Source organism: Bdellovibrio sp. KM01 (assembly GCF_013752535.1).
In the GTDB taxonomy this organism is placed as follows: domain Bacteria; phylum Bdellovibrionota; class Bdellovibrionia; order Bdellovibrionales; family Bdellovibrionaceae; genus Bdellovibrio.
On the sequence record NZ_CP058348.1, the window covers coordinates 1,778,341 to 1,835,852 of the forward strand.

The window sequence follows — 57,512 nt, forward strand, 5'->3', positions numbered from 1 at the left end:
CTTGTCTGAGTGTCTGTTTAAGTAAAACGGCGCCGCCACCTGAACTAATATTTTGGGCGACGATAACTATATTTTCTTGTGGCAATTCTTCTAACATAGCGTAATCTTGGCGATCGGCAGAGTATTGGTCAATTATATATATTAAGTGGCCAACGGAGGCATTTTTGAGAGTTGCAATTCATTCCTATGTTTACTATCCAGAATCATTTTTAGTGAATGAGCTAGCTGCAGAGTTAGTTGCAAGGGGTTATATCGTTCAGGCTTACACGGGCTTACCCAATTATCCAAAAGGTGAGTTCTTTGCGCCATATTCTTTGTTGTCCGGACCGTACACTGAGGAACACGAAGGTGTTGAAATTATTCGCTACCCAATCGTTCCGCGAAAAAAAGGTTTTTTTTGGCTTGCACTTAACTATTTGTCCCATCTCGTGAGTGGATTGTTATGCAGTTTTCGCTTAGAAAAAGTAGATGCTCACATTGTGTTTGCAACGTCGCCCATTATCACTGCAATCCCCGCTATTATAAAAGCGCGTTTTACAGGAGCAAAGGTGATTATTTGGTTGCAGGATTTGTGGCCGGAAAGTGTTTCTGCGGTCGGTGCTCTCGGCAAGAAATCAATACCATATAAAATTATCGGTAGTATGGTTCGATGGATTTACAAAAATACTGACGTTATGTTGATTCAATCTCCCGCTTTTAGGTCGAATTTGAATGAATTTGGCTTCAAAGGTCAGATAGTCGATGTGCCGAATTGGGCTCCTTCAGAAATTGAGCAGACGCAAAAAGAAGAACCTTCCTGGCTTAAAGAATTTCCTCAAAATGAATTAACTATTACTTTTGCTGGTAATATTGGAAAGGCGCAAGCTGTTTCGACGGTCCTGAGTGCAGCCAACTCCTTGAAGCATCATCAGGAAATTAAATTTGTTTTTGTTGGTGACGGAAGTCAGAAAGAATGGGCAGAGAAGTATGTTCGTGATCGCGAGCTACCAAATGTAATCTTTTTTGGAAGAAGGGCGGTAGCGGACATGCCAGCATTGTTTCGTAGATCCAGTGCTTTATTGGTGAGTCTTTCCGATGAACCCATTTTTTCTATGACAATTCCGTCTAAAATTCAGGCCTATATGGCCGCGGGACGTCCCATCGTTGGCTGTTTAAATGGGGCTGGTGCCGACGTTATCAGACAGTCTGGTTGCGGCCTCGTCGCATCAGCAATGAATAGCGAGGAATTGAGTCAGGTAATTTTAAATTTCAAGAATTCGTCGAAAGATCAGGTTAGCGAGTTTGCTGCAAATGCTAAAAGTTACTATCAAAAACATTTTGCCAAGGAAGTTGCTATTAATGCGATTGAAGGTGTTTTGAAATTAGGGAGTTCTTAAAAATTTGCGCATTTTAAATTGAATTCTATCAGCAAAATGTAAAATTGGCCCCCGAGGTGCGCAGTCTTCGATAGTTTTAATGTTTAATAAATTCAGTACTGTATCACGTTTCAAAAAATCTTTTAATGAAGTGATTTCTCCCGCGGCAGACGAACGTATTAGGTAAGGGGAGAAGTTTTCAACGTTAATGATTTTGAATTCATTTTTCATTATTTCAAATGCTCGTGTTTCCGGGCAATTCAAAAGTAAATCAAGTTCGTAGTTAGAATTCAGAAGGTATAGAAGTCTAATTTTTGCCTCAGCTTGTGTTCTGTCTGTCTAGATTGGGTACGGTACTTTAGACGTATCCTCGAGTACCTCGCGGAGTCGCTGAAACGTCTGAGTTAGCTTTACGGTTGTTCCGCCAAATAGATGGTCCGAAATATGATATCGTTTGTAGCTAACATCACGGACAAAAATATTGCTATATGCAAGTTTTGATGGATCAAGTTCTTCAATGAACTTATTTAAATTCGAGTAAAATTCATCCGTTCGTGTTTTTACAACTAACGGCGTGGTAACAAATTCAAGACCCAGCAGCGTGCTTCGTGTTTGATAGTGAATATTTTGGGCATTGTGAATTTGGATAATTTTCGGATGTTCTTGATGAACTATCTGCACGTTGGGAAGATTTGCCGATGGCACTGCGTTAGACCAAGCTGAAACTATAATGTGCTTAAAATGATCGGCGTTTTTCTCAATCATTTTCATTGTATTTACGTGCCAAGGGCCGGCGAACAACAGCGTGCAATCATTAATCGTATTCATGAATATCCTAAATCGGTTTCAAAGATATTCCGGATGTTAAGAAGTTCGTGCCACACAATTCATTCAAGAAATAAAAAAATGACCGCTGCGTTGCGCGGTTTTGCTTTATGGGCTAACTAACACTGAGTGAACTCTTGTTATGAGGGTAAATTCGAATTTTTAAGTTCACCATCAAAATTGGTTCGGCTTTGATTATCGGTAGCTCAATTGGCGTTGGCGTAGGTTTATTAGACCGATCCAAGTGCGGTTTCTCTGCAAAAGCTGCTGATGATCTCAGTAAAATTATTTTGAATATTAAGGAAAGTCCTCAAGACCAGGTTGACGCATTTGCCCTTAATGCGAAGAATTTTTTTGACCAGTACTTTTTGAAAGAGGTTGCGATTGCGACTATTGAAAAGAGCTTAGTTTATTTCAGGTGTCACGATCAAATAGACTGATCCGAGAAATGCAAAAACTTGATAGCGTCGGACATTTGTTATAAAAATACGGCCAGCCCAGTTTTAAAAATTAAGATTTCTTCGTGACAGTCATTGGGTGCGCACGCTGTTTTAACCTTACTGGTGGGAAGATCGAAATTCACGAATTCATCTAAATTTTTGTTTTAACCGTAAGAATCTTTTCTCGATAATATCGTAAGACAATTTTGCGACTAGAACCGTTAGAGTTAAGCTTGTGATAAAAAGAAGATATATATTCTTATTTAAGATTTCTAATTGTGTACAACCGTATATAATTACAGCATGCCAGACGTATAGGCCGTAAGTATATTTTCCAAGAGTTGTCAGTATTTTTGAGCTGAAAAAGACATTTGATAGGCTCTTGTCTATATTGGCACTAATAATGAGAATTCCAAATGCAACTCCATTAATGAGATAGATATATATATTGCTATCTCCAGCAGTCGGGTGTGGCCAATGCCGTATGGACCAAAAAATTAGTATCGGAACTAAAATCCATATATTTCGATTAAAGAATCTGAAGATAGGATTATTCATAACGCTTTTTGAGAAAATCGCGAGGAGGATTCCGAGCATGAATGGCTCAATTCTCGTCGGAAGATTTAGATATGCAGCAAGCATATCTTTTCTATTTTGAAGCATAATATATTTAAAAAGTATGGAAAGCGCTATTGAAGTGACTGCGAACTGTAATATAAATGTTTTATTGAATCCTTTTCGGGAAAACCAAATAATTATAAACGGGAATATTACGTAAAACTGTTCTTCAGTGGCAATACTCCAGAGTGGTGCCAGCATGTTCCCAGTTTTGACTTGCGATATACTTGTTGAAATATTTTGTGAGAATGTAAGAAAATATTTGAAATGCTGAAAAAGTTGCGAATATTCGTTTGATGGAGCTATTGGACCTAGCCTCACTGCGAAATATGGAAAGACAAAAAAACCAAAAAAAAGTGCAATAAAATAGAGCGGCCAAATTCTAAGGCAACGGCGCACAAAAAAATGTTTTAAATTGATAGAACCAGTTCGATTGATTTCTAAAAGCATTATCGAAGTCAGAAGATACGCACTCAAAATAAAGAACAGGTCTACTCCAATCCATCCAATATTTTGAAGGGCATCAATGCCCATTCCTCTAGGTGTATGCGCCAAAAAAACCAAAAAAAATGCAAAGAATCTAATTCCATCTAACTGTGGGCTGTGAGCCATGGTTGTGATCCCTAGGTGGTACGTAGTAGCAGACTGTTTTGTTGTAATGGTTGAAATATTAGTTTGTTTTCTAAAAGTCCGTGCCTGTTTGAGTTTATCTCTCCAGAACGAAGTGACAGACTCGATGAGCGAAATCGGGTGCAAGTTAGATATCGTACAAGGCTTATGCATTGAAGTACATAAGGTTGTTTGTTTGTTTTTGTAAACTTAAAAATTCTAATGATGATATTGTGAGCACATTTAACTGGCCTCATGTGGAAAAAAGTTTTGGGCTGTATCTTCAGGGTAATAAAACTCCATGAAGCATTGAGTTAAAACTATCTAAAATGCTAAAAACACTGAAATATCGTCCAGAATTGATGAGGTTTATCGAATGAAAATACTAGTGCTAGGTGCTGCCGGAATGTTGGGGCATCAAGTTTGGTTGAAATGTTTGAAGTCCTTCGGGGTTGGAAATGTTGCTGCGACTCTTCGCAAGTCTAAATCTCATTACGAAAAGTTCGAGATTTTTAAAGACGGTGAAGTATTTGATGGTGTCGATGCCTCTGATTTTGATTCTCTTTCTAAAGTTCTCTCAAAGATTAAACCAACGGTTGTTGTAAATTGTATTGGCCTGACACTGCGTAAAGAAGAGCTGGGTAATATCGAAAAGTGCATTGAAGTGAATTCGATGCTGCCCCATAAACTTACATTATGGGGAAATGAGAATGCATGTCGCGTAATTCATTTTAGTACCGACTGTGTTTTCGATGGCACAAAAGGAAACTACTCAGAGACTGATGTTCCTACTGCGAACGAACTTTATGGCAAGTCGAAATTCTTAGGTGAGGTCGGCGGCCCAAACGCTCTAACTTTGCGCCTATCCATTGTTGGTCGTGAGCTTGAAGGTAAAACGGAACTGATCGAATGGTTTTTGTCTCAATCCGGACGCAAAATTAATGGTTACAGTCGCTTTATGTACTCTGGTTTGACGACCAACTTTGTCGCAGACGAAGTCGTGCGATTGATTCGCGATTTCCCTCAGCTAAGTGGGGTATATCAAGTCTCTAGCGAATACATTTCCAAATATGACTTATTAGGGAAAGCAAATGAGATTTATCATTGTGGCGTAGAGGTGATGCCCTACGATGGTTATGTCGGCAATAAAACTTTAAATTGTGAGCGTTACGCGAAGGCCACTGGATTTATTAAGCCAAGCTGGGATCAAATGTTGCGTGCGATGAATCAAGACAGTTCAGTGAATTACGGAGTGTAGTATGTATTTTGATGGCAAAGTTATTTTAGTTACAGGTGGAACTGGCTCGATGGGTAAAACGTTCGTGCGCAGGGTCTTAACCGGCGAAATGGGTGTTCCAAAGAAACTTATCGTCATGTCACGTGACGAAGGTAAGCAGCATAATATGCGTCTTTCCTATCTACATAAGACGGTGTCCACTGATGAGGTCGTGTATAATAACTTTAAGAATGTATTGGAGTTCCGCATTGGTGACGTTCGCGACTACGCTGATGTTTGTGCTTCCGTAAAAAATGCTGACATCGTGATTAATGCGGCGGCTCTAAAGCAAGTACCTACGTGTGAGTATTTCCCAGAGCAAGCAATTATGACTAACTGTCTTGGAGCATATAATATTTCGCGCGCTATTCGAGAGCATGACTATCCGGTACATACTGTTGTTGGTGTTTCGACTGATAAGGCTTGTAAACCAATCAACGCTATGGGGATGTCTAAAGCTCTTCAAGAGCGTGTCTTTATTTCTGCTAATGTTTCTGCACCTAAAACACGATTCATCTGTGTTCGATACGGTAACGTTCTTGCTTCGCGCGGCTCAGTTATCCCGTTATTTCATGAACAAATAAAAACGGGCGGTCCAGTAACAATTACTGATACGCGTATGACACGTTTCTTATTAAGCCTGGATCAAGCGGTTGATACCGTCTTTAATGCATTGAAATATGCAAATGCAGGAGAGATCTTCGTTCCCCGTGCCCCCGCTGCCTTGATGACTGACGTTGCTAAATGCTTAATCGGCAACCGCAAGATCGAAGTGAAAGTCACGGGAATCCGCCCAGGTGAAAAGCTTCATGAGATTATGATTTCCGATGAGGAAGCTCCTTATGTTGAGCCTCGTGGGGACTATTATGCAATACGTTCGATGCTTCCTGAGTTGAATGGTGGGAGTATTGATGTGCGCAATTCACAATTAAAAAAAGAGTTTGCATCGACTGATACTTTGCTGGACTTCGAAGGGACTCTTGCTTTGCTGAAAAAGCATAATCTTATGATTGATGATGTGCCAAATTTTACAGATGATGAAATGTTGAGGTAGATCATGAAAGTAATGACGATTGTTGGGACAAGACCTGAGCTTATTAAACTCTCTAGAGTCATTGCAGTTTTAGATCAAAACCTTGAGCACGTACTTGTCCATACAGGTCAAAATTACGACTACGAGCTCAATGAAGTATTTTTTAAGGATCTGGAAATCAGAAAGCCCGACGTATTTATGAATGCTGCGGGGGAGACCCCAATTCAGACTATTGCCAATATATTGGTAGAGTCTGAAAAGTTGATGCAGCTTCAGAAGCCTGATGCCTTATTGTTATATGGTGATACAAATTCATGCTTGGCAGTTATTGTAGCAAAACGAATGAAAATTCCGGTATTCCATATGGAAGCCGGGAACAGATGTTTTGATCAACGTGTGCCGGAAGAGATTAATCGAAAAATAGTTGATCATCTTTCAGATATTAATATGCCACTTTCCGAACATGCCAGGCAGTATTTGATAGCAGAAGGTCTTCCAGCACAACAGGTGATAAAGACAGGTTCATGCATGAAGGAGATTTTCTCGTACTATATGCCAAAGATAGAGAAGTCGAATGTTCTCGAAAGTCTTTCGGTGAAGCCTAATGATTACGTTCTCGTAAGCCTCCATCGCGAAGAGAATGTCGACTTTCCTGAAAACCTAAACTCAATTCTTCAGAGTTTTGATTTGATAGCAAAAACCTTTAAAAAGAAGGTTTTAGTATCCACTCATCCTAGAACTAGGAAAAAACTGGATGAAATGGATTTTTCAAGCTCAAGTCAGGATGTGTATTTTCTGAAGCCTTTCGGATTCTGTGATTATATTAAGCTGCAAATGAATGCCTTCTGTGTTGTTTCCGACAGTGGAACAATTACAGAGGAATCCAGTTTATTGGGGTTTCCCGCGATTACTATTCGAAATGCTCATGAGAGACCAGAAGGGAATGATGTCGGTGCGCTGATAATGTCTGGAACAGATAAAGAGGACATTGTTCATTCTATCAAGGTTGCTGTGTCTCTGGGTAAGCCGCCTATCGTGCCAGATTACGACATTGACAGTGTGTCTTCGGTAGTACTGAAAAACATCCTAAGCTATACGCATTATGTGAATAGATATGTGTGGCGCAAAAATATTTAATGAATAAACCCAAAGGCGGTTTTCTTTCGATAACTGGATTGCGGGAGGTGGTCTCATCTGAATGCCTGATGAAGATCGCTGTGCATTTAATTGTTATACTTTTGGCATATCAGTATTCGTTTAACATCAGACCTTGGCTTAATAGTCTGACGTTAAATAATGGATATCCGCCGTATCCAAATTTTATTTCGGCAGATCCCTTTGTATATTGGAAGTATGCTACAACGTATGGCTGGAGCGAAATACCTCTAAATATCTTTGGGCCGGTGTATTTTGCAAAAATATTCTTTTGTAACTTTGATGCTATTTTTATAGCTAACTTGGCTATATTGATTTTGAGTATAAAATGTTTTGCCCAAAGAATTTCGCAGAGTAATTACCTTGTATTAATTGTTTTGTTAATCAACCCAGCGATTTCATCTCAAGTGTTCTTTGTTAATAAAGAGCTATACATGATCATTTCCGCATTACTATTTCTGTCCACAACTCGAACGAAATCCTGGATTTTCGCTGCTGCTTGCCTAATGGCTTTATTCACAAAAATAGAGTTTTTGGCTGTCGTCGGACTTTGGTTAGTGTTGCGAAAGCAATCTTATTTGGTAATTGTTTATTCTTTATTTGCTCTGATTGGGGCGATTTCCATATTTTATAGTTTTATTCCTGGAATGGCTGATAAAGAATCTGTCCTAACCTACGCCAGCAAGAACTCGCAAAGTATTGGGTTATCGAGTTTGTGGCAATACTTGGCCACGGAGTACCACCTGTTTTTTTTAGTTATCGTTCCTAGAGTGCTCCAAGCATCTTCTGCCGGAATTGTAGAACTGTTTAGGGGTGGTATTTCCGTATTAAAAAATGGCTGGGTAACGGTGATTTCAAGTTTTATTTTTACGAGTATGTTAGCTTGGATAGTTACCTTGAAGCGAAAAGTAACTGCTGAAGTCATTTTCTTATCGCTTTGGTTTGTGGTGTCAGCCACTTTGCCGTTTGCTATCCATCGATATTTATTTCCATGTTATCCCTTTATGTATTTTATTATCCTTAAAAGAGAACAGATCTATGAAAAGGGTTAGATTCTATTTCTGTGCACTGTCTTTTGTTGTGATTGCGGCGGTACTAAAGAATTACTTTCATTCTACAGAATATGTCACTCGAGTTTACATTTCTCCCCTGTTGAAGGCTTCAGGTGAGATAAATCCTGATTCCAGAAAAGACATTAAACGTATTGCGGGCGAAATTAATTCAAGGAACCTTAAAAGTCTTTTGACTTCGAAAGATGATAGGAATCTATTAAGTGTTTATCTTTGGAATACGGATGATGAGAAAGATTTCCTTGTTGAAGTAAAGACGGAACTACCCAACACAAGCTCCAAGTACGTTGAGGAGATATATTGGTATCTCTATGCAGTACAAAGCCGTTATGAGGGATCTTTAGTTACGAAACATACAGACGAGAAGGTGTTTTCTATGCCTTATTGTTGGAGTGAAAAAATCGAATTGCGGTCAAACGAGGAAGTTTATAGTGCGCCCTGCATTCAATTCGAGCGACAAGATGCATCGCCTTCCATTTTTCCGTCAAGCGCAATGTTTGTGACTAGTTCGGCGATAATAATTCTATTTTTGTAAAATATGAATTTCATAAGATCTGATCCTTTAGAGCGCATCAGAGCTTCGTTTTAAGTATAAATCTAATTCTTCCCAGTTCTGTTTCAAGAGCGAAAATGCCATCAGTTTTTGCATCAAACATTTCACCAAATTCGTTCCAAAATTGCTCGTCGCTGCCTTTTAATAATAAATAGTTAAATCCAGAAAGAGATTTATATATTTCATCATTGCTTAATATTTTTCGTGTCCAATAGTCTTGAGGCTTAACCTCTTTTGCTATCGCCCAAAACGGCTCTGTTTGGATCCAATTTGGCAGAAGTTCGTTTCTGAGGATGTAAAATTCAAAGCCATTGCTATGTTGCCAAAGTAGAAACACTTTATTTTTACCTTGGGGCAGACTTTCGATTACGGATTTAGCCGTTGCCCGTATTGGCTTAATATTTTCTGAATCAACTATTGCGGCTGAACGCTCCTTGCTCAGAATAATTAACGTTATTAGTGCTAGGGACAAGGTTTTGAAATAAAAATGTTTTTCCGAAACCAAAGAAAAATATTTGGCAGGCTTTGTGCTCAATATGAATATTTTCGCAACGAAGAATAAGATCCACGCGGTGAAAATCGGGAAGATGTATCGGTCAAAACTTGCGAGTGCCTCGGCTTCTTGAGAACCGAATAAAAATGAATAAGTTAAGTAAAGTATACCTAGGTACGCTGCAAGAGTAAGAAGAGCTGTGGTTATGAGTGTTTTGGAAAGATCCCTTTTGCGAGAAAAAACGTAGAGGAGAGTTAGTGCGAGTAAAATTAAAAATGGTTGAGAACCTATAGTGGAAAGAACAAAATTCTTTAAGATAACTGTTTCGTGCGGAGTTAAATTGAAAGTTAAAAATCTTTTAACGAATGCACCTACCGAAATATTATTGTCGTCAAAGTTTTTTCGGATATCTAAAGCTCGAAGGCGGTAGTCCCAAAATATTTTTGTCGACAGAGTAATGCTTCCCACGATCACGGCGCCGAGTATATTTTTCCAGACGTTGTCCTTGTATCTATATACAACCCATCCCAAGATAGCCGTGAACGCAAAAACTACACCAATATGTTTTGAAACTACGAGCAGTATTGATTGCATCAATAAAAGGGCCAAAGAAGTTCTATAGTCTTTAACAGTATAGGCTATAAAACCCAGGCATAAAAAAGATGCCATGTTGATGTCGACATAAAGGGCAAAAAGATTCTGTTTCGTGATGTGGATTAATGCAATAAAAGTCAAAAGAACAGTGAAGCAGGAAATAATTTGTTCTTTTTTACTTAGATGCGAATCAATTTTAAGAACTTTCAAGAAAATCCAAATTGGTATCAAACTTATAATTAAACTGGCTGCATACCATTCGGATTGATTTATTGATCCTGGCCAACTTAAGAAATCGATCCAGAGGCTCATTCCCATATAATAGCTGGGGAAGTTCACGATATTTCCATCTTTTGGAATTGCGTGATAAGTTTTTATAAAGGTCTCTACCAGGCCCCAATGGCTAAATTCGTCCCAGAGGTGTAAGGTCATTCCAGATGAGGCGCCGACAAAAAGAATAGCAGTGCCAAGTAATATGAAATCTTCGACCTCAAATAGGTTTTTCTTAATTTTGTTGTAGCGAATGATGAAATAGCCAAATGGAATGAAGCAAATAAGATAAAGAAAAATTTTGAATTGGTTCAAGACTTCAAAACAGGAAGAGTAGAATAGTCCTAAAGTTATTAGGGTCATCACTAAGCATACGGCTTGAATCTTGCTTTTTGAATTTTGAAAAATGCATTGAAACAGAATCAGAGAAAAAAGAATTAATACGCCAACCATTATTTTGGCTCCCGGGCCACATCATATGCTAAAAATGATGAAATCGAGTGAACGCCTATGAACACTGAGAGTACTCCAACCATTATGGTGCCTGTGGGGGTTGGTATATGCGCGGGTGCATTGTTTATCCAGAAATATAGACTCCACAATGATCCAAACGTTAGAGAGGCTACTCCAAATAACAGATACACAGTTCCAATTGAAAATTCCCTCAAGAAGTAGCTGTAAGATAATCTCTTAAGGTAATTCTTAAGGTGTGATTTCAAAAATAGAGGAATGACTTTCATTTCGTTTAGATTGCTCTTCTCATTGTTGTAAATGGGAGGCATTGGAACGTCTTTAACCTTGGCTCCAATTAAATTGAGTCGGAACAAGAGGTCTGACTCAAAAAAGTAATTGCTTTTGAGTTTTTGGTATTGCAGCTGTTCGAGAGCCTGGCGTTTAATTGCAATGTAACCATTGGTTGGATCGAAAACGGAGTAATATCCGCTGGAAAACTTACTCATGAAACTTAGAAATGAATTTCCAATGATTCTCAGTAGAGGCATTTTGAAAACGGTTTCAGGGTGATAGAAGCGATTGCCCTTTGTGTAGTCATAGCCACCTTTTATAATCGGAGACAGTAGGGATTCTAAGTATTTTGAATCCATTTGATCATCACCATCCATTTTCACGATTATATCAAAATTTTGTGAAATTGCTTTTTCAAAGCCAGTTTTCATGGCAGCGCCCACTCCACCATTTTGCTTGTGAAAAAGAACTTCAACTCGCGAGTCGCGGTTGTTTTCTACTACATACTTTCCAGTTTCATCGGGGCAACAATCATCAACGATGAAAATTTTCGAAGGTAAGGGACTCATCTTTTTAATAACATTTAAAATATGTGCCTTACACTTGTAAGTTGGAATAACTACGCAAATATTTATGTTGGAAGTATGTTCTTTAGTCAAAATTATGCTGTCCGTGTTGAGGCTTAGTCGTTCAAATGTTTAAAGCTTATTAATGAATATTTAAAACAATAAAATGGTAAACTGAGTATGATTGCAGACTTCTCCATGTCATTGTCAGGCTTATTTAGTCGCCGTTTTTCTTTTAGCACAACAACGGGTGCGATAGCGTAATGTCGCGACTTTAATAGTCATAAAAGTAACTATCAGGATAATAACCAAATCCATGGAGCGCATTTGACGCAATAATAGACTCAATGCGATTGCAAAAATTGATGCGGTATAAAGAATTAAAGATATTTTTACATGGGACATCTTTAGGTCGAGAAGAGCATGGTGAATATGATTTCGATCCGCAGTAAATGGACTTCTTTTTCTTAAAATTCTGAAAAAGAAAACACGAACCATATCAAGTAGCGGAATAATCACGGCCGCAACGGCCACTCCTGGCGCCGCTTTAATGTAATAAGGTGAAGTTTCAAATCCTGGAATTCGATTCGCCTCGATAAAGCGAAGTGCCAGAATGGCAATAATAAATCCAAGAATCATAGATCCGGTATCGCCCATAAAGATTTTTGCTTTTCTAAAATTATAAATCAAGAAGCCTAACAGTGATCCAGCCAATGAAAATGAGAGAATTGTCATCGTCGGAGAGGACGCGATAGTGAACCAAATTCCAAAAAATATCGCTGCAATTATGCCGAGGCCTCCTGCGAGCCCATCTACTCCATCAATTAAATTGAATGCATTGATAAGTGCGACAATTACTAGTGAGCTTAATGTGATACCAACAAGAGGCGCTATTTCCGAAATTCCGAACATTCCCCAAAGACTGGTTAGTCGCAAATCGCCCAATATTGTGATTAGCATGGCGCAAAATATTTGTGTTCCAAGTTTTTTGAACGGACTTAAAATCAGAATGTCATCTTTCATTCCAGCGAAGAACAAAAGAACTAATGCCGGAATCATAAACTTAACTTCAGATGTCGAAAGGTAGTCAGTAAAAGCGGAGAATGAAAATAAAGTTCCGGCAAAAATAGCAATTCCACCAAGAGTGGGAGTTCTGTTGGAATGAAGTTTTCTGTCTGAGTCAGGTTCGTCCATTAGGTGTTTCAAATCGGCAACCTTAATTATGGCTGGAATTGAAAAGGAAGCAATTAGCATAGATACAACAAATGGCCCGAAAACAAGAAATAACATAGGACAAATCTTAATATAAATTAGGTACAGTTCAAGGGTATGCAGTGGCGCGCCCCATCAACATGGCCATTTAGTCTCGTTGCAACCGTTGAGTGCGGACACTGAATTAAATGTTTTGTATTAACGAATGGCACGATAATTAAGGAGAGAGTGGATTGCCATTCACTCCTTAATCGACTGAAACGTTGCTTACCTTTTGATGATATAATTAACGTTTAGGTTTACTGGACGTGTCTCTTGTCCGCCTGTTGATCCCGTAACATAGCTTTGACCAAGAGGTCCCCCTGTAAAGTTCCAAGAGCCGCTGCCACCGTAGTTAATGGTTGCTTGCGTTGAATGGAAGTGGGTCTTAAGTAGATCGCCTTGCGCTGAACCTACCATATTTCCAGTGTTTCCGTTGCCGCCTGTGATCATAGATTCTCTTGATGTCTTATCTGGATCTAGAGTCGACGAGCCAGCTACACCACGCATGAAACGGCCACGCATGTCAGGTACATTGAAAGCCTGTCCAGGTGTATATCCTGTCGAAGCTCCCGTGGGAGTTTTTGTGCCATCGCCAAACGAAGTTCCAATGGCTGCATGAAGATCTTCATTTCCTGCAATTGGGTATGCTGATCCATCCGCCAAATAATATCCGCCTGGAGCAGTTGAGCCCCCGAATGGCAAAATCACACCAGCAGGTATAAGGGACGCAACTGATGAAAGCGGTTCCCAGGTGTTGTTTGTTCTTCCGTAAAACCTTTTGTCTCCGGAGGCATTGGATTCATAGACGATTTCGCCTTCTTCAGGATTTAAAATTTTAGTTTTATCTTCGACCCCTGGTGCAACAAATCTTAAACCCATTGTTTTTAAATCATTTTTATGTGTGAAGCCTAAGGCAGAAATTGCGATCAACGACAGAACAATATACTTTTTCATAAACATCCTTTTTTTTACTTAAATTTCCAGAACCTAAAAATTAAGTAAAAAGAAAACTATGTGATGTTTATAAAACTAGAAGGTGTTTGTTTGATATTTGACGACGGCGTCTTTACCGGTGGAACGTGACGCGTTTGAGGATGAAATTGGATTTTTTTGTTAAGAAAGCTTGTTGCCCAAGGAGGAAGACGAAGACACGTATAGTATTTTCGTCTTTCCCATCAAACTAATATTTAAAATCTAAATCTCGCCCCAGCCCCAATATCCAGATCCGCATCCACTTTCGGAGACACATCCAGAACCAAAGCCGCCTCGGCAAAAAACTCAACCTTAGGATCCGCCCACATATAAGTCATACCGACCGGTGCGCGAGGTCCAAAAGCGACATCCCCATCGTATTTACCATCGTTGATAAAGATCATGCGAGCACCAATACCCAAGTAAAGGTTCATCGGGCCTTCTTTAGCCATTTCCCAAGATTGGAATTTATCAAACAAGAAAGTTGAGTGAAGTTGCAAGCCACGGTATGTGCCGCCAGATGCTCCGAGGAATGCATCCACTGAATTTTGATCATTCAAAGACATGCGACCGGAAAAACCGATCGGATCACCGATCATTGCACCCAATGCATATTCCGCACGGGCATAAGAAGTTGAAAATAGAGAAGCAGAAAGAAGTAGTCCTGCGATTAACTTGTTGCTCATGAGTATAAACCCTCCGCGATAAATTCTGGAGGGCGCGTCCGGGATTGTCAATTGATCGTGTCCAGGATTCTCGCAATAGCAATCTGCTTAATTGGTCGGCACTTTTCTGAATTTTCGGTCCACACTTGAGCAGTTTTCCCTAGTGGAAATTAGAATCCAAGCGTCATTCCAGGCGCAAACCAGTTCAGGTGTCTGCAGGTAGTGATTGTTCGCGCCATTAAGCGCCAATAAGATCGCGTCGCTGTTTGTAAGTGATAAAATCACCCGAGGTAATTCGGGAGTGGTAAACATCACCGGTACAATTTGCCAATACCAGGTAAAATAAGAGCTTCTTAGCTCACCAGTCGCTTTTTCTTCTTCAGTGACCTCAAAATAGACATTTTTAATGGGCGAGTTCTTTATCACGGAAGTGAACGCGTAAAACTCCGCACCACTCATCGAGTGAACCGTAACGGGCAGAACGGAAACCGTAAAGAAATAAATGACACTTAAATAGAAAAGACCTTTTGACCACTTTTCCGCATTGAGCTTCCAGCGAAGAGAGATAAGAAATCCCGCGGCTAATGCGAACCACGGAAAGATTGGCAGTAAGTATTGTCGGTTCTGACGTATACTGAATGCGTAGACGGCAAGGTGAATTAAAAATTCAAATGCTGCGACGAATGCGAGCCAACGAAAATTTCTTTTCCAAAGCATAACCAAGCCAGGAATAAACAGCAGTGCAACTAAGTGTGCGTGGGATACAGCGTCCTGGATATACCAGGTCCATCCAACGGAATCGGGACTGGCTTCGCGAGGATCGTTATGAATAACAAATTGCTTGTGAAAGTACTCCTTCCAAAAGAAAAAACCTTGCGATTCATAATGAGCCATTGAAAAGGCGGCAATTGGTGCGATCAGTCCCACACTCAAAACCAACAGCGGACGCCAACGCCAATGACATCGAGAAGCAGTAAATAACAGAATCGGAAAAATTCCTACCGCGGCAGCGCCCTTCGTAAGAACCGCAAAACTTAAAAAAAGTCCAGTCAGGAAAACTATGATCAGATCATCGCCGTCTGAAATTCTGCTTGAAAAATAAAATCCAATTAACATGAACGCAACCATCGGCATATCGAGCCAACCACTGGACATAAAGTTCATGAACACGTTGATGGTCATTAAAAGTATCGTTGCTAACAACGCCGTATTTTCGTCAATGAGCCTGCGAATGGCGCAGAAGAAAGCAATGACACCCAGGATGCCTAACACCGATGCCGTAAAATGAATCCCCAAAGCTGTTGATCCCCATAGCTTTAGCGAGAAGGCGTCAAGCCAAAGCGCCAAATACGGGTGTTCAACAAAAGGATCAAAAATCTGCGGTGCAAGTTTTGGATTAAACCACGTGCCGTTGTGAAGAATATCCAGCGCGATAGATCCATAAGTCGCACTATCGAGCCCAACGCCAGGTTCCCAACTTTTGCCGAATACAAAAAGGATCAAAGCAAATGCCAGCCATTTAATACGAGAGTCTATTTGTGCAAGATTCTGAAATGGATTTTTGCTCATTAAATTAGTCCTCGATCGTAAATTCTTACGGCAAGGGATTAAAATGTCTAATTGCGATATTGTTACAATTGCCTAGCGAAGGTGTCGCGTTGGCGACCTTAGCCCTGAATCATCGCCAAGATCTTTTCAAGCGCAGCCGCACCTAAAAGATCAGCATCTTTCTGCGAATCAGATTCCGTATAACATCGAAACTCTGGCGCATTCCCTGAAGGACGCAGGTGAATCACCTTATTTTTATCTGTAGTCATACGCAGTCCATCTTGAGTGTTAATCGACTGAATCTTTGAGCCGGGGATTATTTTGTTCACAAAATCTTCAGGTGCAGCTCCGGCTGTTTGGAGTATCTTTTGACTTTTCTCCAGCGGACAGTTTTTAGCGAGCACACTTGAGGTGAATCTGTTGGGAAGTTTATCAACCACACTGGCCACGCTGCAGTTGTGCTTTTTAGCAGAAGCGATGATTGCAAGTGCTGGTAAAACTGAATCCCTTGTTGGAAGTGGTTTCAAAACACTAGCGCGCTGAACAGGTGTCGCAAGAATAAATCCGCCGTTGGCTTCAAACCCCGCGACAGACTTAAATTCCTTCATCAGGTTATTCAAAGCTTCCACCACGTAAGGTGAGCCAATTTTTGTAAAATTAATTTTCTTAAAACTAGAGATGCCGGAAATTCCAGAGTTGCAGCTGATAGGTAAAGCAACAGCATCGATAGCTAAAAACTCAGAACAAATAATTCCAAGCTTATCACCTTGTACCAAACGGCCCTGGTTATCAATCACGAGAGGACGGTCACCATCTCCGTCGGTACTTACCAAAATATCAGCATTATTTTCTTTGATCCATTTGCTGAAAAGATCCAAGGATTCAACGGCCTCAGTATCCACTGGGACAAATTTATCACTGTAACCTAAGCGAATGACCTGCGCGCCCAGTTTTTCTAAAATAGCGGTGAATATGTCACGAGCCGCAGACGAGTGTTCGTAAAAAAGCACTTTCATGCCGCTAAACGAGGTATCCGCGAATGCATTAACATAGCGCTGAATGAAAAGATCACCTGCTTCTTTGGAGCAATCTAAAGATTTGGGGGTTGTGCTTTGAAGGAACTCACCTTTGTCGTTAAAGAGTTCCTTTTTATAGTTCTCTTTTTGCAAGTTTTCGTAGTTGTTAAAAATCTTCTCATCATCACTTTTCAGTGTTTCACCAGAAGTCAGATAAAACTTGATCCCATTGCGATCGGCAGGAATATGACTCCCGGTAATCATCACAGCCATCGACCCTTTTTCTGCAGAAAAATACGCTAGTGCAGGCGTCGGCAAAACACCGCAATACTGAACGGTCTTGTTATGATCTTGAAGAGCTTTTTGAACAGCGGCCGTGATCTTTGGACTGCTCTCGCGCAAATCCATTCCAACAGCCACAGTTTGAGAAGGGGAGACGAGGTCAGCATGCTTTAAAAAAGCGCACGTCAAAAGGTACGCTTCTCTATCAGTAAACTCAGTAACCAATCCACGAACACCACTTGTCCCAAACTTCAATGCCATAAAGCCCTCAATAAGGGCTCGATTGAATCAAATCTGAACGGAAAAGTCTTGTCGAGGTGCGTATAGGGTTAAATGACTCGTTGGTTTCTGACTTTGGTTTCAAGGATGATGGCTCTGCCGTCGGCTCCATTTTTGCCGTCAGCCCCCGGAGCGCCATTTTTGCCATCGCTTCCAGCTGCCGCACCCTCAGTGCAGGCAGATGGTCGATTTCCAGGAGCGCCACCTTTTCCACCAAGTTGACCAGCTGATCCTTTGCCGCCAAGGCCACCTTTGCCAGGTTTTTGATAGATTTCTAAAAAGAACTCAGAATCATCAGTGACTTCGATTTTAACAAATCCAGCATCGCCACCATTTTCGCCGTCCTGCCCTGGGAAGCCATTAGCACCATCTGCGCCATTGGTTCCATTTGTAGGTTTAGCTTTGCATTTATCACCTGTGTTAACGCAAGTATCAGGATTTTTTTTGCCAGCACAGCTTTGACCGCGCTCAATTATGCCATCCGCACCTTTTGCTCCATCAGCAGCACGGGGAGACAATAGAGATAATCCCTGTTCAACAGCATAGTCGTTGCCGTCTTTTCCATTGTGTCCATCTTTTCCAATCATCGCGATTTGAAGTTTTCCGATGGCACGATCGGCTTTGATTTTGATGTTTGAGCTTCTATTTGTTTTGGAAGGCTCATGTGTAGGATGTGTGACTATTTGAGAATATTGACCTGGCTTGCCATTTTGGGTCCCCACCACGTCTTCTACAATTAAAGTACGAGCTATAATCGTGAGATCAAAGCCGTTTGTGATAATTTTAGTATCAGTTCGGAAGTACGCGCGGTTGACATTCAACATTTTTAGATCGGCATTTAGAGACCGACTATTATAAACTAGCAAATCAACGGGGGCGGTGGCGATATTTTCGTATTCTCCGATTAAAACTCCGCCGTTTGCTATTGATGCATATGCTCTGATTCGATAAGAGATCTGTTCACCTTGTGAAACGATTCTTTTGAAATAGTTTTTTCCAGTAACCGTTTCCTGGTATTGATTGTTCAGATAAATTTCAACCGACCCAATAGAATCGGGCCACTGAATTTTGAATTCGTAGTCGCCAAGATCCTTCTCTTCAAAAGTAACCGGAACAGTAGATTCCTTAAGCTCCACAACCGAATTCTTCTGATCCTCTTGAATTTTCTTAGCGACGTCGTCAGCCAAGTCTTGACGTTGTTTATCCTCAGCATCTTCCTTCTTAAACGCACAAGCGCCCAAGGAAACACACAATCCAATGATCAAAATATTTCGCATCGAAATCGGCATAAAAAGACTCCACCCACCACGGGCTAGAATAAAAAATCACATTCTTTATAACCGAAAATCAGTTTGCAGGCGGTCTCAAAGCAAGTGCCAGAAATATCTACTAAGGTTGTCTGAGTTTTAGACAGGGGCCGAGGGATTGGAGCAATTTGGCGGCATCCTGGAATGCGGTGAGGAACCGCAGCGGAAATGAAAGTTACCACAAGGTCCGCAATAAAAATGCCGAGCGACAACCTGTCTAAAAACTCGACATCCGTGCTCGCCCAAACCCAAATAAACCTTACGAGCGCAAAAACTCCCCAGACCCCCGAATCTTCCCTAGAAACACCTCCAAACCAGGAGTAGAATGGACATCTACTCTCCAGTCCGAGGAGACCAACAAAAAAGGACATTTCAGCAATGAGAATCTATTCAGATATCACCAAAACCATCGGAAAAACCCCGCTCGTACAAATGCAACGCCTGGGTAAAGATCTGCCCGGAAAACTTCTTTTAAAACTCGAGTTTTTTAATCCACTTGCTTCGGTAAAAGACCGCATCGGTCTGGCGATGATTGAAACCGCCGAACTTCAAGGCAAACTAAAAAAAGGCATGGAGATCATCGAGCCCACAAGTGGTAATACGGGTATTGCACTTGCCTTCGTCGCAGCTGCAAAAGGTTATTCCATTACTCTGACAATGCCAGAAACAATGTCCCAAGAACGCAGAACCTTGCTTTTGATGTTGGGAGCAAAAATCATCCTGACACCAGGTCCATTGGGCATGAAAGGCGCCATCGCAAAAGCCATGGAACTTCATGAGGCCAATAAAAATTCCTGGATGGCAGGTCAATTCGATAATCCTGCGAATCCAGCAGTCCACGCTGAAACAACAGCCTTGGAAATCTGGCAAGATACTGACGGCCAAGTCGACATGGTCATCAGTGGGGTCGGAACATCGGGAACTATCACAGGTGTCGGCAGAGTATTGAAAGCAAAAAAGCCCTCTGTAAAAATGATCGCAGTGGAGCCCACAGAAAGCCCCGTCCTATCCGGCGGTAAGCCCGGCCCTCATAAAATTCAAGGTTTGGGAGCGGGCTTCATTCCATCCGTGATGGATCGCTCTGTGGTTGACGGTGTTGAACAAGTATCTTCTGAAGAGTCCATGAAGATGGCTCGTGAAGTGATTAAAACTGAAGGCATTCCGGTAGGTATCTCTTCAGGGGCGGCGATCCTAGCAGGTCTTCGTCAGGCCGCTAAAGAAGAAAACCGCGGTAAAAATATCGTGGTCATCATACCAAGTACAACCGAGCGCTATCTTTCAACGCTTCTTGCAGAACAGGAGCGCACTGAATCTCAGGCGTTGAAAGTCCACGAAGTGGATGAAAAATACTTGGCGCGAGTGAAATAAGGAGTCTATGGTTCCTTTTAAAATTCCAGATATGGAGAAAGTTTTAATGAAGATCGGGGAGGCCGGCCAGCTGCTGGCTCCCACGTCGGAGTTAAACATCTTTGTCTGGAATGTGTATAAGGGGCAGGGCGCGAAGATCTTTGAAAATGATTTTCGTAAACACGGTAGCGGTAAAGACTTTATCATGCTGCAAGAGGCCCTTGTCGATAACAAGATGCCGCTTTTATGGACCAAGGACTTTTCCACTTACGAGTGGCATTTGGCCCAAAGTTTTCACTATAAGAAAAATCAAAACAGCACCGGCGTTGCGATCGGATCGAAATACACTCCGAGTGCTGTGGATTTTATTCGTTCAAGTTCGAGAGAGTTTTTTTGGCTGACGCCGAAACTTACCCTTTTTAGTGAGTATGATTTTGAAGGAAAAAAAATCTTAGTTGTCTGCACCCATGTCTTAAATTTCGTAACGACGGGTGCTTTCACAACATCTCTTTACGAAATCGCCGAGCGCATCGCAAAATTCGATGGCCCCGTGGTGCTCGCCGGAGATTTCAACACTTGGAATGTAAAACGCCATCTGATCATGAAAAGTATTTTCCGAGATTTAGGCTTAGAACATATCGATTTAGAAAACGACGGACGCCTGTTGAAACTAGATCACGTCTTTGTCCGAGGCTTTGAAGTTCTAAAAGCAGAAGTGCATAGCTCCGTTATTAGCTCTGATCACTTCCCCTTAGAGATTAAATTGAAACTTTAAGTAGAGACACACTTAAACAGCTTTTTTCAAGATGTCGTTAATAAGGCTCTGGTAAGGAATTCCCTGTTTCTTAGCTTTCTTTTTAATTTTACTAAGAACGTCTTCATCAATGCGGATAGAAATAGCCTTCCTGGGGAATCCGGAAATCAACGGACGCCCTAGTGGTTTTAGCTTCTTTAGTTGTTCATCGGTAAGTGCTGGGATGTCCGAGTAGTCAATCTCGGAGTCTTTGACGATTCTCCCTATACCGACTTTTTTCGCCCGCGTTAGCACTTCGTGCATTGATAATACGACAGTATTGGATTTCTTTTTCTTCATAAGTTGAACTCCTAGCAGTAAAGACGACGGTAATCAGTCGATCATTAATGGACATTCCGATAGCGATAAATCGACTCTCCAAGGCAGAGTGCTTTTGATCAATGTCAGTGAGGATGTAGTTATCCAGCCAAATTGTGCCAGCCTCACTAAAATCAATTCCATGCTTTTGAATGTTCTTAATGCTTTTGTCGGGATCCCACTGAAATAGCATCCCTGATTTATGTATATACATAAATATTCCCCAAGTAAAGACAATAGGGGATAAGACATGTGCAATTTTAGACACACGGTAATCAGCAATTTATGGGTAACAGGTATTTTCGAAATCCGAAACGCGGTGACTTAATTTTTAAAAGGAATAAGCTTTCTAAGAGTCATGCGCGAAGCAGAAGCCATTTCTGCTGCCACCACAGCGCCAAACACCCACAATAAGCCCGCTTCAAATGAAATTCCACGAGCCAGCATAGCGAAAGCCCCTAAAGACAATAACGCCACAGAGCCAATCGTGAGCACGCGAGAACGCATCAATACCAACCACTCATCATATTTCAAAAGCACTCTTGCCATTATAAAAGTCACAGCCAAATAAAAGGCTCCACAAAATGCTTGGCAAAAAGCCGGGGAGATCTTCATGAAAACATCCATCAAGCCCTCGCCCGAAAAAAACAAGCGAGTCCCAAATTGAGGACACGCCATCAAAGTAAAGAATGAACTCACCAAGTGAATCCCGCCAAGTTTCAAAGCCACCGAAGATGTTTTCGGAGCAGAAGCAGAAATTTCCGCACGAATTTTATTTAAGACAAAAGAAGAACCCGCAGTTTCACCCGCATCGTTTTTAAAAGACTCAAAATCATTTTTAATGTCTTTCATTGTTATTTCTCCTTAAGGCTTTCAAAGCGCGGCTGACCAGTTGGCGGATATTGCTGTTAGAGGTTTTCATACGTCGAGCCATCTCTTCGTATTCCAGCTCATCCAGATACCTCAACCGTAAGGCCTCTTGCTCCCGAGGACCCAGTTCCTTTAGCAAAACCGCAGCCTCTTCCTCATGCTCAACATTAGGAGCCGAGTCGTCACTTTGTGACATCTTATCGTCCCATTCGAGGTGGTTTTTGATTTCACGATTTCTATAGTCTTTGAGCTCACTTCGAGTGATGACATAGATCCAGGCCAGAGCCTGGTGTTTCGGGTCATAGAGGTGTTTTTTACGAAAGACCTGCATAAAAACGATTTGTAATACATCGTCCGCGCGTTCTGCAGAAAGACCACGCTTCTTAATATAAGATAAAACGCGCCCGGAATGTCTCGTATAGAGATAATCCAATGCCTTGGTTTCTCCCTCTGCAAGGGAGATTAAAAGTTCTTCGTCTGTTTGGTCTTCCAACTTTTTTTCTATCACTTTGTCACAAAGCCTCTGCCCCCATCCTAATAGCGTATGAAGGAACAAACAAGTATGAAGATGCTCACTTTATTTTTGATACTCATCACAAGCTTCAGCACGCAAGTGCAGGCCCATCCTGTGTCCTACCAAGGGGCTACGTCTCTGATGTCTTATAATAAACCCGGTGAAAACGAGTTGCTACTGACTTATTCTTTTCAGTCGTATCTTGCAGCTGGTCTGTATTATTTCAAAGTCGAAGATGTCAGCTATACCTTGCCACGAATTAATTATCTCGCAAAACGCTGGAATAACGAGGATTCCCAGGGAAACATCTATCTGAGTGCCGGTTACGGCACCGAGAAATCCTATGATCAAAGTAAAGGTGTGGGCTACGCTTCCATTGATCTTGATTGGGAGTCGCGTAAATACTACACCGCTGCTTCTTACGGAAGATTTTTTCGTGATCACTCAGAACCCCAATTAAGACCTGATTTTGAAATGATGAAACTGCGTGCAGGTGTTGCTCCGTACTTGGCTGATTATAACGATATCAATGCTTGGTTTATTCTTCAGGCTGATAAACAAAATGATACGGGTGTGGAGCTCACACAGTTCATCCGTCTTTTTTACCGCAATGTTCTGGTTGAGTTAGGTGCAGGCTTTAACGGAAATTGGGCATTTAACTATATGGTTCATTTTTAAAGGGAGATTTTATGAAGTCGTTGATTTTTGTTCTGTCACTTTTGTTTTCAATGAATGCCTTCGCGGCTGAAACTGAAACTGTAGGCGTTAAAGGCATGGTGTGCTCTTTCTGTGCGCAAGGAATTACAAAAAAATTCCAAGAGCAACCCGAAGTGTCGAAAGTTGAAGTAAGCCTTGAGAAGAAGTTCGTGAAGCTGACTTATAACGAAGGCAAAAAACTCACCCACGAAAAAATCGAAACACTGTTAAAGGATGCGGGCTATGAAGCTAGCTTCGACAAAAAATAGTTTTTTAACTTATCTGACTTTATTTAGTTCCGCGGGAACGCTGGTATGCTGTGCTCTTCCTGCTTTATTTGTAAGTCTTGGCTTGGGAGCTGTTCTGGCTGGTGTTGCGACAAAAGTGCCTGGGCTGATCTGGATTTCCGAACATAAAGTTGAAGTGTTCATTTTTGCGGCAATCATGCTTTCCGCAAACGGATTGTGGATGTGGTTTAACCGCAACGCTCCTTGTCCCATCGATCCTGAACTCCGGGATGCCTGCATAACGGGCAGAAAGTTCTCAGCTCGAGTTTATGCGATCTCTGTGATCATATTTTTGATCGGAGCCTTCTTCGCTTTCATCGCGCCCAACCTCTAAATGGCACGGACACTCTTTGTCCGTGCTCCCCCTAACGCAGTGAGCCTGAAAAAGCGAATCCGCGAAATTCACTTCGTTGACTGGATGCAATGTTTTGATTATCCCTAAGTCTTCGTAATTTAAACGAGAAATCAAACATGGAGTGCAACAATGTTTAGTAATAACTTGCTAATGTCTCCAGCGATCGCTGGGGTTATTGGTTTGGTGTTGGCAGTAGTTCTGTACCTTCGCGTGAAGGCACAACCGACTGGCAATGAAACTATGAATCGTATCGCGGGCTACGTGCGTGAAGGTGCGATGGCTTTCCTTGTGCGTGAGTACAAGGTTCTTTTCGTCTACGCTATCGTCGTAGGCTTGGTTCTATGGTTCGCATTGGGCGGTATCGCGGCAGGATCATTCATCCTGGGTGCATTCTTGTCTTTGCTTGCGGGCTTCTTCGGTATGAAAGCTGCGACTTACGCAAACGTTCGTACGACTCAAGCGGCGGCAACTGGTTCTAAACCAGCAGCTCTTCTTGTGGCGTTGGATGGTGGCGCTGTTATGGGTCTTTCCGTAGCAGGTCTTGCCTTGATCGGTTTGGGCGTTATTTACATGATGTTCAAAGATCAAACTGAAATCGTTGGTACGATTCTTCACTCGTTCGCAGTAGGTGCTTCTTCTATCGCACTTTTCGCGCGTATCGGTGGTGGTATCTACACTAAAGCGGCTGACGTAGGTGCAGATATCGCTGGTAAAGTTGTAGAAAACATTCCTGAAGACGACCCTCGTAACCCAGGCGTTATCGCCGACAACGTTGGTGACAACGTGGGTGACGTTGCGGGTATGGGCGCAGACATCTATGAATCAATGGTTGCGGCGATCGTTTCTGCAATGGCGATTGCTTTGACAATCCCGGCAGAAGGTTTGAGCAAACTTTTGACTGATGCTTCTGATGCAGCTGTTGTTCGCGGTGCGGGCGTGGCTTTGCCTCTGGTTCTTTCTGGTCTTGGAATGATCATTTCTATCGTTGTGATTTTCTTGGCTCGTGCGTTCAAAAACGGCAAGCCAGCGACTGTACTTCGTAATGCTTTGATCGTACCTCCAATCTTGTTGACGATCGCAGCAGCGATCATTCTTCCAATGTTCGGTATCTCTCAAGCAGTAACTGTGGCTTTGGCAGCAGGTGCATTCGGTGGTGCTTTGATTGGTCTTATCACTGAGTACTACACAGCTCATCGTCCAATCCGTCTGGTTGCTGAAGCAGCTTTGACTGGTGCCGGTACTGGTGTGATCCGTGGTTTGGCAGTAGGTATGGAATCGACTGCTATTCCAATGTTGATCGTTGTGGCAGCAGCGTACATCGCTGACCACGCTTTGGGTCTATATGGTATCGCTATCGCAGCAGTTGGTATGCTCGCTGGTACTGCAGTTGTAATGACTGTAGATGCTTACGGACCTATCGCCGATAATGCGGGTGGTATCTCTGAGATGTCTGGTCTTGGTAAAAACGTTCGTGACATCACTGACGAATTGGATGCTGTTGGTAACACAACTGCAGCTATCGGTAAGGGTTTCGCGATCGGTTCTGCGATTCTAACAGTTCTTGCTCTATTCTCTGCATTCAACATGGAAGTGAACCACATCCGTTTGCAAAAAGGTTTGCAAGCAATGTCTTTGGATCTTACTTCTTCAGGTGTATTGATCGGTATTTTGATCGGTTCCATCCTTCCGTTCCTAGTTGGTTCAACAACTATGACTGCGGTTGGTAAAGCAGCTCAAAAAATCGTGGTTGAAATTGCTCGCCAATTCAAAGAGATCCCAGGTCTTCGCGAAGGTAAAGCTGAACCACAACCGGCACGTATCGTAGACATCGCGACTCAAGCAGCGTTGTTCGAAATGATCTTGCCAGGTATGATCGCTATCCTTGCTCCTGTAGCAGTTGGTTTCTTGTTGGGACCTCAAGCTCTAGCAGGTCTTCTTGCTGGTGGTTTGGCAGTGGGCGCGACTTTGTCTCTGTACATGGCGAACGCTGGTGGTGCATGGGATAACGCTAAGAAATTCATCGAAAAAGGTGGATTGCCAGGTCATCCAAAAGGTTCTGACGCTCACAAGGCGGCAGTTGTTGGTGACACTGTAGGTGACCCGTTCAAAGATACTTCTGGTCCTGGTATCGCGATCTTGATCAAAGTTATGTCTGTCGTATCTTTGTTGATCGCTCAATTGATCGCTACTATCTAGTTGCGATCTTCTGACCGAAGTCGAAAATAAAAAAGGAGCCCCTCGAGGCTCCTTTTTTTATTGTCGAATGCTAATGTTACATAACGCGTGTTTGTGGGTTATCAGATGTTAGTACGCAAAAAAATCACTGTCGTTTGACGACCTTTAACTTTTGGCAGTTAAAACCCAAATACCCACGAGAATAAATAAAGTCCCCGAAACGTATTTCATAATCTGCGGATTTAACATTTGTCCAAGATAGCGTCCAAAGATCACGCCCAATGCGCCAGCTAAACCAAGAGCCAATACCACCGCGATTAAAACCGTCATGGTTGATTTCGTCTGGCTAGACGCAGCGAGTGCTGCGAACTGAGTTTTGTCGCCCATTTCTGCCAGAAAAATAGTGATGAATGTGCTCGCAAAAATCTTCCAATCCATAGCCGGTCCTTTAGAATATAAGTCAACTTCGACTATTTTATGAAACAGGTTGAAAGGAAGGCAAGATTGAAAAGTGAGTTTATTGCCGCCATGGATCTTTTGCAGGAAGAGGCGGGCCATGGTGACCTCTCGCTAAAAAAAGTATTCAGTCTTCTGGGCGAGGAGGGCCACGGCATGATTTTACTTGTGCTGTGTTTGCCGTATCTATTTCCCATTCCCGTACCAGGCCTTTCCACTATCTCAGGGGGATTGATCATTCTGGTTTCGTTTTTTCTATTCTTAAGAAAGCCACCATGGCTTCCGCGCCGTTGGGAGAATGTTAAAATTTCAGCGCACACGATTTTAAGAATCAGCAACCATGCCGAAAAAGTATGGACCTATGTCGCCAAGATCGTAAAAAAGCGTATGCCTTTTTTGCATGACATGCATTTCTTTCGTCTGCTGAATTTCTTGGTCTTGGCTGTGAATGCCGTTCTGTTGGCGCTCCCATTACCGATTCCTTTTTCAAACACGGTTCCTGCTATTGCTATCGTCCTGTGTGCAATCGGGTACCTTGAAAAGGACGGACTTTTCACACTTTTTAGTTATCTGTGGTGTGGTGTCGTCGTTAGTTTTTTCGCATCCCTCGCGATGGGGGCAAAGCATCTGTTTTAGTACACAGATCATTTGCAATCATACGTTCACCCGCTATGATTTATATGTTCAATCAACAGGAGGAATGAATGAAATCTTTGATCGCACTTTGTGCTTTCGCCATGACGACTACTTTGACTACAGTCTCTTTTGCACAAACGCCTGAAACCACGGCGCCAACTACAACACCCTCTCCATCTGAACCCGCTTCAGGCGCAATCAGAATGGGCCCTTGCGCAAAAGATATGGATCTTTTGTGTCCAGGAGTGAATCCGGGCAAAGAGATGCGTAAGTGTATGAAAGATAACCGCAAGAAAGTATCCAAAGAGTGTAAAGCAAAAATGGCAGACATGAAAAAAGCCATGAAGGGTGTCCATGCGGCCTGCCACGAAGACGCTGAAAAATTCTGCGGCGACGTAAAACCAGGTAAAGGCGCGATGATGTCTTGTATGAAAGATCACCAAGACGAAGTTTCTCAAGCCTGCAAAGATAAAATCGAAAATGTGAAAGCAAAACACAAAAAGTAAAAAATAAAGCCGGGGAGACCCGGCTTTTTCTTTTCAAAAATGCTGCTTTAAAAACTCACGATGCAATTCTTTGTCCTGATAGGTGTCTTCAGGATTTTTTAAATCCTGTTCGGAATAACCACTTTCAATTCGAACGACGGTGATTTTTTTCTCTGCCAAAGTAAAAACACCGCGCCAAGTGCGATATGCAATTACGAATTCATTCTCAGTCAAAGCTTTCACGCGTTTCTTTTTTGAATTCGTGGGTTCAAATTCCAATTGATGTTGAAAAAATCCACGTAAATTTTCAAGGCCTTTGGCCTCCAGATAAACCAAAGCTTTCTCGGCACTCACTGAAAATTCCACGTCGTGTTTTTCGGCTTCATTCAGCCATTCCGGCTCGACACCAGGAAAGGCATCAGCATATGCAACATAAGGTTTGATGTCCAAAATCGGGGAGCCATCCAGGATATCAGCACCGGCAATCTCGATTTTCAATTTATCAATCGAAACCAAATCGACACAGCTCATCCCCACAGGATTGGGTCTGTAAGGGGAGCGTGTCGCAAAAACGCCTATCTTGGTACTGCGCCCGCGAGGCGGCAGCACCATGGGGTTCCAGTGGTCGTTGCGATGAAACGTAAAAATCACCCATATTTTTTTACAGCCCTCAAGGCCTTCGAGGGCCTGCTCGAAATTCTGTCCAGCTGAAAGCTCAATCACGCCCTTGGCGTGATGTGCATCTGGTTGTCTACCGGCTTCATAGGGATGCACCTGTGAGCTTCTAAAATGCCCAATGGGAGTCAGTTCTATTTTTTCGCTCGCCATTGCCTCATCCATTCAAAGCCTGCCACAGCGGCCGTCACGCCAACATTTAAAGAATTTTTGCGCCCGCGAAGCGGAATCACGCGAACTTCATCGATGACTTTTAAAATTTCCGGATCCAAACCGAAGCGCTCATTTCCTAAAATGAACGCCGTTGGCTCCGTATCGAAAGACTCATATAGATCTGAAGCAGAGGCTGCCGTTTCCAGCGCCACCAGGCGATAGCCATCTTCTTTTAAAGTTTCCAGGCAATCCATCAGGTGGGTGTGCTCTTCCCACAGCATGTATTCTTGAGTCCCCATCGCGGTCTTCCCAACCTTCCACTGTGTAGGGTTGGGAGTGTAACCGCAAAGTAAAATGCGTTCAGCGCCCAGGCATTCTGCCGTACGAAATATTGAGCCCACATTAAAAGCAGAGCGAATATTGTCTAAGACAAAGACCAGCGGCAAGGACTCCTGCGGAGTGGCGACCTTATCATTTTCAACAATAAGGAAATCATCATCTTGCAGATTACGATGTAAAATACGTTCAAAGGGTATCCCATAAGCCACAAAATGCTTTAAAGTCATTTTGCCATGAAGGTGCGCTTCCGAAGCCGCCAGGCGGCTGACGTCACCATTCTCGCTAGCAGAGAGAGCTGCGATCTTTTTTTTAAGTTCAGAAAGTTTTAAAGCATCAAAAGAAAAATCCCCCGAGGATTTTTCAAGCTCTATAAAAAGCTTGTGAATTTCATCGAGGGATTTTTTATCCTGAACAGAAAGACTCATTATTTCACTCTTTGGCCGACCTGGGCACCGTCATCCGGGGACAGCATGAATAGATCGCTTCCACCAGTTCCCGCCGCCAAGACCATGCCTTCAGACATGCCGAATTTCATTTTACGAGGTTTCAAATTAACACAAACCAAAAGTTTGCGACCGATCAATTGCTCAGCTTTGTAAGCAGCCTTGATACCAGAAATGATCTGACGAATCTCACCACCACCAATATCAATTTTCAATTTCAAAAGTTTATCTGCTTCTTTGATCTCTTCGGCTTCAACCACCAAACCTACACGAAGCTCCACTTTTTCAAAGTCAGCAAACTCAATTTCTCCAGGTTTCACGTCCGCATCTGTCGCAGCAGCTTTCTTTCCACCACCAGAGACTGCCGCAGCAGGTGCTGTGGAAGCCGCTTTCTTAGCCGCTTGAATTTCTTCATTGATCTTACGGCTTTCTTCTACCATCGCCTTCACTTTGTCAGCTTCCACGCGGGTTGCCAGATGCTCGTAATCACCAATCTCACGATTCGTAAGAACAGTATTCACGTCATTCCAAACGTACTCTTTTTCACCCAAAAGTTTCGCCACTTTTTCCGTGTAATACGGAAGAACCGGTTTTAGGTAAATCGCCAGCATTCTGAAAACATTCAAAGTCGTCGTGATAACTTGTTTTGTGCCAACTGGATCTGCATCCAATGTTTTCCACGGTGCTTTCTCATCAAAGTACTTATTGGCATCGTCAGCCAAAGTACGAATTTCAGCCAGTGCTTTGGCGAAATCGCGAGCTTCATAATGGCCCGCAATCACTTCCGATTTTGCTTGAGCATGAGCGATCAGCTTTTGCCCCTCAGTATCGGGAGTGCTCATTTTGCCGTCCATTTTCTTTTTCAGCATCTGGCCACCACGAGAGCCCAAGTTTGTGATTTTACCCACAAGCTCAGAATTCACGCGATTCACGAACTCTTCTAAATTCAAGTCGATATCATCCACTGAGCTATTAAGCTTCGTCGAGTAATAGAAACGAAGATATTCCGGATTTAAGTGATTCAGATAAGTGCGAGCGGCTATAAATGTCCCTTTTGATTTAGACATTTTCTCGCCATTCACCATCAAGTGACCATGAACGAACACTTGGTTTGGCGAACGGAAGTCAGCGGCCTTCAAAAACGCTGGCCAGAAAATAGTATGGAAGCGAGCGATGTCTTTACCGATAAAGTGGTAAATCTCACGCGTCGGATCCTGCCAGATATCTTTCAATGTCTTGCCATTGTTCTTAGCCCAGATTTCTGTCGTGGACATATAGCCCATGGGAGCATCCACCCAAACATAGAAAAACTTTTTGCCATCAGTGCCTGGAATAGGAAATCCAAAATACGGCTCATCACGAGAGATATCCAGGTCATGAAGATCTTCGTTAAACCACTCCAGCATTTTTTTAGCAATATCAGGTGCCGAGTGCTTTGGAATCCACTCAGCCAAATAATCTTTAAAGTCATTAAGTTTAAAGAAAATACTCTCAGAACCTTTAAGTACTGGAGCTGTTCCGCACATTGAGCAGTGCACATCTTTCATGTCGCTCGGTGAATAAGTCGAAGCGCACACGTCACAAGAATCACCATATTGTTCCTTAGCGCCACACTTAGGGCATGTCCCTTTAACGAAGCGATCCGGTAAAAACATTTTATCGTGATTGCAGTAAAGCTGCTGTATTGCCTGAGTGCGGGTGTGACCACCTTCCACAAATTTACCATAGAACTGCTCAATCAAAGCTTTGTTCTCTGGCGCGTTTGTTGAGCCATAGTGCGAGAACTTCACTTGAAAATCAGCAAAGTCGGCGGTGTGCTCTTTAAAGGAATTCGCAATCAACTGCTCAGGAGTGATACCCAATTCACGGGCTTTAACCATGATCGGAGTTCCGTGAGTGTCATCCGCGCAAATAAATACGCATTCATTGCCGCGCATGTTTTGAAAGCGTGCCCAGAAGTCAGCTTGCAAGTACTCCACCAAGTGGCCCAAGTGAATGTAGCCGTTGGCGTAGGGAAGGGCACAGGTCATCAAAATTTTACGCGGGGAACTCATCAGTCAAACTCCGTTTTTTTACTTATCTTGCCACTCCACCTTCCCGGTCTCGAGATGGTAAAGGGCTCTAGCAATTTTTACCTCACCCGAGGCTACAGCGTCACGCAAGATTTGAGATCGAGCCAAAAGATCGTGGGCCACGCCATTCACGTTGGCTGTGGATTCCTCAACGACACCTTCGCTAGGTTTTTTGCTCGCATATTGCTGTAAATGAGGCTTTAAATCCGCCACCAAGCTATTTAATGCAGGGCTACCAAGGTCCGCTCCATCCAAAGAGGCTAAGGCCGCTCTAACGGCCCCACAGGAGCTATGTCCCATGACCACAATCAGGTTAGACCCCAAGTGATCCACTGCGTATTCAATACTTCCCACGACATTATCATCCAAAGCTTCGCCAGCCGTGCGCACCACAAATATTTCGCCCAATTTTTGGTCAAATATAACTTCTGGTGGAACGCGGGAGTCACTGCAGGACAAAATAACTGCGTGGGGTTTTTGCCCCGTCGCCAGTCGAGCGCGGTCTTTGGCAGTGGCGCCATCCTTACGAACACTGCCTTTGATGAAGCGCGTGTTTCCGTTTTTTAACCAACCCAAAGATTTTTCCGCCGTGACGGGGCCTGCTTCGCGAGGTTTGTGTTCGGCCGGCACCTGATGATGTTCGCTGTGATCGTGCTCATCGTGAGTGGGTTTCGTGATTGCCTTGGCAGTGGCTGCCGTCACTGTGGCTTCCGGAGTTCTTTGCTTTTGTTTTGCAGTTTCAGCAGCCACAGCATCGCGAAGCTCTTGCGCGCGGGCTTTATCTGCGGCCGTTGTTTTGTCTTCTGCAGCTGAAGTTATCGGTGGAGTTTCTGTTTGATTTAAAGAGCGTCGACCTTGAAAGGCCGAACACGCGGACAAACTGATTGCAGCCAGTAAAAGAGTCACACGAAAAAACATTGAATCCTCCCTGATCGGTAATCTTATTGTCCAAATCGAAGCTTAAGATCGTCAAACTAAAAAACAAAAAACTTGCCAGAGTGAAAAGCTCTTCTGAGAATAGAGAAAGCACCTTAAGGAGTCGTCATCTATGTCAGTTGCCTTACTTACAGCCGAACAAGCCCGCGCCAAGCTTGCGGATAAAAATTATCCCGCACAACAGACATATCTAGCCATGTACTCGACGTGGTGGGACGGCATCGTCACAGAGCCCGGAATGATGGTGGTGCCTATCGATGACCACTTGGTTCACAGGGGCGACGGAGTGTTTGAGGCCATCAAGGTCGTAAATGGTCGAGTCTTTTTATACGAAGAGCATTTGCGCCGCCTTGAAAATTCCGCAAAGCTCATTGGAATTAGTCTTCCAATGTCTCTCGATAAAATGAAATCCATTATTGCAGAAACTGTGACTGCTGCAGGTGCAAAGGATGCTCTTTTAAGATTGTATGTGTCCCGTGGTCCCGGTGGTTTCACAACGAACCCCTATGATTCCATCAGCTCCCAGATGTATCTGGTGGTGACGACGCTTAAATTGCTGCCGCCAGAGAAATACCTGCAAGGAGTGAGTATCGGTAAAAGCGCCGTTCCGCCCAAGGATCCGACTCTTGCAAGGATCAAATCCTGCAATTATCTTCCCAATGTTCTTATGAAAAAAGAAAGTGTCGACCGCGGAATTGATTTTACGATTAATGTGGATGAACAAGGGAATTTCCTTGAGGGGAGTACGGAAAACGTTGTCATCCTGGACCGTGACGGGTTTCTGGTACGGCCACCGCTACATCAAATTTTAAAAGGCACAACCATGATCCGCACATTTGAGCTTGCTGAAAAATTGGTACAGTCTGGAAAAATCAAAGGGATCAAGGAAAGAAGCTTCACCGAGGACGATGTGCAATCCGCAAAAGAAGTCATGATGATTGGAACAACTCTTGATGTCTTGCCGGTGACGGCTTACGAGGGAGTAAAAATCGGTTCCGGCACTCAAGGTCCTGTGGCCAAGGAACTGAACGAGCTATTGCGCGAAGATATGAAGAGCGCGGTCTTAATATAAAAAAAAGCTCCGGCATTCCCCGGAGCTTTTTCAAATTGAACTCTAACTAAAAAACTAAACTTCCAACTGAATCTTATCTAAAAGTTCAGGATCAGAAAGCACAGCTTCGCCACCCATAGCGATCGCAGTCAGTGGGTTTTCCGCCACGCGAACAGATAAGCGCACTTCATTTTGAATACGCAAATCAAAATCACGAATCAAGGCACCACCACCCGCAAGGACAACGCCACGTTCGATGATATCAGATACCAATTCCGGCGGAGTGTGTTCCAGGGCTTTGTGAATGGCATTGATGACTTCTTGAATGCAAGAATTCATCGCCAGGCCCACGTCTTCAGAGCTCACTTCAATCGTTTTATTCATGCCGGTATCTGCATCGCGACCCGTGATAGTCGCCATTTTGATATCTTTTTTCGGAACCGCGGTTCCAATAGTCACTTTTAAATATTCAGCAGTCTGATCGTTGATGTGTAATTTTTTGTAGCGTTTGAAATAATCGATAATCGCATCATCAATTTTGTGACCACCCACGCGAGCCGCTTCGCAATATACGATGTCGGCAAGAGCGATAACTGCAACTTCCGTCGTGCCGCCACCCATGTCGATGATCATATTGCCCTCAGCGGATTTCACATTCAGACCTGATCCAATAGCCGCAGCCATCGGCTCATCAATCAAAAATACTTCTTTGGCACCTGCTGCTTTGCAAGATTCAATAACGGCTTTCTTTTCAACTTCGGTCACGCCGTACGGCAATGAAACCACGATGCGAGGACGAGAGAAGGCTGACTTTACGCCTGGCTGGCTTAAGAAATGCTTAAGCATCACTTCCGTCGTTTCAAAGTCGGCAATGACTCCGTCACGAATTGGTTTTTGCGCAAAAATATTTCCTGGATTATTGCTCAGCTTTTCTTTCGCATCAGTCCCCACCGCGATCACACGTTTGCGACCCGGGCTGGTTTGTTGGTAAGCAATCAAGGAAGGTTCGTTCAGGATAATTCCTTTGCCGCGAGCCGCGATCAAAGTATTTGCAGTTCCCAAATCTACGTACAGGTCTGCGGCAGTACCGGCTTCGTCTTTAAACAACCATGAAAACATACTATCTACCGAATCCTTTGCTCGTCTCGAAGGGGAAAGTCGCGAAAATACTGATGTAAGTGTAAGACTTGTTCAAGTCTACACCGAGTTCTGCACCCAACGTCATTGTGTCTTTTAACTCGGGGTGATGCCATTCCGTGCCCACTGCCAGATTTGTTGCGACGTAATTATCATCTTTTGTATTCAGGTAAGTGAATGGAATCGCCAGATATGGAACTGTCAGTCCGTATTCGGTATCAAATTTTTTACTCACCAGGGGAGCCGCTTGAAGTTGAACAACATTTTCATCTTTTTCGCGAGCAATGCCCGCGCCGAAGCGAAGTCCCATCGCTGGTTGATTGGCAATGTCTGGAAAAGGGACCCATTTAACACTCGCGAAAGCATTAAAGTCGATGGATCCGCCCCCCAAAGTCAGGCGACCGCTTGTGGAATCATTGAAACCAGTTTCCGCAAAAATGTTAAAATTTGCGCCGCTTTCTCTGTTGGTCAAAATTTGCGGTTCAACCCCGAATTGAAAAAGATTGGAAGGAAGGACCTCGGCCGATTCAATAATGCTTAGGTAAGCATGGGCAGTGGAGGATAAAAAGAGACAGAAAACGAAGTATTTAGCAAATTTCATCAAGAAAGACCTTTCACTCAAAAAAATGGTATCGAGTTGCGAATCATTTGACAAGACCTTGCTCGAACACCAAGCTAAATCAGTGACAAAACTTCCTATTTCCCTTGTTGTGATTGCCTTGAACGAAGAAGCTCATATCGACCGCTGTATTCGTTCCGTTCCCTTTGCTGATGACGTTGTTGTCGTGGATAGCTTTTCGACGGATTGCACTGTGGAGATTGCTGAAAAAGCGGGCGCCCGTGTTTTCCAAGAAAAATGGCGCGGATTTGGGCCCCAGAAAGCTTTTGCAGCCGCCCAGGCTAAGAACCATTGGATTTTGTCATTGGATGCTGATGAAGCGCTCAGTCCTGAGCTTGCCTCTGAAATCGTGGCTCAGTTTGCGTCCTTAGACCCCGAGGCTGGCTACCTGTTTCCACGCAAATCATTTCATATGGGGCGTTGGATAATGCATGGAGGTTGGTATCCTGACTTCCAGCTGCGCCTGTTTAACAAAGCCCAAAGTCGTTGGAATTCCGCAAACGTACATGAAAAGGTCGAAGTAAAAACTGTGCTTAAGATGAAGGCTCCGCTGCTTCACTACGTCTTTGATGATCTCAGTGATCAGGTCGTGACCAATGATCGCTATTCCAGCTTAGGGGCTCGCGAGCTTCAAGCCAAAGGCTATAGCTTCTCATATCTGAAGATGGTCTTTAAGCCCTTCGGAAAATTTGTGGAAACTTACTTCGTTAAAGCCGGCTTTATGGACGGGCTTCCGGGATTTGTTATCGCTATCGGGGCGGCTTATTCGCTATTCTTGAAGTATGTAAAACTCTGGGAGCTTGAGCGTGTTAAAGAGAATAATTAAACTTAAAGTCCTACTTTCACTATTGTCTTTAACTGCAGCAACATCATGGGCCGCCCCCAAATATCCGGCAGTCGAAGATGTGCAGGGGGCAGTCAGTTTAACCGGCAAAGATGGCGGTAAAATTAAACTGACGACTAAGACGCCTCTTCTGGAAAAAGCCCTGTTCGAAACCTCGGATGACTCCACGGTGCGTGTCGCACTCGATGGTGTTCGCCACTTTGTAGTTCAACCGAATAGTGCTGTCTTATTGCCAACCATCAGTTGGGAGGGCGGCGAAGCTCCTGTTTTAATTTTGCGATCTGGAAGCATTCGCTGGGTGCAAAAGGAAAATGAAAAGCCTAGCTACAACACGGTTTTGCGCTCGGATCTTTACGAATTTCTTCCGCCGGCGGGGGATTTTATTTTCCTCATCAATAGCCCCAAAGCCTATGGCGAGGTGAAGGTTCTAAAAGGTGCCATCGAGTTTTCGGCATTAAACGGTGAAACCCCGGCGCAGGCAAAAGCCGGGGAGCAGGTCGGATTCCAGGGCATGGTCGAGGGTGGAGAAATTGCCTATGACGTTTTGTTAAAAGGTAAAAAGATTCCCCGCGGGAATCTCACTCCGGTGACTAAGATCAGCGACAAAGAGCTCGCATCGTTTGATAGTGCCGAGAAAAAACGCCAAGCCCAAGCTGCACAACTCGCAAAAAAGCAGCAAAAAGCCGCCCAGGCCGCTAAGAAGTCAGGGGCCATTTGCTCTGCTCCCAGTGCTCGTTTTAATGAATGTGCCTGGGTTAAAAAGGGAAGTTCTTGTCAGCGTCGCCGCTGTAATGCGAATGGGGATTGGGCCGAAGAAACTCTCTTAAATGCGCAAAATGCGAGCATAAACTGTAAGGCGCAACCCGTCGTAGCCCCTTGTGATTATTAGACTTTAAAGAATTTTAAGATTCGGCATTTTTCCAACTTGCACTTTACCCTGGGAAGCTCTATAAAAGACCTTCCTTTGTGGTGGCCGTAGCTCAGTTGGTAGAGCATCGGATTGTGATTCCGAGTGTCGCGGGTTCAAGCCCCGTCGGTCACCCCAATTTTTCTTCTTCAAAATCCCGGAATATTAAAAGCAGCTTCTCATCGAAACTTAAATCGCAGTGAACTTTACACAGCGAACGCGATGATTTTTGCCATAGCTCGGTCCATAAGATCCCCCTGAAGAAAAGCGATACACCGCCGGCAATCCGTCGCCAACAGCATATAGTTTTGATTTGGTCCAAATGAAGCGAGCGGAAGGATGCTTGGGTGAAAGCTGATCTAACTCTTCTTTGGCAGGCACCACCCATTTTGCATAAACCTTATCATCACATGGCCCCTGAGTTTTACTTTCGCAAACAGACTCAAGCTTGTGACAATATTCATGAGACTTCGAGTAAGGCATTTCAGAAGAAGACTCGTGCGACATCATCAGAACATATTTAGTGCTACCCCAAGAAACATTCGCCAATACTAAAACGGTCAGCAGGATCAATGCCTTCATCGCATCCTCCAAAAGAGGCTTAACTTCTTTTGATTTTACTCTGAAGTCACATCGATAAAATTTATGGCAGGTATCATGTCATTCTAATGATGGCAGGCTTTTGCCCAGTCATAAATAAAGCTCGTCGTCGAGGTTTTGGGTTCCTAGGTTTAAATTACTTCTCAAACCGCGAATTAGCCCTCACACTTTAAGTAATACTGAGGATATCATGAAAAGATTTTTGATATTTGCGGCTCTGTTTCTAACATTGGGTGCCCAAGCGAACGCTGTCCCAGAGGGCTCGGTCCAGGATCCGGAAGAATCAGCAGTAGAAACATTGGAAATCAGTGATGCGATCCGCGCTCTTCTCAAGAATGATTCCACTCTCTCAGCAAGCGCTCAAAACGTCGGTATTTTCGAAAAACACAATTGCATCATTCTAAAAGGCTCTGTGAAATCTGCGGAAGAGCAAACCAAGATTGGTAAAATCGCCGAAGAGGCGAGCCCCGGCATGAAAATCATCAATGACACGAAAGTTCGCTAAAACAACTGGTACAAAGGATTGTTTGCAAGGTCTGGTCGAGACATCTGTTCGACAACAGGCGAGCAAAGCCCCTATCCTGATATCAGCAAGACCCTAAGTTAAGTCACATTGGAGCAAGCAACAATGAGCAAAACAGCTGCCACTTCCAAAGCCTCTAGGAAAAATCAAACCACTATTCCAGCTCGAGTGCGTAAGGCCTTAAGGATCGCCAAAGGTGACACCCTTCTTTGGACGATCAATGGAGATGAAGTGTCGATCAAAATCATCGGCAAGGTGAATGTCGATTGGACTAAAACCTCTGAGATGTCACTTCTCGAGTGGACCGATAAAGACGAAGAAGTCAGCCTCTAAGCTGACTTTTTTAATGTTCACGAATCCTTTTTAGCGGTCTCAAAATACATAATCGAAAGAGTCAGTATAGCCGGGAGAACGATCGCCACAACACGTGGATTGTTCAGCGGATGGCTGCGCAAGGAGGAAAACTCCAGCGCATTTAAACTAAGCTGCTGGTAAAATCCATACAGACATCCCAGTAAAGCAGAAGCCCTATATCCACTCAGTCTGCGACTGATCACAAAAAGTCCCGCGAGTACTAAAATATAATAGCTAACCGAATGAAGAGTGAAAGCAGCTGTTCTTATCGCCAGTGTGCCAGCTTCACCGTACTTTTCATCCCATTGGTGGAATCCATAAACCACGACGACGCTGCAAGCAGCCGAGATCGCAAACGTAATACCTAGGGCAGTTAAAATATAAAGCAGCTGATTTTTAATATCTACCACGTTCTTTTTCACGGCTGCTCCTTCACGTTTATTTCCTGCAAGGTGCCGCCGAACTTAAATTTAAAAAAACTCAATCTGCCAGAGTCGCCTTTGTAAGCGATCAAAACCTGATAGTCGTCATCTTTAACGTAAGGCAAATCCGCATCAGAAAGTCGAGCCCTGTATTCTTCAGGAACCTTGTCGGCTTCAAGATAAAAGGCGCCACGAAGTTTTCCTTCAGGGGAGTGGCCGATTGCTTGGAAATCACCAGAGTATTTGTTGTGCTCTTGATAAAAAGCCTCTTCCGCTGTGATAAGCGAGGCTAGATTGGTTTTGATTTCACTCAGGCGAGCCTTATCCACCATGTTCGTTCCATAAATCTTCCACCACAGAAACGACATCCCTGCGCAAAGCAGAACGATAGCAACAGCAGTTTTAATATTCTTCGAACTAAACATCAGCGAACGTCCTTGTTTCCAGTGTGTTGATTCAGAAATCCTTTTATAGAATCCCAGAACTTCGGAAACTCCTCCAGATCATTGTGATGGCCGCGATTGATTTCAACGAACACGGCCTTCTTCGAAATTTCTGAAAGTTTTTTTCCTTGAGTGAATGGTATCACCTCATCCTCATTTCCATGAAGAATTAAAACAGGCGCAGAGACTTTCGTAATCCACTCAGAACTTTGCATGGGATATTTCATAAGAAAAGTGGGGAGCAGTGGAAATCGACTCTTCGCCATCGCAGTTAAACTTAAGTAAGGTGTTTCCAGAATTAAAGCTTTCACTCGGGGATCACTTCCTAAATAAACGGCCAGACCTGAACCCAAAGATCGTCCAAACAGAACGATATTTTGAGTCTGATATCTTTCTTTAGCTTGTGCCAAAGTCGCCTCTGCAATTCTTAAAAGCTGTGCTTGCGAAGTGATTGCGCCAGAACTTTTGCCATAGCCAGGATAATCGATCATCCACACGTCAAAGCCAGTTTGCAGACACAGCGTCTGTCCCACCTCGCCCCAGCCGTCCAAGGCTCCGGCATTGCCATGAAAATAAACGATCACCCCGCGAGGTTGTGCAGTTTTCAATAGCAAACTGTGAACACGATCATCATCAGATTTGATATAAATTTCTTCGAATGAAATGTTAAAGGGAAAATTGAAGTCCTCAGGTACGGGGGAGGGAAAGAAGATCAATTTTTCTTGTTTGAAAAAAACCAATACTAGAATCCCAAAATAAGAGGCAGCGGCAATTGTTGCGATCTTAACAAGATAACTTTTTAAAGTTGAGACATCCACCCAGAGCATAGGAAGAGTATAACCTAAGTCTGAGAGATAAAATTTTGAAATCTTATTTGTCTGTTGGATTCACTAGCTTTTGTTCCAAAATAATATCTTCGGGCTTTTTAGTGTCGCCCACTAGATCTTTATGGAGTTGGACCGCGATCTCTCTTAGATGCTGTTCTAAAACGACGTTAAAGATTGTCTCTTCAGGAATTTGAAAAAGCTTAGCAAGATCTTTTAACACAGGAATTGGCGGTTGAGATTTGTCACGTTCCCAGTTCGAGATGAACTGTCCATTTTTATAACCCAAATAGTCCGCAACATCTTTTTGAGACAACCCTCTGACTTTTCTACAATGTGCGAGGAAACCACCGCAGGTAACCATAAAAAAACCCCTAAACATTATTCTGTTATTTACCGAAATATCACCGTACCGAAGTTTATACAAACTAAAACATGTTTGAGCAAAATACTTAGAGGAATTACATGAACTTTTCGTATCGTCTCATCTATACGCTCGGATCAAAAACTCAACAAGAAATCGACTATGTTAATAAGTGTTTTCGTCTCTGGTCTGAAGAGTTTGGTGCGGATTTAGCCTCTCGTGGCGCCAAATTGAACCATGATGAGTTTCAGCGTGCTCGAGTGATCGCTGTCATTTGTAAGGATGACGAAGTAGTTGGGTTTCATCTGTATTCTCCCTTCGATTTGCGCGAACACAGTAGCTGCGAACATTCCTACATTCGTGCAATCCCAGATGACGTAAAAGTAAAACTAAGAGAACACCAAATTAATTCATTCATGGCTATGGAGTACTTGACAGTGGCTCCCGCATTCCGATCGCGAGAGGCGGGTGGGCCCAAAGTTGCGGAGCTCATCATTCGCCTGGGGCTTAAAGTAATGCATGAGCTTGGAGTCGATGCCGCCGTAGGAATCGCACGAGTGGATCGCAAAGTGAATTTTCTGGGCGAAATCATCGGTTTCTCCGAGTTCGCCCAAATCACAAAATACAATAATCAATGTGCTTTTATGGTTTTCGGTAAGCAAAACCAACTCATCGAATCTGATGAGTTTACCAGAAGAACCGTCGAAGCACTTTGGACCGAAAAATATCAACCAAGAAAAATGGCAGCCTAAAAGGAGAACGTATGAAATCAAACGAGTTTAATGAAAAAGCCCACGCAAAAGTAAATGAGCTTTGCAAAACTATCGAAGCGCTTCCCTGGGAAAACGTCAGATTTTATAATTCCTGGTGCGCGCAAACTCACAATTTCGTGGGACACACATCGATCTTTCTAAATCTTTGCAATGAAAGACTGCCAAAGGATCATCCTTTGAAAGCTCAATTCGAACATCATATCGAAGAAGAGGTCGGTCATGAAAAGATGAGCGAAAATGATCTAAAATTCATGCATGCAGAAGGCACGAAAGTATTTGAGGTCACAAAAGCTTTTTGGAAAACTCAATACTACTGGATTAAAGAAGTCGGCCCAACGGCCCACTTGGGTTACTCGCTTTTGTTGGAAGGCTTAGCAGCTAAATCCGGTCCAGGAATTTTAAAGCGTGTTAAAGCCGCGGGTATCCAAGGTTACACCTTCCTTAAAGTCCACGCAGAAGAGGACACAGAACATTTCAATGATGCATTAAAAGCCGTTGCAAAAGTTTCTGATAAAGAGCGCGAGCACATTTATCAAAATCTTTGTGAAGGTATGGATATGTATCTCAGAATTATGAATGAATGTGTGCGTGAGTCAGTGCAGTTAGCATCGTAAAACGCTCCAGTGCTGCAACGCCAACAATCGTGTCCCCTGCATTGACGGGGGACATGAGTTTGATTTCCACGTCAGATTCATAACGTCCTTGGGAGCGAATTTCTTTTACCTTATGGACAGGCAGCCCCGGAGGGAATGGTTTTTTGTTCAAACCCATAAAAGTCGCATAAGCCATTTTTTGAATCTTAGCCGAGATGTCAGTGTCACGGTCGTAAAGATTCCACCACTGTTTTGAAAACATCACGTCAGGCGCATAGGAAGAATAATCAAAAAGTTCCGGATTAAAGAACAAACGCTTGGAATCGCTTCCGTAAATTTCAACGATGTCGCCATCCTGAATTTGTTCAATAAAGGCCGCAGGAATTGTGACATTCAATCGCGACAGATAATAGCGAACCAGGTCCTTGGTGTTCTTCGGATTGCCGTTATGGGCAACGAAGTCCAGCATCAGATGGGACCATCTACGTATACCATCCAAGAGGCTGAGTTTTTCATTTTCACTTAAAGAAAAGAAATGATCATCGAAACGATAGGAAAGGTAAACGCGTCCTGTAGCTTTCAGGGCGTCTCGCAAAAGCAGTCTTGCCGCCGCATACTGTTCAGTCATACTCGGCTCTTGGTGTTCAAGGTTCGCAACTTGTTCCAATTCCATTCCAACTATTTACCGATTTCTGGGCGGTTAAACAAATATTTTGTAATAAAACTGATTAACTACGAGCTTGGTCCCTTAGGAAGCATTCATTTTCTATGGATTGCCTGTAATAAATGCCTGTTTGTTTTTCTGGTGGGCACACTTTTGGATTCAGTTAAAAGATGAATAGGAAAACAGAGTATGAAAAAGCATATATTCGTCTACGCATTCATAGTTTTGACAGTTGGCTGCCAACCTTCCAAAGATGGCACTTTATTGACTCATTATGAGACAGATCCTTTTGCAGGGAAATCCAAGGATCGACAGGATACAACGGTCCTCAAGGTCGATGGTCAAGCCACTCAAGGCTACAACACCACAACGCCAGTATCGAACATTGGTGGGGCAGCGGCAGAGTCTTCGTCATTCAATGATAAAGCCCTGGCAACTGTTTACGATGCCATCGTTCGTCTCAAGATGGATATTGCCGGAACAAGGGAGCCGGGCGAGGATCTGAAGATTTTAGAGAAGCTTTTGCAAAGCAAGCAAGGTGCAGAAGGTCTCGATGTTCTAAAAGCGATCGAAACTAAAAAGTTGGCACTTAATTTTCAGTTAACTGAAGAAGAAAAATCAGCACCAGATATTGAGATGAATATTCTTGCCCAAGCCTTTAAGCAAATCGCTGCTGCAAACGGTCTGGATGATCAGTCTCAAGCCCTGATCTCTAAAGCGATCCAGGCTCGTTCCAAAATGCTCGCGCCTTCCGAATCTCAAAAAAGTCTCGCGCAAGTAAACGGTCAGCTTTTGCAGGATAAAATGAATGCTTTGATCGTGGCTGCGACAACTAATAAAACGGCGGCCTGTTCAGCGATGCCAACATTTGCCAGCGCAATCACTAATTTCTATGAAGACACTCAATACTCATTGCCGGCACTTATTAAGAACAAAATAAAGTACGTAAGAGCAGAACTCGCGGGTGCAGAGCAGTGTCAGCTTTCATATGCTTCTCTGTTATCCGTCGTCGAAATGATCACCTTTGATCTTGGCTCCTTGGAGCTTTATCTCAATCCGAAAAATACCTTTAATTGGGAAAACTTCGAAGACTATAAAATCCAAGCCCCACTTGAAGAAGCCGTCGCAATGGTTAAGGCTGGAAAAGAAATCGGTTCAATTGCGACGACTGATATGGTCTGTAAGTTAGATGGGGTTGATGTCGATCCCCAGGAGTATCCGCTAAGAATTGAAAAGGCGAGCAACCAACGAGGTGTCACGGTTTCATTTGTAGCTGAAAAAGGAAAAGTTCCTGACTTTCAAAAAATGAATCTGACGAAAATAGAACCGGATACTCTGGTTCTAGCTGTTAATGTCATCCCCGGCAGCGCAGCACCATTTCAATTTACTTTTTTCAATTCCAAGATCGGTGCAAACTCGACAGTTAAATGTAGTCTAGCGACACCTTAGTTAGACCTGCCGGGCTCCCGGCAGCAACCGAAGCCCCGCTCCTGGCGTAGCTGGCACTTCACAGCGCTAGCTTCCTTTTCAATCTGGATGCGTTCGCGAATAAAAATTTAAGCTATACAGTTTTCACCATAATTAGAGCCGCAACTTAATTCTGGGGCTGATGTTTGTTATTAGCCTCCCGATGTATAAAGTCAGAAGTGGAGTCACGGCATTCGAAAATATCACTCACGATTTTCTCTCGAAAGATTCCACGAGCATCTAACAATGAAACTATCAAATCCGAATATTCTTATTCTGCATTACGAAAGTTTAAGATGCGTCTATTCTACCTTTCGTTAGGTGGGGAATCAGTATGAACTTTTTTGTATCTGTTGCCGTGGGAATGCTAGTTGTCTTTCAAGCTTTCAAAATGATGGGGCCGTTGCCCGAAAAAATTCATAATAAAGTAAACACCGAACTCTCCGTCAGAGAGCGCAACCTGCAAGCTGCGATGGCAGACGAATTCTCACCCAGAATGTCTTACTCGCCGCCCACTCGTATGATTGCATCAGCCGGCAGTTTTAGTTCTTCGCCAAACAATGTCGAACCAGTAGCAACACCGATTCGCAGATGGCCAGAAGTTAAGTACACCAACAAACCTCTTATGACGTTTGAGCGTTACATCGCTCACCAAAAGAAATTGAAAAAGCACAAACGTGCTGTTGCGAGCGCAGCTGTAGCTAAGAAAGGCAAAGCAAAGAAATATCAGCAGGTAAAAAAGCCCGCTTTAAAACGCAATCAAAAGGTCGCGAGCTCCGCGACTCGCGTGTAGCAGTCTGAGACGTTTCCGCTGTAAAGATTGGGAACATGTCGTGTTTCCAGTCGAAATCCTGGAAATTCATTGTGGAATCAAGGTCTTTTGATTGCGATCGAGTAAAACTCACCCAAATCTTGGGCACCTCAATTCAAATTCAAAGCCCATAAAGGGTGGTCCAAGCCTTGCTTTAAGGAATCATATCACGGGGGAATTATGAACATTCAAGTTTTAGCTGTAATTGGAGTGATCTTATTTTCATCCTCAAGCTTTGCACGCAACGATTTCGGATCACTCATTGAGAATTCAAATAAAGAAGGGCAAGCTGTCCAGCAAAAGGTGAAGCGTGCCGTAAGCTCTAGCAAGGATTTCCAGGCCGACGTGGTCTCTGCAAAAAGAGTCCGTGCCTATAATCCAGTGACGTACAATCCTATGGCGTCTTCAGATGGCGATGTCGAAGTGATCGTTCACCGCGACGCCGATCAATAAACTATTTCACATCAATGAAATACACGCGATTTGTACTCATTTCAGGAATACCAATCACTTTTAACTCAGCCGAGTAACCAACATCTGCAATATGTGAAAACCCCTGCGCCCACACGCGGGGTTTCTTTTTTTCATCAAAGCGAAAAATACGACCCCCCATCCAATCGGTGCCAAACATATATTTTCCGGCCTTTGTGATTCCATCCATGTTGCCCAAGGCATCTCCAGTTCCCATCGATATCTTTTTGGACTTCATATCAATAAATCGCAAATACCCTGGACGAGAGGTTTTAGAAGTAGCCGTATCTACAATCGGCCCCCAAGTGATGACATATAGTTTGTTGCCATCAATTTCGAGACCGTTCGGAGTATCCAGATCTGGGGAGTCCACCCAAACCTCCGCTTTCTCCATACCTTTTTTCCAGCGATAGATCTTATTAGCTGCCATATCAGTCACGTAAACAGATTGATCGCGGGGATCACAGGCAGAATCATTCGGAAAGACCACTCCCGGCATTTCAATTTTGGCCGTGATCGCAGCCTTATCAATATTCACCACCACAATGCCGTCACGATCCACTACGTAAAGGTCTTTCCCCAGGTGGCAAATCCCTCCAGGAGCATGGAATCCCGCTTGTACCCATCGCGGGTGAGTGACTTTGCCATTCTCATCCAGGCGAGTGATCCAACCATAGTTATCTTTTGCCAGGATATCCGGGCCGCCCATGCTGCTTACGAACCACGAGCGTACCTCTGGCACCCAGTGAACTGATTCAGGAGAATCATAAATTTCCGAAGAGGGAGCTTTTGAAATATCAATTCCCGCGGGAGTTTTCGGCTCCGTCTTAACCGGTTTGCTTTGGCAAGCGCAGATGAAAACAGAAGCAAGAGTGATCAGGCACAATGAATGAAGAGCTTTATTCAAAACGAACTCCCGAAAGTAGATTGATGAATTCATTCTACAAAAACTACTTTGAACTGCAAATGAATGTCTGTAAGACCGCATACTTTGTTTGGACGATATTCAGTATAGAATGTCCGCACCTTGCATAGGCTCGCTCAACGCACTTTCCATCGCCGCTTCTGATCCTTGCTAAGGATCGTCTTCGCCCGTTCTTCATAAGGCTATGCTGAACTAGATGTCGCAATTTAAATAAAAAAAAGAGCAGGTGCTGCCTGCTCTTTTAGCTCCATCTCTGTAAAGAGATTAGTGGCTTTCAGTGTGCTCAGTCTCAGTTGTTGTCTTAGTAGAGCCGTCTGAATGTTTTTTAGTTTTCTTTTTGGATTTCTTTTCCATCTTAGAGCTATCGCCCTTAACTTTCATTTCCTCTTTTTGAGTCGTTGTCTCTGTTCCCGTCATTGGGTTTTTGGTGGTCTCAGTTGAAGAACTGTGAGATTCGCCTTCAGCCAGCGCCAGGTGACCAGTTAACATCATAGAAGCTGCCAATAATAGAACGTGCTTTTTCATGTATTATCCTCCTTGTGGATATAAATAAGGCACGGCCCGATATTGTCAGGAATCAGCAGCGATCATAATTTACAATCAAGTAAGATGTCGGAACACACAGTGAATAACATATGAATTTTAGTGTGAGCGGCTGTTGCTAGGGCTTTTGAGGGAATTTCTGCCTATATATTAGGGCCCTGTTTTTGGGCATGAAGCGCTGCGGAGGCGGTTTCTGCCTAATAAGTCAGCAGAAAGTGCACTTTTTTGCCCGAATAAGCTGCAAACGAAAATAAAATAAAAACCCCTTGCGCGGTTTGGGGATTGAGCCTATAACTCAGCCTCACCGCCGCGATGTTTGAAAAACCAAGCATAAACAGCTGATCTAACTTATTGATTTGTATTCAATATGTTTTCTTTCGCTGGTAGCAGTGAACCCGAACAATTTTCTGAATTTTTTAATTTTAAAAAAATTGAGAAAAAAGTTTGAACGGGTGTTGACAAGGACTTCGGTCTTCGATACAACCGTCTACCTCGTCGCTAAGTAACATTAACGATGAGAAATGTTTCGCTCTTTGAAAACTGAATAGCTAGAAGAAATAGATTTTTGGGCTCTTTGAATACTGAGTAATCAGTATTCACAATTTCAAAATTAAATATATTCGAACAAACAACAGCGTAAAAGCTAGTAGTTTGATTGATACAGAATTTAAACTGGAGAGTTTGATTCTGGCTCAGAACAAACGCTGGCGGCGTGCCTAATACATGCAAGTCGAACGGGGAAAGCTTTCGGGTGAGTACTAGTGGCGCACGGGTGAGTAACGCGTGGATAATCTGCCTTAGAGTGGGGGATAACGAATCGAAAGATTCGCTAATACCGCATAAGACCACAAGAACTGCGGTTCAAGGGGTCAAAGGTTTTTCGCTCTAAGATGAGTCCGCGTAAGATTAGCTAGTTGGTGAGGTAATGGCTCACCAAGGCAACGATCTTTAACTGGTCTGAGAGGATGATCAGTCACACTGGAACTGAGACACGGTCCAGACTCCTACGGGAGGCAGCAGTAGGGAATATTGCACAATGGAGGAAACTCTGATGCAGCGACGCCGCGTGAGTGATGAAGGCCTTCGGGTCGTAAAGCTCTGTCGCAGGGGAATAACACAATGAATGTACCCTGTAAGAAAGGATCGGCTAACTTCGTGCCAGCAGCCGCGGTAAGACGAGGGATCCTAGCGTTGTTCGGAATTATTGGGCGTAAAGCGGGTGTAGGTGGCTATGTAAGTCAGGTGTGAAAGCCTGGGGCTCAACCCCAGAAGTGCATCTGATACTGCGTAGCTTGAGTGCTAGAGAGGATAGTAGAATTCTTGGTGTAGTGGTGAAATACGTAGATATCAAGAGGAATACCGGTGGCGAAGGCGGCTATCTGGCTAGACACTGACACTCAGACCCGAAAGCGTGGGGATCAAACAGGATTAGATACCCTGGTAGTCCACGCCATAAACGATGGATACTTGTTGTTGGAGGTATTGACCCCTTCAGTGACGAAGCTAACGCGTTAAGTATCCCGCCTGGGGAGTACGGTCGCAAGATTAAAACTCAAAGAAATTGACGGGGGCCCGCACAAGCGGTGGAGCATGTGGTTTAATTCGATGCAACGCGAAGAACCTTACCTAGGCTTGACATGTACTGGAATATTGGCGGAAACGCCGTAGCTCGCAAGAGTCGGTACACAGGTGCTGCATGGCTGTCGTCAGCTCGTGTCGTGAGATGTTGGGTTAAGTCCCGCAACGAGCGCAACCCCTACATTTAGTTGCCAGCATTCAGTTGGGCACTCTAGATGGACTGCCGGTGTTAAACCGGAGGAAGGTGGGGATGACGTCAAGTCCTCATGGCCCTTATGCCTAGGGCTACACACGTGCTACAATGGTAGTCACAAACTGAAGCGAAGTCGCGAGATGGAGCTAATCGGAGAAAAGCTATCTAAGTTCAGATTGGTCTCTGCAACTCGAGACCATGAAGTTGGAATCGCTAGTAATCGCGGATCAGAATGCCGCGGTGAATACGTTCCCGGGCCTTGTACACACCGCCCGTCACACCATGAAAGTTGGTTGTACCAGAAGTCGCTGCGCTAACCGCAAGGAGGCAGGCGCCCAAGGTATGGTCGATGATTGGGGTGAAGTCGTAACAAGGTAGCCGTAGGGGAACCTGCGGCTGGATCACCTCCTTTCTAAGGATTATGGTGATCGGCGTTTCAAGTTTAACTTGAAAAAAGCAATCACAATCTTAGGTCAACTCACTCTTCCCGAGTGGGTGAGTCCCAAAAATCTATTCTAGCTGTTTAGTTTTGAAAGAGTGAAAACTCTTATACGCATCTAACATGGGCCAGTAGCTCAGTTGGTTAGAGCACACGCTTGATAAGCGTGGGGTCGGAAGTTCGAGTCTTCCCTGGCCCACCAACTTTCAACAAATTGAGTTGGTCTGTTAGAGGTGAATAAGAGATTTTTTGCGCTTGAAGGTTTTCGTTCTTTGACAATTGAATAGATTGATTTAGTTGATTTTTAGCGAGGTTAGTTCCATTTTTTAAAGCTACAAAGGGCTTACGGTGGATGCCTTGGCACTAAGAAGCGATGAAGGACGTGGTAAGCTGCGATAAGCTTCGGGTAGTGGCACACACACTTTGACCCGGAGATCTCCGAATGAGGAAACTCATCATTTTATGATATCATTCACTGAATACATAGGTGTCTGAAGCGAACGAGGGGAAGTGAAACATCTCAGTACCCTCAGGAAAAGAAATCAATTCCGAGATTACCCTAGTAGTGGCGAGCGAACGGGTAACAGCCTAAACCTTAATCATTTATTTGATTGAGGGGTCGTGGGACCGCGATATGGGACCGGAGAGTATAGAACAACAGTCTGGAAAGTCTGGCAAGATAGGGTGATAGCCCCGTGTTCGAAATGCTCAAAGGCTCTAGCGGCATCCCGAGTACCACAAAACACGTGAAATTTTGTGGGAATCTGTGAGGACCACCTCATAAGGCTAAATATTCCTTAGTGACCGATAGTGAACAAGTACCGTGAGGGAAAGGTGAAAAGAACCCCGAGAGGGGAGTGAAATAGAAACTGAAACCGTAAGCTTACAAGCAGTTAGAGCCCCTTACGTGGGTGATAGCGTACCTTTTGCATAATGAGTCAGCGAGTTATGTTTGCAAGCGAGATTAAGCCGTTGAAGGTGTAGTCGTAGCGAAAGCGAGTCTGAATAGGGCGTTTAGTTTGCAGGCATAGACCCGAAACCCGGTGATCTAATCATGGACAGGTTGAAGCGAGGGTAACACCTCGTGGAGGACCGAACAAGTTGAGGTTGAAAACTCTTTTGATGATCTGTGATTAGGGGTGAAAGGCCAATCAAACTGGGTGATAGCTGGTTCTCCCCGAAATATATTTAGGTATAGCGTTGAGTAAAAAGTATCGTGGAGGTAGAGCACTGAATGGGCTAGGGGTCTTTACCGGATTACCAAACCCAAATAAACTCCGAATGCCACAGATATGTTCCTCAGCAGGCAGACGCAGGGTGATAAGGTCATGCGTCGAGAGGGAAAGAGCCCAGACCAACAGCTAAGGTCCCTAAATGCACGCTCAGTGGAGAACGTTGTGGAGTTACTTTGACAACTAGGAGGTTGGCTTAGAAGCAGCAATCCTTTAAAGAAAGCGTAATAGCTCACTAGTCTAGTGACTCTGCGCGGAAGATACAACGGGGCTAAGCGTGTTACCGAAGCTTTGGATTAAGATATTTTATATTTTAGTGGTAGGGGAGCGTTCTAGCGTAGGATGAAGGTTGACCGGTAGGACAGCTGGACGAACTAGAAGTGATCATGCTGACATAAGTAGCGTTGAACTCGGGTGAAAAACCCGGGCGCCGAAAACTCAAGGATTCCTGGGTAAAGATAATCTTCCCAGGGTTAGTCGAGTCCTAAGATGAGGCCAAGTGGCGTAATCGATGGCAAAACGGTTAATATTCCGTTACCTAGCAAATTGTGTTTAAGGAATGACGGTATAGGCTATCTCAGCCTCTTATTGGATTGAGGTGTAAGCGTGTAGGTGGTGTCGTAGGCAAATCCGCGGCACATAACACTGAGGCGTGAATGCGAGGATCTTTGATCCGGAAGTGAGAAAAGCCATGTATCCAAGAAAAGTTTCGTAAATTTAGATTTGTTAGCTCGTACCGTAAACCGACTCAGGTGAGTGGGGTGAATATCCTAAGGCGATGGGGTGAATTTTGGTCAAGGAACTCGGCAACTTAACACCGTAACTTCGGGAAAAGGTGTGCCCGCGAGAGTGTAAGGATTTACTCCCCAAGCTTTTTCGGGTCGCAGAGAAATGGGAGTAGCGACTGTTTATCAAAAACACAGGTATGTGCAAAGTCTCAAGACGAAGTATACATACTGACGCCTGCCCGGTGCTGGAAGGTTAAGAGGATTAGTTAGCGTAAGCGAAGCTGAGAATCGAAGCCCCAGTAAACGGCGGCCGTAACTATAACGGTCCTAAGGTAGCGAAATTCCTTGTCGGGTAAGTTCCGACCTGCACGAATGGCGTAACGACTTCTCCGGTGTCTCGACCAAATGCCTCGCGAAATTGAATTCTCGGTGAAAATGCCGAGTACCCGCAGAAAGACGGAAAGACCCCGTGAACCTTTACTGTAGCTTGGCAGTGATTTTAGAGTTGGCATGTGTAGGATAGGTGGGAGACTTTGAAGCAGGGGCGCTAGCCCTTGTGGAGTCAACCTTGAAATACCACCCTTGGCACCTTTGAAATCTAACCTGCTGCTCTTTACGAGCAGAGGGACACTGTCTGGTGGGCAGTTTGACTGGGGCGGTCGCCTCCCAAAAAGTAACGGAGGCGCGCGATGGTCCCCTCAGCCTGATTGGAAACCAGGCGTCGAGTGCATTGGCATAAGGGGGCTTGACTGCGAGACCTACAAGTCGAGCAGGTGCGAAAGCAGGCCAAAGTGATCCGGTGGTCCCGCGTGGAAGGGCCATCGCTCAACGGATAAAAGGTACTCCGGGGATAACAGGCTTATTCCATCCAAGAGTCCATATCGACGATGGAGTTTGGCACCTCGATGTCGGCTCATCACATCCTGGGGCTGGAGCAGGTCCCAAGGGTTTAGCTGTTCGCTAATTAAAGTGGTACGCGAGCTGGGTTCAGAACGTCGTGAGACAGTTTGGTCCTTATCTTCTGTGGGCGCATGAAATTTGAGTAGACCTGTCCTTAGTACGAGAGGACCGGGATGGACGAACCTCTGGTGTTCCTGTTGTTCTGCCAAGAGCAATGCAGGGTAGCTATGTTCGGAACTGATAACCGCTGAAAGCATCTAAGCGGGAAGCAGACTACAAGATTAGATTTCACTGGGGCTTCGGCCCCCTAAAGACTCCTCGGAGACTACGAGGTTGATAGGCGGAAGGTGTAAGTACAGTAATGTATTCAGCTGATCCGTACTAATAGGTCGTGAGGCTTTTTTAAAAAATATTCTTCTAACTTTAAGTTACGAAGATTTCGTCTCAGTGACTTCTCTTAAATGAGAACGAGAGACTAGCTCTCTGAATAAGTAAGAGAGTTAAAACTTGGAACTAACAACGACTCGCTAAAAATCAATTAAATCAATCATTCAGTTGTCTGAAATAGAAAGTAACTTCTCCATTTGTATTGGAAGTAAGTTGCAAAGAAGAACGACGAAGTATAAACGTACTTCATCTTTGTTTTAATAAACGCTTTGCTGGTGTTTATAGCAGAGGGGCCACACCTGATCCCATTCCGAACTCAGAAGTTAAGTCCTCTTGCGGCGATGGTATTGCATGGGCGACCATGTGGGAGAGTAGCACGACGCCAGCTCTTTTTTACTCGAACCCGGTCTGGAAACAGATCGGGTTTTTTTATGTCTATTTATCAAACAAGTTCATATTTGTTTTGGCATCGAAATAAGTTAATTTTCCTATCAAAAGTATGGTCTAAAATATCAGAATAAGTCAGTCAAAATGAGACTGAGAACGTATTTAAGTTATTGAATTGACGGCGTTTATTAAAATTAGTCCAGTCGCGAGAGCTTTTTGTCATCCATCATGGTATCCTAGTTACATCAAAGACAGGAATTTTCTTCCTGTTCGCTTTTTTAAGTCTTTTTTCCGCTTATGGATTCAAAAAAAAGATCTCCCAGAGGGTCATCTGGGACACGGGAAATGAAAACTGAATAAACGACAAGAAAGGTTCATCCTAAAAGGTGCTTTATGCCATATGCATATCTTGCGGCGGCAATTGTATTCGAGATCTTGGGGACTATCGGTATGAAATACGCGGACGGCTTTACTCGGCTGATTCCGTCGGTATTAATGGTTCTCTGTTTTGCTATTTCTTTCTTCTGTATTACTTTCGCTTTGAAAACACTTCCAGTTAGTCTCGTCTATGCGATTTGGGCTGGGGTTGGAACTGCAATCATGGCAGTTGTGGGCCTTGTGATGTTCAATGAACCACTTCCTATTCAAAAAGTAGTGGCGACATCTCTTATCATTCTAGGTGTGGTGATGTTGAACTTCTCGGGTCAGCAAGCTGGTGAACAAGTTGCTGCTGAAACTGAGGCTAAAGAAATGAAACGTGTTCCTTCAACGTCAGTCGTAAATCCGGCCTCTGTGGAGATGCCAGGTAGAACGGTTCTCGTGAATCGGAATTCTGGTTAAAGTAAGAAACAGCAAAATAGAAAACAAAAAAAAGACCGAAGTTTTCTTCGGTCTTTTTTTTTGTTTTTGGTTTTCAAATCAATCAATCAATCAATCAATCAATCAATCAATCAATCAATCAATCAATCAATCAATCAATCAATCAATCAATCAATCAATCAATCAATGTGGGTGCTTTTCGTTGTGGCTGTGTTTTTGTTCTTCGAAGAATTCTCCCAGGCGGTCGAATGGTGTTTCTGTTCTTGAGGCGTATTGCAGAAAACTTAATATGAGTTTTCTGAGGCGATCGCTTTGTTTTTCATCTTTTAGTTGATCATCTTTGTCGAAGGCGGTTTCGGCGAAGGCTACGCCGAAATAGTCGGGGTATACGAATGATTTTAAGACATGCAAGGGCACTCGGCTGTGGAAGTTTCCTTTAATCGCCGCAAATTGGCTTATAGACGCCCCGATCAGCAGGATTTGCTTTGCTTCGAGTGGAACAGGTTTCAGCCTTGAGAGCCAGTCTATGGCGTTTTTAAACGGTCCTGGGATACTACCGTTGTACTCGGGTGAGGAAATAATGATGGCGTCGGCAGCAGTGATTTTCTTGGCGAATTTATTTACGGCTTCTGGGATTCCTTGTTCTATTTCGAGGTCGCCGTCGTAGATGGGCATGGGGAATTCATTGAATTCGCAGAGTTCGACTTCTGCTCCTGGAAATTCTTCGGCGAAGGATTTGGCGATGCGGATTAGTTTTTTATTGAAGGAGCCTTTTCTCAACACGGGTGCGAAGCAAAGTATCTTCATCGGAACATCCTTTCCATTAACGTTCGACGACAGCCAAAGTCTTGTAAAACTAATTTATTTTCTCTGAAGTAAATCGCTTCGATAAGAAGTCATCTCCTAAACTTGCAAAGTTACATTTACATTTATGATTACAAATTCAAATCTGTATCCGAGGCTTGAAACATAAGATTTGCTGCATTTGTGCTTTGAGCTGCTAATCCCTTATTTTTCAAGAGTATAGATAATGCTCTCGGCGCTGTGTTTGGTGGTATGGACCTTAGTGTTCAGAAATGAGTCATTTTCAGAGGGCTTTTTATGTTTTCTTTATGTTGTAAAGTTGGTTTTTTACCTTCGATTGAGGTCCTGGGGAATACATTTAAATCACTATAAAGGACTGTATTATGGCATTTGCTGGTGTGGATCTTGTTCAAGTGATTGCGGCTTTGATGGCTGTGATTTTTATGACCCCGTTGTTGGGTACTTATATGTTCAAAATATTTAGCGGGCAGCGAAATGTTTTGATTTCTATTTTACGACCCCTTGAAAAAGCCGTTTATAAGGTTTCTGGTGTTCAAGAGTCGGGTGAAATGAATTGGAAAGAGTATGCGAAAACTCTGCTGATTTTTAATTTCATTGGGCTCGTGTTTTTGATGCTATTGCAGATGGTGCAGGCGCATTTGCCATTGAATCCGGAAAAGCTGGGGAATGTTTCGTGGCATTTGGCTTTTAATACAGCAGTGAGTTTTGTGACGAATACAAACTGGCAGGCGTACTCTGGAGAAAACACTTTAAGTTATCTTACGCAAATGCTTGGTCTTGGGGTGCAAAACTTTGTTAGTGCGGCGACCGGGCTGGGTGTTTTGCTGGCGATTGCTCGTGGTATTGCTAATAAGCAAAATTCTAATCTTGGAAATTTCTGGGTGGATTTAACTCGCGGGACAATTCATTTGCTTTTGCCGTTATCGGTTATTTTAGCAATTGTGTTGATGGGCCAGGGAGTGATTCAGAACTTTCATTCATACGACCATGTGAAAACAGTGGAAGGTTATGAGCAGGTGATTCCTCAAGGACCGGCGGCTTCTCAAATTGCGATTAAGCAGTTGGGATCTAATGGTGGTGGATTTTTTGGAGTGAACAGTGCTCATCCATTTGAAAACCCCACTCCTCTGACCAACTTTTTGGAACTGATTGCGATCCTGGCGATTGCTGCAGGTTGCACGTATTTGTTTGGTTTAATGGTGGGGTCTCGTCGGCAGGGATGGGTGCTATTTGGAGTGATGATGGCTCTGATGACCGCGTTGCTGGCGACATCTTTATGGTCTGAATATCGCTTTGGAACTATGGAAGGAAAAGAGACTCGCTTGGGAATGACCAATACAGTAATTTGGTCGGTCTTTACCACGGCGGCTTCCAATGGTTCGGTGAATGGAATGATTTCAAGTATGTCTCCACTGTCTGGTGGGATTTCTATGCTGAATATTATGCTCGGCGAAGTGGTCTTTGGTGGTGTGGGTGCCGGCATGTATGGAATTCTTTTGTATGTCATTCTGACGGTTTTCTTAGCGGGACTCATGGTGGGGCGTACTCCCGAATACCTGGGTAAAAAAATTGAAGCTCGTGAAATTACTTGGGTGATGGTCGGAGTTCTGGCTCCTTGTGCGACGATTCTTTTAGGGTCGGCGGTCTCGGTTGTCAGTTCTCTGGGACTTGCGGGTTTAGGTCACCAGGGTCCCCACGGATTGAGCGAAATCTTGTATGCGTATTCCTCGGCGGCGGGTAATAACGGCTCGGCATTTGGCAGTCTTAGTGTGAATACGGTTTTCTATAACTTGATGTTGGGTTTTTCCATGTTGATTGGACGTTTTGCGATCATCGTCCCGGTCTTGATTGTTGCTGGCAGTTTAAGTGCTAAGAAAATCGCACCACCGTCTTCTGGAACTTTTAAAACGGATTCGTTGCTATTCGGAGGACTGTTGGCGGGCGTGATTTTAATTGTGGGTGCGCTGACATTTTTCCCGGCTCTTTCTTTAGGGCCTATTTTAGAACATCTTTTGATGGTCACTCAAGGTTAGGTACTGGTTATGAAAAATTCCTTTTTAGATAAGAAACTTTTAATTGAGGCCGTAAAAGCAAGTTTTGTGAAGTTAGATCCACGGGTTCAGTGGGGAAACCCTGTGATGTTTGTTACGTGGGTGGGCGCAGTCGTGGTGACGGTGATTGTAGCGTCTTTGATTACCCGTGGGCAGGCATTTTCCTTTGAGATGCAAATTGCTCTGTGGTTATGGTTTACGGTTTTGTTCGCAAACTTTTCAGAGGCGTTAGCTGAAGGACGTGGGAAGGCGCAGGCTGAGAGTTTGAAGAAAACAAAAGCTCACAGTGTCGCTCGTAAGCTTGTAAACGGAAAAGAAATTAGTTTGGCAGCGGCTGACCTTCGCTCTGGTGATATCGTGGTTTGTGAAGCGGGTGATGTTATTCCGGGTGATGGAGAGGTGATTGAAGGGATTGCGACTGTGGATGAGTCCGCGATCACAGGAGAGTCGGCTCCCGTTATTCGTGAAAGTGGTGGTGATCGCAGTGCGGTGACTGGGGGAACGCGAGTGATTAGTGATCGCATCCTTATTCGCATCACCGCAGATCCTGGTCAAAGCTTCTTGGATCGAATGATTAATCTGGTTGAGGGTGCCAGTCGTCAGAAGACTCCTAATGAAATTGCACTCAGCATTCTTCTTATCGCACTGACTGTGGTATTCGTTCTTGCGGTATCGACGCTGAAATTCTTTGCTGAGTTTTCAGCAGCTGCGGCCCACCAGGATCTTTCAGGAGTGGTGACGTTTACCGTATTGATTGCACTTTTAGTTTGTTTGATCCCGACAACGATTGGTGGATTGTTGAGTGCAATCGGCATTAGTGGCATGGATCGAATGATTCGAAAAAATGTGATTGCAAAGAGTGGTCGTGCGGTTGAAGCCGCTGGAGATATAGATGTCTTGATGCTGGATAAAACAGGCACAATCACACTTGGAAATCGCATGGCCAGTGAGTTTATTCCCGTTCCCGGCATTAAAGATGAAGCATTGGCAGAAGTTGCGCAATTGGCATCGTTGAGTGATGAAACACCTGAAGGACGTTCGATTGTAGTGCTTGCGAAACATAAGTTTTCTTTGCGCGCAAAATCATTGGAACCCCATATGGCAGAGTTTGTTCCGTTTACAGCACAGACAAGAATGAGTGGGGTTAATTTAAACAATCCAAAT

Annotated in this window: 57 protein-coding genes, 2 tRNA genes and 3 rRNA genes (2 of these 62 only partly in view); 31 read left to right on the forward strand and 31 right to left on the reverse strand. The window is 43.7% G+C overall.

The window, feature by feature from the left end; all coding sequences use genetic code 11:
- Positions 1–97, reverse strand: partial view of a glycosyltransferase gene (locus tag HW988_RS08650; RefSeq protein WP_181607247.1) — the beginning only. It extends 896 nt beyond the left edge of the window; only the first 97 of its 993 coding nucleotides appear in the window; its start codon is at positions 95–97; the stop codon falls past the left edge of the window.
- Positions 98–164: 67 nt separating this feature from the next.
- On the opposite strand from HW988_RS08650, the gene HW988_RS08655 reads away from it, so the two are divergent.
- Positions 165–1,376, forward strand: a complete 1,212-nt coding sequence (locus tag HW988_RS08655; RefSeq protein WP_181607248.1) for a glycosyltransferase family 4 protein — start codon at positions 165–167, stop codon at positions 1,374–1,376.
- A gap of 318 nt (positions 1,377–1,694) precedes the next feature.
- Here the strand turns inward: HW988_RS08655 and HW988_RS08660 are convergent, their stop codons facing one another.
- Both HW988_RS08660 and HW988_RS08665 read right to left on the reverse strand, forming a co-directional pair.
- The gene (locus tag HW988_RS08660; RefSeq protein ID WP_181607250.1) at positions 1,695–2,183 is read right to left on the reverse strand and encodes a WavE lipopolysaccharide synthesis family protein; all 489 of its coding nucleotides are present in this window, start codon (positions 2,181–2,183) and stop codon (positions 1,695–1,697) included.
- A 584-nt stretch (positions 2,184–2,767) separates the two neighbouring features.
- Entirely contained in the window at positions 2,768–3,850 is a 1,083-nt protein-coding gene (locus HW988_RS08665; protein WP_181607251.1) for an acyltransferase, read from the reverse strand.
- Between the two features lie 373 nt (positions 3,851–4,223).
- Between HW988_RS08665 and HW988_RS08670 the strand changes: the two genes are divergently transcribed.
- Genes HW988_RS08670 through HW988_RS08685 form a run of 4 tightly spaced genes read left to right on the forward strand, consistent with a single transcriptional unit; the run spans position 4,224 to position 8,363 of the window.
- Complete coding sequence (locus tag HW988_RS08670; RefSeq protein WP_181607252.1) at positions 4,224–5,105, forward strand: SDR family oxidoreductase; 882 nt, start codon at positions 4,224–4,226, stop codon at positions 5,103–5,105.
- 1 nt (position 5,106) lies between these two features.
- Positions 5,107–6,177 (forward strand): polysaccharide biosynthesis protein, encoded by a 1,071-nt coding sequence (locus tag HW988_RS08675; protein WP_181607254.1) that lies wholly within the window; start codon positions 5,107–5,109, stop codon positions 6,175–6,177.
- Positions 6,178–7,293 carry a non-hydrolyzing UDP-N-acetylglucosamine 2-epimerase gene (gene wecB / locus HW988_RS08680; protein WP_370468161.1) on the forward strand — a complete coding sequence of 372 codons (1,116 nt, stop codon included), beginning with the start codon at positions 6,178–6,180 and terminating at the stop codon, positions 7,291–7,293. It begins immediately after the preceding gene.
- On the forward strand, positions 7,275–8,363 hold the full coding sequence (locus tag HW988_RS08685; RefSeq protein WP_220128839.1) for a hypothetical protein: 1,089 nt from the start codon (positions 7,275–7,277) through the stop codon (positions 8,361–8,363). Before wecB ends, HW988_RS08685 begins: the two co-directional genes overlap by 19 nt.
- Before the next feature lie 590 nt (positions 8,364–8,953).
- Here HW988_RS08685 and HW988_RS08690 read toward each other — a convergent pair.
- The 8 genes from HW988_RS08690 to HW988_RS08725 form a co-directional block, all read right to left on the reverse strand.
- A complete protein-coding gene (locus tag HW988_RS08690; protein WP_220128840.1) occupies positions 8,954–10,606 on the reverse strand; it encodes a hypothetical protein in 1,653 nt (550 codons plus the stop codon).
- Positions 10,607–10,743: 137 nt separating this feature from the next.
- Positions 10,744–11,694, reverse strand: coding sequence for a glycosyltransferase family 2 protein (locus tag HW988_RS08695; RefSeq protein ID WP_181607260.1), 951 nt, complete (start codon positions 11,692–11,694; stop codon positions 10,744–10,746).
- 120 nt (positions 11,695–11,814) lie between these two features.
- Positions 11,815–12,891, reverse strand: a complete 1,077-nt coding sequence (locus tag HW988_RS08700) for a glycosyltransferase family 4 protein (RefSeq protein ID WP_181607262.1) — start codon at positions 12,889–12,891, stop codon at positions 11,815–11,817.
- Between the two features lie 189 nt (positions 12,892–13,080).
- Positions 13,081–13,809 carry a phage tail protein gene (locus HW988_RS08705; RefSeq protein ID WP_181607263.1) on the reverse strand — a complete coding sequence of 243 codons (729 nt, stop codon included), beginning with the start codon at positions 13,807–13,809 and terminating at the stop codon, positions 13,081–13,083.
- 233 nt (positions 13,810–14,042) lie between these two features.
- Positions 14,043–14,513, reverse strand: coding sequence for a hypothetical protein (locus HW988_RS08710; protein WP_181607264.1), 471 nt, complete (start codon positions 14,511–14,513; stop codon positions 14,043–14,045).
- Positions 14,514–14,600: 87 nt separating this feature from the next.
- Entirely contained in the window at positions 14,601–16,061 is a 1,461-nt protein-coding gene (locus tag HW988_RS08715) for a glycosyltransferase family 39 protein (protein WP_181607265.1), read from the reverse strand.
- 98 nt (positions 16,062–16,159) lie between these two features.
- The gene (locus tag HW988_RS08720; protein ID WP_181607267.1) at positions 16,160–17,599 is read right to left on the reverse strand and encodes a phosphomannomutase; all 1,440 of its coding nucleotides are present in this window, start codon (positions 17,597–17,599) and stop codon (positions 16,160–16,162) included.
- A gap of 68 nt (positions 17,600–17,667) precedes the next feature.
- Complete coding sequence (locus tag HW988_RS08725) at positions 17,668–18,906, reverse strand: hypothetical protein (protein ID WP_181607268.1); 1,239 nt, start codon at positions 18,904–18,906, stop codon at positions 17,668–17,670.
- Positions 18,907–19,302: 396 nt separating this feature from the next.
- Between HW988_RS08725 and cysK the strand changes: the two genes are divergently transcribed.
- The gene (gene cysK, locus HW988_RS08730) at positions 19,303–20,292 is read left to right on the forward strand and encodes a cysteine synthase A (RefSeq protein WP_181607270.1); all 990 of its coding nucleotides are present in this window, start codon (positions 19,303–19,305) and stop codon (positions 20,290–20,292) included.
- Between the two features lie 7 nt (positions 20,293–20,299).
- The gene (locus HW988_RS08735) at positions 20,300–21,046 is read left to right on the forward strand and encodes an endonuclease/exonuclease/phosphatase family protein (RefSeq protein ID WP_181607271.1); all 747 of its coding nucleotides are present in this window, start codon (positions 20,300–20,302) and stop codon (positions 21,044–21,046) included.
- Positions 21,047–21,058: 12 nt separating this feature from the next.
- On the opposite strand, the gene HW988_RS08740 is transcribed toward HW988_RS08735, so the two are convergent.
- The 4 genes from HW988_RS08740 to HW988_RS08755 all read right to left on the reverse strand — a co-directional run bounded on the left by HW988_RS08740 (position 21,059) and on the right by HW988_RS08755 (position 22,745).
- Positions 21,059–21,364: a BrnA antitoxin family protein gene (locus HW988_RS08740; RefSeq protein ID WP_255490282.1), complete on the reverse strand. Its 306-nt coding sequence runs from the start codon at positions 21,362–21,364 to the stop codon at positions 21,059–21,061.
- Positions 21,261–21,596, reverse strand: coding sequence for a BrnT family toxin (locus HW988_RS19250; protein WP_181607274.1), 336 nt, complete (start codon positions 21,594–21,596; stop codon positions 21,261–21,263). Before HW988_RS19250 ends, HW988_RS08740 begins: the two co-directional genes overlap by 104 nt.
- 110 nt (positions 21,597–21,706) lie before the next feature.
- The gene (locus HW988_RS08750; protein WP_181607279.1) at positions 21,707–22,234 is read right to left on the reverse strand and encodes a hypothetical protein; all 528 of its coding nucleotides are present in this window, start codon (positions 22,232–22,234) and stop codon (positions 21,707–21,709) included.
- A complete protein-coding gene (locus tag HW988_RS08755) occupies positions 22,221–22,745 on the reverse strand; it encodes an RNA polymerase sigma factor (protein ID WP_181607281.1) in 525 nt (174 codons plus the stop codon). The genes HW988_RS08750 and HW988_RS08755 overlap by 14 nt, the downstream gene beginning before the upstream one ends.
- A gap of 69 nt (positions 22,746–22,814) precedes the next feature.
- Here HW988_RS08755 and HW988_RS08760 point away from each other — a divergent pair, with 69 nt between their 5' ends.
- From HW988_RS08760 to HW988_RS08775, 4 genes are all read left to right on the forward strand, one after another.
- Positions 22,815–23,444: a hypothetical protein gene (locus HW988_RS08760; RefSeq protein WP_181607282.1), complete on the forward strand. Its 630-nt coding sequence runs from the start codon at positions 22,815–22,817 to the stop codon at positions 23,442–23,444.
- A gap of 11 nt (positions 23,445–23,455) precedes the next feature.
- On the forward strand, positions 23,456–23,731 hold the full coding sequence (locus tag HW988_RS08765) for a heavy-metal-associated domain-containing protein (protein ID WP_181607283.1): 276 nt from the start codon (positions 23,456–23,458) through the stop codon (positions 23,729–23,731).
- Entirely contained in the window at positions 23,706–24,083 is a 378-nt protein-coding gene (locus tag HW988_RS08770; RefSeq protein ID WP_220128843.1) for a hypothetical protein, read from the forward strand. The genes HW988_RS08765 and HW988_RS08770 overlap by 26 nt, the downstream gene beginning before the upstream one ends.
- 150 nt (positions 24,084–24,233) lie before the next feature.
- The gene (locus tag HW988_RS08775; protein ID WP_181607287.1) at positions 24,234–26,300 is read left to right on the forward strand and encodes a sodium-translocating pyrophosphatase; all 2,067 of its coding nucleotides are present in this window, start codon (positions 24,234–24,236) and stop codon (positions 26,298–26,300) included.
- A gap of 144 nt (positions 26,301–26,444) precedes the next feature.
- Here HW988_RS08775 and HW988_RS08780 read toward each other — a convergent pair whose 3' ends face one another.
- Complete coding sequence (locus tag HW988_RS08780; RefSeq protein ID WP_142700100.1) at positions 26,445–26,717, reverse strand: TMEM165/GDT1 family protein; 273 nt, start codon at positions 26,715–26,717, stop codon at positions 26,445–26,447.
- A gap of 66 nt (positions 26,718–26,783) precedes the next feature.
- On the opposite strand from HW988_RS08780, the gene HW988_RS08785 reads away from it, so the two are divergent.
- Both HW988_RS08785 and HW988_RS08790 read left to right on the forward strand, forming a co-directional pair.
- On the forward strand, positions 26,784–27,371 hold the full coding sequence (locus HW988_RS08785) for an exopolysaccharide biosynthesis protein (protein ID WP_255490283.1): 588 nt from the start codon (positions 26,784–26,786) through the stop codon (positions 27,369–27,371).
- A gap of 68 nt (positions 27,372–27,439) precedes the next feature.
- Positions 27,440–27,877 carry a cysteine rich repeat-containing protein gene (locus HW988_RS08790; RefSeq protein WP_181607289.1) on the forward strand — a complete coding sequence of 146 codons (438 nt, stop codon included), beginning with the start codon at positions 27,440–27,442 and terminating at the stop codon, positions 27,875–27,877.
- Positions 27,878–27,910: 33 nt separating this feature from the next.
- Here the strand turns inward: HW988_RS08790 and tsaA are convergent, their stop codons facing one another.
- Genes tsaA through HW988_RS08810 form a run of 4 tightly spaced genes read right to left on the reverse strand, consistent with a single transcriptional unit; the run spans position 27,911 to position 32,456 of the window.
- The gene (tsaA, locus tag HW988_RS08795) at positions 27,911–28,684 is read right to left on the reverse strand and encodes a tRNA (N6-threonylcarbamoyladenosine(37)-N6)-methyltransferase TrmO (protein ID WP_181607290.1); all 774 of its coding nucleotides are present in this window, start codon (positions 28,682–28,684) and stop codon (positions 27,911–27,913) included.
- Positions 28,666–29,448, reverse strand: coding sequence for an RNA methyltransferase (locus tag HW988_RS08800; RefSeq protein WP_181607292.1), 783 nt, complete (start codon positions 29,446–29,448; stop codon positions 28,666–28,668). Before HW988_RS08800 ends, tsaA begins: the two co-directional genes overlap by 19 nt.
- Positions 29,448–31,520 (reverse strand): methionine--tRNA ligase, encoded by a 2,073-nt coding sequence (metG, locus tag HW988_RS08805; RefSeq protein ID WP_181607299.1) that lies wholly within the window; start codon positions 31,518–31,520, stop codon positions 29,448–29,450. Before metG ends, HW988_RS08800 begins: the two co-directional genes overlap by 1 nt.
- Before the next feature lie 18 nt (positions 31,521–31,538).
- A complete protein-coding gene (locus tag HW988_RS08810; protein ID WP_181607301.1) occupies positions 31,539–32,456 on the reverse strand; it encodes a carbonic anhydrase in 918 nt (305 codons plus the stop codon).
- A gap of 130 nt (positions 32,457–32,586) precedes the next feature.
- Here HW988_RS08810 and HW988_RS08815 point away from each other — a divergent pair, with 130 nt between their 5' ends.
- The gene (locus tag HW988_RS08815) at positions 32,587–33,546 is read left to right on the forward strand and encodes an aminotransferase class IV (protein WP_181607303.1); all 960 of its coding nucleotides are present in this window, start codon (positions 32,587–32,589) and stop codon (positions 33,544–33,546) included.
- Between the two features lie 54 nt (positions 33,547–33,600).
- Here the strand turns inward: HW988_RS08815 and HW988_RS08820 are convergent, their stop codons facing one another.
- Both HW988_RS08820 and HW988_RS08825 read right to left on the reverse strand, forming a co-directional pair.
- Entirely contained in the window at positions 33,601–34,644 is a 1,044-nt protein-coding gene (locus tag HW988_RS08820; RefSeq protein WP_181607304.1) for a rod shape-determining protein, read from the reverse strand.
- Between the two features lies 1 nt (position 34,645).
- Positions 34,646–35,263 (reverse strand): hypothetical protein, encoded by a 618-nt coding sequence (locus tag HW988_RS08825; protein WP_181607306.1) that lies wholly within the window; start codon positions 35,261–35,263, stop codon positions 34,646–34,648.
- An 82-nt stretch (positions 35,264–35,345) separates the two neighbouring features.
- On the opposite strand from HW988_RS08825, the gene HW988_RS08830 reads away from it, so the two are divergent.
- The 3 genes from HW988_RS08830 (at position 35,346) to HW988_RS08840 (ending at position 37,170) form a co-directional block, all read left to right on the forward strand.
- Positions 35,346–36,107 (forward strand): glycosyltransferase family 2 protein, encoded by a 762-nt coding sequence (locus HW988_RS08830; RefSeq protein WP_255490284.1) that lies wholly within the window; start codon positions 35,346–35,348, stop codon positions 36,105–36,107.
- Positions 36,088–37,014, forward strand: coding sequence for a hypothetical protein (locus HW988_RS08835; protein ID WP_255490285.1), 927 nt, complete (start codon positions 36,088–36,090; stop codon positions 37,012–37,014). Before HW988_RS08830 ends, HW988_RS08835 begins: the two co-directional genes overlap by 20 nt.
- 80 nt (positions 37,015–37,094) lie before the next feature.
- A tRNA-His gene (locus HW988_RS08840) sits at positions 37,095–37,170 on the forward strand.
- A gap of 51 nt (positions 37,171–37,221) precedes the next feature.
- Here the strand turns inward: HW988_RS08840 and HW988_RS08845 are convergent.
- Entirely contained in the window at positions 37,222–37,614 is a 393-nt protein-coding gene (locus HW988_RS08845; RefSeq protein WP_181607308.1) for a hypothetical protein, read from the reverse strand.
- Between the two features lie 208 nt (positions 37,615–37,822).
- On the opposite strand from HW988_RS08845, the gene HW988_RS08850 reads away from it, so the two are divergent.
- Both HW988_RS08850 and HW988_RS08855 read left to right on the forward strand, forming a co-directional pair.
- Positions 37,823–38,137, forward strand: coding sequence for a BON domain-containing protein (locus HW988_RS08850; protein WP_181607310.1), 315 nt, complete (start codon positions 37,823–37,825; stop codon positions 38,135–38,137).
- A 123-nt stretch (positions 38,138–38,260) separates the two neighbouring features.
- The gene (locus HW988_RS08855) at positions 38,261–38,488 is read left to right on the forward strand and encodes an AbrB/MazE/SpoVT family DNA-binding domain-containing protein (protein WP_142700111.1); all 228 of its coding nucleotides are present in this window, start codon (positions 38,261–38,263) and stop codon (positions 38,486–38,488) included.
- Positions 38,489–38,505: 17 nt separating this feature from the next.
- Here the strand turns inward: HW988_RS08855 and HW988_RS08860 are convergent, their stop codons facing one another.
- From HW988_RS08860 to HW988_RS08875, 4 genes are all read right to left on the reverse strand, one after another.
- Positions 38,506–38,931 (reverse strand): hypothetical protein, encoded by a 426-nt coding sequence (locus HW988_RS08860; protein ID WP_181607312.1) that lies wholly within the window; start codon positions 38,929–38,931, stop codon positions 38,506–38,508.
- Positions 38,928–39,356 (reverse strand): hypothetical protein, encoded by a 429-nt coding sequence (locus tag HW988_RS08865; protein WP_181607313.1) that lies wholly within the window; start codon positions 39,354–39,356, stop codon positions 38,928–38,930. Before HW988_RS08865 ends, HW988_RS08860 begins: the two co-directional genes overlap by 4 nt.
- Complete coding sequence (locus HW988_RS08870) at positions 39,356–40,114, reverse strand: alpha/beta hydrolase (RefSeq protein ID WP_220128844.1); 759 nt, start codon at positions 40,112–40,114, stop codon at positions 39,356–39,358. The genes HW988_RS08865 and HW988_RS08870 overlap by 1 nt, the downstream gene beginning before the upstream one ends.
- Positions 40,115–40,244: 130 nt before the next feature.
- Positions 40,245–40,514 carry a helix-turn-helix transcriptional regulator gene (locus HW988_RS08875; protein ID WP_181607317.1) on the reverse strand — a complete coding sequence of 90 codons (270 nt, stop codon included), beginning with the start codon at positions 40,512–40,514 and terminating at the stop codon, positions 40,245–40,247.
- A 149-nt stretch (positions 40,515–40,663) separates the two neighbouring features.
- Between HW988_RS08875 and HW988_RS08880 the strand changes: the two genes are divergently transcribed.
- On the forward strand, positions 40,664–41,314 hold the full coding sequence (locus HW988_RS08880; RefSeq protein WP_181607319.1) for a hypothetical protein: 651 nt from the start codon (positions 40,664–40,666) through the stop codon (positions 41,312–41,314).
- Positions 41,315–41,325: 11 nt separating this feature from the next.
- A complete protein-coding gene (locus HW988_RS08885) occupies positions 41,326–41,949 on the forward strand; it encodes an iron-containing redox enzyme family protein (RefSeq protein WP_181607321.1) in 624 nt (207 codons plus the stop codon).
- On the opposite strand, the gene HW988_RS08890 is transcribed toward HW988_RS08885, so the two are convergent.
- Positions 41,906–42,601, reverse strand: a complete 696-nt coding sequence (locus HW988_RS08890; RefSeq protein ID WP_181607322.1) for a hypothetical protein — start codon at positions 42,599–42,601, stop codon at positions 41,906–41,908. The genes HW988_RS08885 and HW988_RS08890 overlap by 44 nt on opposite strands.
- A 180-nt stretch (positions 42,602–42,781) precedes the next feature.
- On the opposite strand from HW988_RS08890, the gene HW988_RS08895 reads away from it, so the two are divergent.
- The 3 genes from HW988_RS08895 (at position 42,782) to HW988_RS08905 (ending at position 45,323) form a co-directional block, all read left to right on the forward strand.
- Positions 42,782–44,041: a hypothetical protein gene (locus tag HW988_RS08895; protein ID WP_181607323.1), complete on the forward strand. Its 1,260-nt coding sequence runs from the start codon at positions 42,782–42,784 to the stop codon at positions 44,039–44,041.
- Between the two features lie 352 nt (positions 44,042–44,393).
- A complete protein-coding gene (locus HW988_RS08900; RefSeq protein WP_181607325.1) occupies positions 44,394–44,852 on the forward strand; it encodes a hypothetical protein in 459 nt (152 codons plus the stop codon).
- 198 nt (positions 44,853–45,050) lie between these two features.
- Positions 45,051–45,323 (forward strand): hypothetical protein, encoded by a 273-nt coding sequence (locus HW988_RS08905; protein WP_181607327.1) that lies wholly within the window; start codon positions 45,051–45,053, stop codon positions 45,321–45,323.
- 1 nt (position 45,324) lies between these two features.
- Here HW988_RS08905 and HW988_RS08910 read toward each other — a convergent pair whose 3' ends face one another.
- Positions 45,325–46,281 (reverse strand): SMP-30/gluconolactonase/LRE family protein, encoded by a 957-nt coding sequence (locus HW988_RS08910; protein WP_181607328.1) that lies wholly within the window; start codon positions 46,279–46,281, stop codon positions 45,325–45,327.
- Positions 46,282–46,530: 249 nt separating this feature from the next.
- The gene (locus tag HW988_RS08915) at positions 46,531–46,791 is read right to left on the reverse strand and encodes a hypothetical protein (RefSeq protein ID WP_181607329.1); all 261 of its coding nucleotides are present in this window, start codon (positions 46,789–46,791) and stop codon (positions 46,531–46,533) included.
- A 687-nt stretch (positions 46,792–47,478) separates the two neighbouring features.
- Between HW988_RS08915 and HW988_RS08920 the strand changes: the two genes are divergently transcribed.
- From HW988_RS08920 to HW988_RS08940, 5 genes are all read left to right on the forward strand, one after another.
- Positions 47,479–48,992 (forward strand): 16S ribosomal RNA (locus tag HW988_RS08920).
- A 152-nt stretch (positions 48,993–49,144) separates the two neighbouring features.
- Positions 49,145–49,221, forward strand: a tRNA-Ile gene (locus HW988_RS08925).
- 123 nt (positions 49,222–49,344) lie between these two features.
- Positions 49,345–52,285 (forward strand): 23S ribosomal RNA (locus HW988_RS08930).
- Between the two features lie 252 nt (positions 52,286–52,537).
- Positions 52,538–52,654: ribosomal RNA gene (gene rrf / locus HW988_RS08935) — 5S ribosomal RNA — on the forward strand.
- The 16S, 23S and 5S rRNA genes sit together here with 1 tRNA gene alongside, the layout of an rRNA operon.
- A gap of 392 nt (positions 52,655–53,046) precedes the next feature.
- Entirely contained in the window at positions 53,047–53,493 is a 447-nt protein-coding gene (locus HW988_RS08940) for a multidrug efflux SMR transporter (RefSeq protein WP_181607331.1), read from the forward strand.
- 162 nt (positions 53,494–53,655) lie between these two features.
- Here the strand turns inward: HW988_RS08940 and HW988_RS08945 are convergent, their stop codons facing one another.
- Positions 53,656–54,279: an NADPH-dependent FMN reductase gene (locus HW988_RS08945; RefSeq protein WP_181607333.1), complete on the reverse strand. Its 624-nt coding sequence runs from the start codon at positions 54,277–54,279 to the stop codon at positions 53,656–53,658.
- Positions 54,280–54,659: 380 nt separating this feature from the next.
- On the opposite strand from HW988_RS08945, the gene kdpA reads away from it, so the two are divergent.
- Positions 54,660–56,330, forward strand: coding sequence for a potassium-transporting ATPase subunit KdpA (gene kdpA, locus HW988_RS08950; protein WP_181607334.1), 1,671 nt, complete (start codon positions 54,660–54,662; stop codon positions 56,328–56,330).
- A gap of 9 nt (positions 56,331–56,339) precedes the next feature.
- Positions 56,340–57,512, forward strand: partial view of a potassium-transporting ATPase subunit KdpB gene (gene kdpB, locus HW988_RS08955; protein WP_181607336.1) — the 5' portion only. 906 nt of this gene lie beyond the right edge of the window; the window shows 1,173 of its 2,079 coding nt (coding positions 1–1,173); the start codon lies at positions 56,340–56,342; its stop codon lies off the right edge, out of view.

Coding starts and splice junctions, on each gene's coding strand:
- HW988_RS08825 (WP_181607306.1), bottom strand. CDS start 35,263: ATGAAATTTGCTAAATACTTCGTTTTCTGTCTCTTTTTATCCTCCACT.
- cysK (WP_181607270.1), top strand. CDS start 19,303: ATGAGAATCTATTCAGATATCACCAAAACCATCGGAAAAACCCCGCTC.
- HW988_RS08890 (WP_181607322.1), bottom strand. CDS start 42,601: ATGGAATTGGAACAAGTTGCGAACCTTGAACACCAAGAGCCGAGTATG.
- HW988_RS08880 (WP_181607319.1), top strand. CDS start 40,664: ATGAACTTTTCGTATCGTCTCATCTATACGCTCGGATCAAAAACTCAA.
- HW988_RS08810 (WP_181607301.1), bottom strand. CDS start 32,456: ATGTTTTTTCGTGTGACTCTTTTACTGGCTGCAATCAGTTTGTCCGCG.
- kdpA (WP_181607334.1), top strand. CDS start 54,660: ATGGCATTTGCTGGTGTGGATCTTGTTCAAGTGATTGCGGCTTTGATG.
- HW988_RS08700 (WP_181607262.1), bottom strand. CDS start 12,891: ATGTTATTTCTTGTTTTCGGGCCATTTGTTGTATCTATGCTAATTGCT.
- HW988_RS08910 (WP_181607328.1), bottom strand. CDS start 46,281: ATGAATTCATCAATCTACTTTCGGGAGTTCGTTTTGAATAAAGCTCTT.
- HW988_RS08760 (WP_181607282.1), top strand. CDS start 22,815: ATGAAGATGCTCACTTTATTTTTGATACTCATCACAAGCTTCAGCACG.
- HW988_RS08790 (WP_181607289.1), top strand. CDS start 27,440: ATGAAATCTTTGATCGCACTTTGTGCTTTCGCCATGACGACTACTTTG.
- HW988_RS08915 (WP_181607329.1), bottom strand. CDS start 46,791: ATGAAAAAGCACGTTCTATTATTGGCAGCTTCTATGATGTTAACTGGT.
- HW988_RS08815 (WP_181607303.1), top strand. CDS start 32,587: ATGTCAGTTGCCTTACTTACAGCCGAACAAGCCCGCGCCAAGCTTGCG.
- HW988_RS08725 (WP_181607268.1), bottom strand. CDS start 18,906: ATGCCGATTTCGATGCGAAATATTTTGATCATTGGATTGTGTGTTTCC.
- metG (WP_181607299.1), bottom strand. CDS start 31,520: ATGAGTTCCCCGCGTAAAATTTTGATGACCTGTGCCCTTCCCTACGCC.
- HW988_RS08905 (WP_181607327.1), top strand. CDS start 45,051: ATGAACATTCAAGTTTTAGCTGTAATTGGAGTGATCTTATTTTCATCC.
- HW988_RS08900 (WP_181607325.1), top strand. CDS start 44,394: ATGAACTTTTTTGTATCTGTTGCCGTGGGAATGCTAGTTGTCTTTCAA.
- HW988_RS08715 (WP_181607265.1), bottom strand. CDS start 16,061: ATGAGCAAAAATCCATTTCAGAATCTTGCACAAATAGACTCTCGTATT.
- HW988_RS08800 (WP_181607292.1), bottom strand. CDS start 29,448: ATGAGTCTTTCTGTTCAGGATAAAAAATCCCTCGATGAAATTCACAAG.
- HW988_RS08770 (WP_220128843.1), top strand. CDS start 23,706: ATGAAGCTAGCTTCGACAAAAAATAGTTTTTTAACTTATCTGACTTTA.
- HW988_RS08850 (WP_181607310.1), top strand. CDS start 37,823: ATGAAAAGATTTTTGATATTTGCGGCTCTGTTTCTAACATTGGGTGCC.
- HW988_RS08705 (WP_181607263.1), bottom strand. CDS start 13,809: ATGAAAAAGTATATTGTTCTGTCGTTGATCGCAATTTCTGCCTTAGGC.
- HW988_RS08735 (WP_181607271.1), top strand. CDS start 20,300: ATGGTTCCTTTTAAAATTCCAGATATGGAGAAAGTTTTAATGAAGATC.
- HW988_RS08855 (WP_142700111.1), top strand. CDS start 38,261: ATGAGCAAAACAGCTGCCACTTCCAAAGCCTCTAGGAAAAATCAAACC.
- HW988_RS08895 (WP_181607323.1), top strand. CDS start 42,782: ATGAAAAAGCATATATTCGTCTACGCATTCATAGTTTTGACAGTTGGC.
- HW988_RS08740 (WP_255490282.1), bottom strand. CDS start 21,364: ATGAAGAAAAAGAAATCCAATACTGTCGTATTATCAATGCACGAAGTG.
- HW988_RS08865 (WP_181607313.1), bottom strand. CDS start 39,356: ATGTTTAGTTCGAAGAATATTAAAACTGCTGTTGCTATCGTTCTGCTT.
- HW988_RS08660 (WP_181607250.1), bottom strand. CDS start 2,183: ATGAATACGATTAATGATTGCACGCTGTTGTTCGCCGGCCCTTGGCAC.
- HW988_RS08765 (WP_181607283.1), top strand. CDS start 23,456: ATGAAGTCGTTGATTTTTGTTCTGTCACTTTTGTTTTCAATGAATGCC.
- HW988_RS08675 (WP_181607254.1), top strand. CDS start 5,107: ATGTATTTTGATGGCAAAGTTATTTTAGTTACAGGTGGAACTGGCTCG.
- HW988_RS08885 (WP_181607321.1), top strand. CDS start 41,326: ATGAAATCAAACGAGTTTAATGAAAAAGCCCACGCAAAAGTAAATGAG.
- HW988_RS08670 (WP_181607252.1), top strand. CDS start 4,224: ATGAAAATACTAGTGCTAGGTGCTGCCGGAATGTTGGGGCATCAAGTT.
- HW988_RS08710 (WP_181607264.1), bottom strand. CDS start 14,513: ATGAGCAACAAGTTAATCGCAGGACTACTTCTTTCTGCTTCTCTATTT.
- HW988_RS08940 (WP_181607331.1), top strand. CDS start 53,047: ATGCCATATGCATATCTTGCGGCGGCAATTGTATTCGAGATCTTGGGG.
- HW988_RS19250 (WP_181607274.1), bottom strand. CDS start 21,596: ATGTATATACATAAATCAGGGATGCTATTTCAGTGGGATCCCGACAAA.
- HW988_RS08845 (WP_181607308.1), bottom strand. CDS start 37,614: ATGAAGGCATTGATCCTGCTGACCGTTTTAGTATTGGCGAATGTTTCT.
- HW988_RS08775 (WP_181607287.1), top strand. CDS start 24,234: ATGTTTAGTAATAACTTGCTAATGTCTCCAGCGATCGCTGGGGTTATT.
- HW988_RS08820 (WP_181607304.1), bottom strand. CDS start 34,644: ATGTTTTCATGGTTGTTTAAAGACGAAGCCGGTACTGCCGCAGACCTG.
- HW988_RS08750 (WP_181607279.1), bottom strand. CDS start 22,234: ATGAAAGACATTAAAAATGATTTTGAGTCTTTTAAAAACGATGCGGGT.
- tsaA (WP_181607290.1), bottom strand. CDS start 28,684: ATGGCGAGCGAAAAAATAGAACTGACTCCCATTGGGCATTTTAGAAGC.
- HW988_RS08665 (WP_181607251.1), bottom strand. CDS start 3,850: ATGGCTCACAGCCCACAGTTAGATGGAATTAGATTCTTTGCATTTTTT.
- HW988_RS08720 (WP_181607267.1), bottom strand. CDS start 17,599: ATGGCATTGAAGTTTGGGACAAGTGGTGTTCGTGGATTGGTTACTGAG.
- HW988_RS08945 (WP_181607333.1), bottom strand. CDS start 54,279: ATGAAGATACTTTGCTTCGCACCCGTGTTGAGAAAAGGCTCCTTCAAT.
- HW988_RS08780 (WP_142700100.1), bottom strand. CDS start 26,717: ATGGATTGGAAGATTTTTGCGAGCACATTCATCACTATTTTTCTGGCA.